Source organism: Pseudomonas sp. GM79 (assembly GCF_000282495.1).
Classification (GTDB): domain Bacteria; phylum Pseudomonadota; class Gammaproteobacteria; order Pseudomonadales; family Pseudomonadaceae; genus Aquipseudomonas.
Window position 1 is genome coordinate 115,344 of sequence record NZ_AKJE01000026.1, and the last position, 51,849, is coordinate 167,192.

General features: G+C 59.0%; 41 protein-coding genes (1 of these 41 cut by a window edge). 21 read left to right on the forward strand and 20 right to left on the reverse strand.

All coding sequences use genetic code 11. The features are described 5' to 3' along the window. Positions 1–1,110 carry the 3' portion of a precorrin-3B C(17)-methyltransferase gene (gene cobJ / locus PMI36_RS22905; protein WP_008069017.1) on the forward strand. The gene continues 594 nt to the left of window position 1, outside the view, so only the last 1,110 of its 1,704 coding nucleotides appear in the window; the start codon falls outside the window, past its left edge; the stop codon is at positions 1,108–1,110. A 609-nt stretch (positions 1,111–1,719) separates the two neighbouring features. After that, positions 1,720–8,811 (forward strand): TcdA/TcdB pore-forming domain-containing protein, encoded by a 7,092-nt coding sequence (locus PMI36_RS22900; RefSeq protein ID WP_008069019.1) that lies wholly within the window; start codon positions 1,720–1,722, stop codon positions 8,809–8,811. 82 nt (positions 8,812–8,893) lie between these two features. On the opposite strand, the gene PMI36_RS22895 is transcribed toward PMI36_RS22900, so the two are convergent. Then, positions 8,894–9,490, reverse strand: coding sequence for a MarC family protein (locus PMI36_RS22895; RefSeq protein ID WP_008069021.1), 597 nt, complete (start codon positions 9,488–9,490; stop codon positions 8,894–8,896). A 235-nt stretch (positions 9,491–9,725) separates the two neighbouring features. On the opposite strand from PMI36_RS22895, the gene PMI36_RS22890 reads away from it, so the two are divergent. Together PMI36_RS22890 and PMI36_RS22885 are read left to right on the forward strand one after the other, a co-directional pair. After that, a complete protein-coding gene (locus PMI36_RS22890) occupies positions 9,726–10,511 on the forward strand; it encodes a hypothetical protein (RefSeq protein WP_008069023.1) in 786 nt (261 codons plus the stop codon). A 59-nt stretch (positions 10,512–10,570) separates the two neighbouring features. Further along, on the forward strand, positions 10,571–11,260 hold the full coding sequence (locus PMI36_RS22885) for a hypothetical protein (RefSeq protein WP_008069025.1): 690 nt from the start codon (positions 10,571–10,573) through the stop codon (positions 11,258–11,260). Positions 11,261–11,309: 49 nt separating this feature from the next. Here the strand turns inward: PMI36_RS22885 and PMI36_RS22880 are convergent, their stop codons facing one another. From PMI36_RS22880 to gcbA, 15 genes are all read right to left on the reverse strand, one after another. Next, positions 11,310–14,084, reverse strand: coding sequence for a hybrid sensor histidine kinase/response regulator (locus PMI36_RS22880; RefSeq protein ID WP_008069027.1), 2,775 nt, complete (start codon positions 14,082–14,084; stop codon positions 11,310–11,312). A 99-nt stretch (positions 14,085–14,183) separates the two neighbouring features. Beyond that, positions 14,184–15,479, reverse strand: coding sequence for a phosphoribosylamine--glycine ligase (gene purD, locus PMI36_RS22875; protein ID WP_008069028.1), 1,296 nt, complete (start codon positions 15,477–15,479; stop codon positions 14,184–14,186). A 152-nt stretch (positions 15,480–15,631) separates the two neighbouring features. Continuing rightward, positions 15,632–17,239 carry a bifunctional phosphoribosylaminoimidazolecarboxamide formyltransferase/IMP cyclohydrolase gene (gene purH / locus PMI36_RS22870; protein WP_008069029.1) on the reverse strand — a complete coding sequence of 536 codons (1,608 nt, stop codon included), beginning with the start codon at positions 17,237–17,239 and terminating at the stop codon, positions 15,632–15,634. Positions 17,240–17,321: 82 nt separating this feature from the next. Beyond that, entirely contained in the window at positions 17,322–17,642 is a 321-nt protein-coding gene (gene fis / locus PMI36_RS22865; protein ID WP_007907419.1) for a DNA-binding transcriptional regulator Fis, read from the reverse strand. After that, positions 17,639–18,649, reverse strand: coding sequence for a tRNA dihydrouridine synthase DusB (gene dusB / locus PMI36_RS22860; RefSeq protein WP_007907421.1), 1,011 nt, complete (start codon positions 18,647–18,649; stop codon positions 17,639–17,641). The genes fis and dusB overlap by 4 nt, the downstream gene beginning before the upstream one ends. A gap of 185 nt (positions 18,650–18,834) precedes the next feature. After that, positions 18,835–20,055 carry a DUF3426 domain-containing protein gene (locus tag PMI36_RS22855; RefSeq protein WP_008069030.1) on the reverse strand — a complete coding sequence of 407 codons (1,221 nt, stop codon included), beginning with the start codon at positions 20,053–20,055 and terminating at the stop codon, positions 18,835–18,837. Between the two features lie 30 nt (positions 20,056–20,085). Next, positions 20,086–20,964, reverse strand: coding sequence for a 50S ribosomal protein L11 methyltransferase (gene prmA, locus PMI36_RS22850; protein WP_008069031.1), 879 nt, complete (start codon positions 20,962–20,964; stop codon positions 20,086–20,088). A gap of 238 nt (positions 20,965–21,202) precedes the next feature. After that, positions 21,203–22,561 (reverse strand): acetyl-CoA carboxylase biotin carboxylase subunit, encoded by a 1,359-nt coding sequence (gene accC, locus PMI36_RS22845; RefSeq protein WP_008069032.1) that lies wholly within the window; start codon positions 22,559–22,561, stop codon positions 21,203–21,205. 17 nt (positions 22,562–22,578) lie between these two features. Then, positions 22,579–23,046, reverse strand: coding sequence for an acetyl-CoA carboxylase biotin carboxyl carrier protein (accB, locus tag PMI36_RS22840; protein WP_008069033.1), 468 nt, complete (start codon positions 23,044–23,046; stop codon positions 22,579–22,581). 49 nt (positions 23,047–23,095) lie between these two features. Then, positions 23,096–23,548: a type II 3-dehydroquinate dehydratase gene (gene aroQ, locus PMI36_RS22835; RefSeq protein WP_007937215.1), complete on the reverse strand. Its 453-nt coding sequence runs from the start codon at positions 23,546–23,548 to the stop codon at positions 23,096–23,098. A 132-nt stretch (positions 23,549–23,680) separates the two neighbouring features. After that, entirely contained in the window at positions 23,681–25,420 is a 1,740-nt protein-coding gene (locus tag PMI36_RS22830; protein WP_032830141.1) for a protein-disulfide reductase DsbD, read from the reverse strand. Between the two features lie 156 nt (positions 25,421–25,576). Next, positions 25,577–26,035: a hypothetical protein gene (locus tag PMI36_RS22825; protein WP_008069036.1), complete on the reverse strand. Its 459-nt coding sequence runs from the start codon at positions 26,033–26,035 to the stop codon at positions 25,577–25,579. Beyond that, a complete protein-coding gene (locus PMI36_RS22820; RefSeq protein ID WP_008069043.1) occupies positions 26,013–26,351 on the reverse strand; it encodes a polymorphic toxin type 44 domain-containing protein in 339 nt (112 codons plus the stop codon). Before PMI36_RS22820 ends, PMI36_RS22825 begins: the two co-directional genes overlap by 23 nt. A gap of 198 nt (positions 26,352–26,549) precedes the next feature. Beyond that, positions 26,550–28,496 (reverse strand): methyl-accepting chemotaxis protein, encoded by a 1,947-nt coding sequence (locus tag PMI36_RS22815; RefSeq protein ID WP_032830143.1) that lies wholly within the window; start codon positions 28,494–28,496, stop codon positions 26,550–26,552. A gap of 51 nt (positions 28,497–28,547) precedes the next feature. Next, positions 28,548–30,218: a diguanylate cyclase GcbA gene (gcbA, locus tag PMI36_RS22810; protein ID WP_008069045.1), complete on the reverse strand. Its 1,671-nt coding sequence runs from the start codon at positions 30,216–30,218 to the stop codon at positions 28,548–28,550. A 326-nt stretch (positions 30,219–30,544) separates the two neighbouring features. Here gcbA and PMI36_RS22805 point away from each other — a divergent pair, with 326 nt between their 5' ends. The 10 genes from PMI36_RS22805 to PMI36_RS22760 all read left to right on the forward strand — a co-directional run bounded on the left by PMI36_RS22805 (position 30,545) and on the right by PMI36_RS22760 (position 40,321). Continuing rightward, positions 30,545–31,696 carry a DUF2515 family protein gene (locus PMI36_RS22805; protein WP_008069046.1) on the forward strand — a complete coding sequence of 384 codons (1,152 nt, stop codon included), beginning with the start codon at positions 30,545–30,547 and terminating at the stop codon, positions 31,694–31,696. Further along, positions 31,693–32,403, forward strand: a complete 711-nt coding sequence (locus PMI36_RS22800) for a hypothetical protein (protein ID WP_008069047.1) — start codon at positions 31,693–31,695, stop codon at positions 32,401–32,403. The genes PMI36_RS22805 and PMI36_RS22800 overlap by 4 nt, the downstream gene beginning before the upstream one ends. Then, entirely contained in the window at positions 32,382–32,882 is a 501-nt protein-coding gene (locus PMI36_RS22795; RefSeq protein ID WP_008069048.1) for an Hcp family type VI secretion system effector, read from the forward strand. Before PMI36_RS22800 ends, PMI36_RS22795 begins: the two co-directional genes overlap by 22 nt. 2 nt (positions 32,883–32,884) lie before the next feature. Continuing rightward, positions 32,885–33,361, forward strand: a complete 477-nt coding sequence (locus tag PMI36_RS22790) for a hypothetical protein (RefSeq protein ID WP_008069050.1) — start codon at positions 32,885–32,887, stop codon at positions 33,359–33,361. Between the two features lie 154 nt (positions 33,362–33,515). Beyond that, positions 33,516–34,583: a DUF2333 family protein gene (locus tag PMI36_RS22785; RefSeq protein WP_008069052.1), complete on the forward strand. Its 1,068-nt coding sequence runs from the start codon at positions 33,516–33,518 to the stop codon at positions 34,581–34,583. A gap of 3 nt (positions 34,584–34,586) precedes the next feature. Further along, positions 34,587–35,156 (forward strand): NUDIX hydrolase, encoded by a 570-nt coding sequence (locus tag PMI36_RS22780; RefSeq protein ID WP_008069055.1) that lies wholly within the window; start codon positions 34,587–34,589, stop codon positions 35,154–35,156. A gap of 302 nt (positions 35,157–35,458) precedes the next feature. Beyond that, positions 35,459–35,830, forward strand: coding sequence for a translation initiation factor Sui1 (locus tag PMI36_RS22775; RefSeq protein WP_008069057.1), 372 nt, complete (start codon positions 35,459–35,461; stop codon positions 35,828–35,830). Positions 35,831–36,053: 223 nt separating this feature from the next. Further along, the gene (gene speA / locus PMI36_RS22770; RefSeq protein ID WP_008069058.1) at positions 36,054–37,967 is read left to right on the forward strand and encodes an arginine decarboxylase; all 1,914 of its coding nucleotides are present in this window, start codon (positions 36,054–36,056) and stop codon (positions 37,965–37,967) included. Positions 37,968–38,201: 234 nt separating this feature from the next. Beyond that, positions 38,202–39,527, forward strand: coding sequence for a type VI secretion system Vgr family protein (locus tag PMI36_RS22765; protein ID WP_008069060.1), 1,326 nt, complete (start codon positions 38,202–38,204; stop codon positions 39,525–39,527). Next, complete coding sequence (locus PMI36_RS22760) at positions 39,524–40,321, forward strand: DUF4123 domain-containing protein (protein ID WP_008069061.1); 798 nt, start codon at positions 39,524–39,526, stop codon at positions 40,319–40,321. The genes PMI36_RS22765 and PMI36_RS22760 overlap by 4 nt, the downstream gene beginning before the upstream one ends. A gap of 19 nt (positions 40,322–40,340) precedes the next feature. Here PMI36_RS22760 and PMI36_RS22755 read toward each other — a convergent pair whose 3' ends face one another. Both PMI36_RS22755 and PMI36_RS22750 read right to left on the reverse strand, forming a co-directional pair. Further along, positions 40,341–41,681, reverse strand: coding sequence for an MATE family efflux transporter (locus PMI36_RS22755; RefSeq protein WP_008069064.1), 1,341 nt, complete (start codon positions 41,679–41,681; stop codon positions 40,341–40,343). 190 nt (positions 41,682–41,871) lie between these two features. Beyond that, on the reverse strand, positions 41,872–42,165 hold the full coding sequence (locus PMI36_RS22750; protein WP_007907451.1) for a hypothetical protein: 294 nt from the start codon (positions 42,163–42,165) through the stop codon (positions 41,872–41,874). Between the two features lie 283 nt (positions 42,166–42,448). Between PMI36_RS22750 and PMI36_RS22745 the strand changes: the two genes are divergently transcribed. The 5 genes from PMI36_RS22745 to PMI36_RS22725 all read left to right on the forward strand — a co-directional run bounded on the left by PMI36_RS22745 (position 42,449) and on the right by PMI36_RS22725 (position 46,975). Next, positions 42,449–42,751, forward strand: coding sequence for a MazG-like family protein (locus tag PMI36_RS22745; protein WP_008069068.1), 303 nt, complete (start codon positions 42,449–42,451; stop codon positions 42,749–42,751). After that, entirely contained in the window at positions 42,751–43,500 is a 750-nt protein-coding gene (locus PMI36_RS22740) for a methyltransferase domain-containing protein (protein WP_008069070.1), read from the forward strand. The genes PMI36_RS22745 and PMI36_RS22740 overlap by 1 nt, the downstream gene beginning before the upstream one ends. Positions 43,501–43,512: 12 nt before the next feature. Further along, the gene (locus PMI36_RS22735; protein WP_008069072.1) at positions 43,513–44,130 is read left to right on the forward strand and encodes a DUF4136 domain-containing protein; all 618 of its coding nucleotides are present in this window, start codon (positions 43,513–43,515) and stop codon (positions 44,128–44,130) included. Positions 44,131–44,183: 53 nt separating this feature from the next. Continuing rightward, on the forward strand, positions 44,184–44,741 hold the full coding sequence (locus PMI36_RS22730) for a DUF4136 domain-containing protein (protein ID WP_008069073.1): 558 nt from the start codon (positions 44,184–44,186) through the stop codon (positions 44,739–44,741). Between the two features lie 251 nt (positions 44,742–44,992). Next, positions 44,993–46,975, forward strand: a complete 1,983-nt coding sequence (locus PMI36_RS22725) for a pilus assembly protein TadG-related protein (protein WP_032830142.1) — start codon at positions 44,993–44,995, stop codon at positions 46,973–46,975. Here PMI36_RS22725 and PMI36_RS22720 read toward each other — a convergent pair. Continuing rightward, positions 46,945–49,722, reverse strand: a complete 2,778-nt coding sequence (locus PMI36_RS22720; RefSeq protein ID WP_008069075.1) for an ATP-binding protein — start codon at positions 49,720–49,722, stop codon at positions 46,945–46,947. The two genes, PMI36_RS22725 and PMI36_RS22720, sit on opposite strands and share 31 nt — an antisense overlap. Then, the gene (locus PMI36_RS22715; protein WP_007907464.1) at positions 49,719–50,159 is read right to left on the reverse strand and encodes a TadE/TadG family type IV pilus assembly protein; all 441 of its coding nucleotides are present in this window, start codon (positions 50,157–50,159) and stop codon (positions 49,719–49,721) included. Before PMI36_RS22715 ends, PMI36_RS22720 begins: the two co-directional genes overlap by 4 nt. Positions 50,160–50,234: 75 nt before the next feature. On the opposite strand from PMI36_RS22715, the gene PMI36_RS22710 reads away from it, so the two are divergent. Continuing rightward, positions 50,235–50,705, forward strand: coding sequence for a prepilin peptidase (locus PMI36_RS22710; protein WP_008069076.1), 471 nt, complete (start codon positions 50,235–50,237; stop codon positions 50,703–50,705). A 113-nt stretch (positions 50,706–50,818) separates the two neighbouring features. Continuing rightward, entirely contained in the window at positions 50,819–51,607 is a 789-nt protein-coding gene (locus PMI36_RS22705) for a response regulator transcription factor (RefSeq protein ID WP_008069078.1), read from the forward strand. The last annotated feature ends 242 nt before the right edge of the window (positions 51,608–51,849 follow it).

Sequence of the window (51,849 nt, forward strand, 5' to 3'; positions counted from 1 at the left end):
GCCGCCAATGAGCTGTTGATCTACCCACGCAGTGTGTTGCTGGCGGTCAGCGCCAGTGTGGCGGATTTGCCCCAGGCGATTCGCGCGGCGCTACGTCAGGCGCGAGTCGCCGTTCAATCGCTGGCGTGCTTGTTGGCGCCGGTCACGGAGATGGCCAACCCGACGTTGCGCGAGGCGGCGCTTGAGTTGGGTGTGCCGCTGCGTTTTGCGTCCGCTGCCAGCGATGCCAGCGAGTTGGCTCGCGAGGCTATTCCCGGCGCGAAGATTATCCCGATCAACGCGAACCTGACGCTGGCCATCGCTGAACAACCGCTGGACATCGCACAGATCGGCCGCCCCCGTGGTCGGCTGGCGGTGATCGGCCTGGGCCCGGGCGCTGCCGAACTGATGGTGCCTGCGGTGAAGGCTGAACTGGCCAGAGCCACTGATGTGCTCGGTTACGAAACTTATGTGCGCATGGCCGGCCCGTTTCGCCCGGATCAAGTGCTGCACTGCACCGACAACCGCGAGGAAATGCAGCGCGCCCGTCACGCCTTCGAACTGGCGGCCCAAGGGCGGTCGGTGATCGTGGTCTCGTCCGGTGATCCCGGCGTGTTTGCCATGGCCGCCGCGGTACTCGAAGCCTTGCACGAGTCGACTGACCCGGCCTGGCACAACGTCGATCTGGAGATCCTGCCGGGGGTTTCCGCTTCACTGGCGACGGCCGCTCAGGCCGGTGCGCCGTTGGGGCATGACTTCTGTGTGATGTCCCTGTCGGACAACCTCAAGCCGTGGTCGATCATCGAAAAGCGCTTGGACCTGGCCGCCGAAGCCGATCTGGCGCTGGCCTTCTACAATCCGATCTCCCGCTCGCGGCCATGGCAGTTGGGCCGTGCGCTGGAGATCGTGGCGCAGCACCGTACCCCGGAAACTCCGGTGGTTCTGGGGCGTGATATCGGTCGGCCCGGCCAGACGCTGCGGGTCACCACCCTCGGGGCGCTCACACCTGAGCAAGTGGACATGCGCACCATGGTGCTGATCGGCTCGTCCACCACTTGCGTGTTCCCCCGCGCCGAAGGCGGTGACTGGGTGTACACGCCGCGCTGGTATGGCAACAAACCCCTCTGCTAAACCCTGGCGGCCCGCCCGGGCCGCCTTCATCACCTCAGTCCGGTTACTTCTCTCGATTGTTTCGGCATTTGTGCGTGTAAGCCTGTTCGGTTGTTTGAGTGGGATTTTGTTACCTGCCACGAAGAATTTTTATTCTGCTTTGTAGGAAGTTCTACTTTGATGCCAGGATTTATAAGGGGGTGACGAATCATTATTTCAGGCGCCTGTTCTGAGGTTCGGCCTGTAAAGGGCTTTCCAGTATTCTGGCTTGTGAGTCATGACTAAACGAATAAAAGTGCATAAGTCTGTAACGTTGGATGTAATGTTTGTTTTGTAATTAATTGAATTCCTTGTTGGTTGAACAGTATTGAGTGTCGGGTTAGTTTTAGCGTGTGCTTTATTGGTGTTAGTCGATTTAAAAGAAGTTATGTGACGCTTCGGCGATATCTGGCGTTTGGCCAGGCAGCTGCGCTTTGTTTGCCAATAAATGTATTGGTGTTCGGAGCAACGGCGCTTTCTTCGCTTTATTTATAACAGGTTAAATGCCCGGGTGCCTGAGTGCTCTTGTGGAATCATCATTGTCTAGAGTCGGTCTCGGCTATTTATATACGATAAATGGAAGTGTTGTTTATGAGTGAGTCTAAGTTCTCGTTGGCGGATGGCTACGTCAATTTTGTGGATTTGTTAAAAGTGGTGGACCTTGAACAGGCGTTAGCATCGCACAAGGGCACCGATCAATATGATGCGGTGTTCCGATATTATTTCGGTTGTATCGGTTTGCTGGATTCTCCACAACTGTTGGAGCCGTTAGGTCTGCTCAAGCAAGCGTTGGGGGCGTTGGAGCACGGTAGCCGGCACCGCCGCGCGGCAGAGTCGGGATCGTCTATGAGTTCTGATGCCGCAGGGGCTGCTGATTTGGCGGATATCTACAACAAAGTAGCGGGGTTTGAAACGCGTCTGCACAACAGCCTTGAGCAACTGAAGACGCCTGCCATCGAGGTGCCGAAAAATCTGCATTTTGTCTGGCTTGGGGGTGGCGTCGGGACGATTCAGCGCGACTACATCAATATTTGGAAGCAGGTGATGGCCGCAGAGAGCTATCACCTCAATCTCTGGTACGACAGCGACGCGCTGCTGGCCTATGAAACCAACCGGATCATTGTCGAAGCCGCCAAGGCCGATGCCATGCTCAATGGCGGGCAAACCAGTGCTGACGCGATTGAACTGGGCGACCGCTATGAAGAACGCGCCATCGTTCTGAAGCAGCAAATGCATGCACACATTACGCAGGCGGTGGAAAACGGTGGCAGCGCCGATGACGCCAGAGTCGATTTACTGGTTCGAGCCTATGGCCAGGATGAGGCGCGCCTGAGCGCCCTTAGGAGCGATAACCAGCTTAGTCTCTCGGCATTGGCCGAGGGTGGTCTGGCGCTGCGCGATCTCGCCATTGATGAGGCGCCGCTGTATCTGCAGGATATCTACGAGCGAGAGATCAGCCTGCGCGGTAATTTTGCGGCAGCCTCTGACGTTGTGCGTGCCGAGGCTTTGTTCGCTGAGGGCGGCAGCTACGCTGATGTCGATAATCTGCCGCCGCTGTTGGAAAAGCTGGGCGAGGTGGATATTCGGGCGTTCAAGACAGACGCGCGCCTGGGCGTGCTGCAGTTGATGCTTGACCGCAATCCCCAATGGATGCCCGGCCGTCAGGCTCTGCGCAGCCGCTACACCAACTACTTCGAGCAGATTCCACTGGAGCATCGCGAGGCGCTCGAGCGTTTCGCCGACAGCCAACCCAGGCTGAGTGATGTTTTTCGTCCCCCGGTGGAGCGTCTGGTTCTATCGGATGGGCTGCGAGCCGTCGCCGAACAAAACACTTTGAGTAACGCTTTCCTGATGGCCCATCCTGGCTCAGCAATGCTCAAGACCGTGCTTGAGCGTTTCAGACTCAATTATGAAATCATCGACGCCACCGCTCGCCTGGCGGATGAGCAAAACATTCCCCTCACCGATGCCGAAGCCATGAGCGGTCTTGCACTCCAGGCGGCGACGCAGGTGTTTGGTGCTTTGCACGAGCTGTCGCCGGAAGAAGAACTGGCAGTGTCTTTTCTGGTTCAGGCTGCCGCCACCTACTATAGCGACGGCATCCGGCCTCAGAGCGAAGTGACGATCTATCTGACCGGACCTGCCGCCCTGCGTGCGGGAATGGCGGATTACGAAAGAACGCATTTTACGCCTCGAACTGCCGAAGAGTGGCGAGTGGAGGTTGCCATTCCGGCCATCGCCACCGTCAACCGGGCTACCGAGGAGGAGCTGGATCACTCCTGGAAAGAGAACGAAAGTGACACCGGGCAATGGTTGATTAACGAGACTAAACGCTGGCAAGAGGGACAGTTCAAAGCCCGTTACGCGGGCGACCTGGCGCAGTTGCTCAAATACCGGACCCTCGACTTCGAGGAAGGCTGGCCAGTGATCGAAGGGCGCCATGTGCTGTCCACCGATCTGTTGCAGCATCTGGCCGATGAACTGGGTGAGCCGTTCATGCAGATGATGAATCGTAGCCATAACGGTACGGTGACCTTCGACAAGGCTGTACCCCTGAGCTTCGATGACCGCCAATCGATCCTCGCTCAAAGCCCCGATGCGCTGCCGCCTGCATCATTGAGCGATCCGCAGACACAACAGTTGCCTATCGATGAACTCTTGAGCCGACTCGCCAAGGGTAGCCTCGAAGTCGCTCAGTTGAGCCCCTTGCAGCGTCTGCTGCTCGGCGCCTTGACCGGTGCGCAGGCATTGGATAATCGCAGCTTCGACACGGTTCGTCCGCAGCTGGATAACCTGGCCAACAGCTTCAGCGAACTAGGCGCGGCGGGCCGCTATGCGACGATCGAACACGCGCTGTATCAACGCCAGGCTCCCGGGTTTCTGGCCGGGCTGGTCAGCCCTCTCGATCATCCGCCAGCGCTTTCCGAAACCGCCCTGGGGCTGAAGAAAAACGCGCTTGAACAACCTTTGACGCTGCGCCAGTGGGGCAAGCAGGTCGCCCGAATCCAGCAGGTGGCGAAACTCGAATACCGTGACCAGATTGTCGAGCGCCTCGGTGTTGTTCTGGACGGTTTTGAAGCGGGCACCGTCAAGCTTGTCCCGCAGGATTTACTGCTTCAGGGCGCCGGTGACAGGGTGGGTGGGCGCTGTTATCCACTGGCCCTGGTGATGGCGGCAGCCTTGTCGGAGGGGAAGGCCGCGGCCAACATTCTGCGCGAGCGATTCTACCTGGGGGTAATCGAGCCGCAAGGGAGTGATTCAGCGATCTTTCTGCACAGCCTGGAGGCGTTGCGGGATGTGCAGATCAGTGAGGTGGGCAGCGTGCTGGGGCGTTCGGATCTGAGTCAGGTTGTGGACATTCTGCAAGCCAGAACAGCCACCAGTACGCTGATGCTCAACTCCGATAATCACGCCATGTTGGTGGCCAAAACCATTGAGGGCGAACGCAGCACTTATCACTTCTACGATCCGAATTTTGGCGTATTCGAGTTCGAACATCCGACGCAGTTCAGACAGGCGCTGGAACAGTTCTTCCTCCGGCAGAAGATGGCCAGGCATTACGCGGCCTATGGCGATGCGGCGCGTCCGACCTTCGATCTGATCGAGCTGGAAGGCTCACGGGTGTCGAGAGTGGCATTGCCTGGCGCAACTCCGGTCTCGCAACTGCTGCAACCCGGCACGTTGGCGGGACAGCCGCAACGTCCTGTCAGGCAGCGTCTGGCCAGTGCCCGCGGACAATCATTGATGAGTAACCCTCGCCTGGGCAGTTGTCTGCTGGCGCTGGACAGTCACGGGTGGGGGCAACAGATTGCGCAAGTGACGACCCGCCTTCAGCAGCAGAATCAGCTGGCACCCCACCTTGTACCGTTGTTCGAAACCCTGGAGATCATGCCTGACGGGATGTACCGGATGAGCTTGGTCGACCCTGCAAACCCTGAGCACGTGGTACGAGTCTTCACTGATGACCCTAGACTCTTGCGCATAAAAAACTACCTCTCGGAACGTTTTGCAGCCTTGGCCAATCAATCATCCGTTCCGGGCGATCCTGTCGATCCCACCGATGTTGGTAGTGTCCATACCCTGAACGCCGGCTTCGCCATACAAGCGCTGATGAATGCGTTGAGGGTGCAGGAAGGACCCGATCGGCCCCTGACCCTGGCTGTCCGGTTGCACGCCTATGTCAATTACGCGCAGTTGGTGCATGGCAATGTGGTCGATGTGGCGGGTCTGGTAGGCCTGGTTCGACAGGCACTGGTGGAAGAGAAACTGATTGCCCGTACTGTCGCTCCGGTGGTCAAAGCCGCTGTGGGGCCGAGTATGGGCGAAGCGAGCGGAGGATTGCTGCAGCTGGCAAATGTCGGGTTCGACATCTACCAATTGACGACCGCGCAAAACGATGTCGAGCAGGCGCAGTTTGGGACGCAACTGGCTTTCGACTCGGCCAGTCTGGTGTTGTCGGTAGGCGCTTATGCCGCCGGCGTCACAACTGCCGGGGCGTTTCTGGGTGGGGCTGCTGTGATGCTGGCCGGGTTGGCAGTGGGGGTAACGGCACTGGCTCAGGGTTTTGCCGCCATCGCCGAAGAAGCCAAACAGGTCGGGTTGTTTTTCGATGAAGTTGAAAAGGCTTATCGCCAAGCCTATCGATTCGACAGCGCTTTGGCCGCGTGGATACCGCGCTCGTCGTTGATTGTTCAGACGCTGGATCTGAACGCCGGCAAATTGCTGCTCGACAGCCCCAGGCTTTACCCGTTACGCGATCATTTCGGGGTGCCGACCTTTGATGGCGATGACGAGCGGGCGATCGATATTCGTCAAGAACTGGGCCTGCCCGGTCGCATAACCTTCACTCCGCCCGCCGGGCAGGCCATCGTGCTGCCTTGCACACCGCAAACCTGTTATGGCTACGAGTACAAGGCACTACCTTTCGCTACGCTGCGCCATGACACCGGGTTCGACACGGCTCGACGTCTGGAGAAAAAGAAAGCGGATGGCGGGCGGCTGTTTCTGTTTTCCTTCTATTCATTTCCCAGTGAATACATCCTTTATCGCCTGTTCCCGGTCTATCGGCCAACAGTGATCAATGTGCTGCTCGATGCCGTCGAGCGCTCGCTGGTAGTGCCTGTTCTTCCCCCGATCTGGCACGGGAAAGTCACTTATCAGATTCAAGGCGCCGGTAAGCACTGTGCATTGGTGCTCAATCCTGGAGTGAATCTGACACTCGAGTCGCCGAGCCTGCAGCTATCGAGTTGGGTGCTGGAGGCCTCTTGGGCCAGTCAGAGCGATATTCGGCTGGAGCGTTTCGGGGCATTGTTTATCGGTGACGTTCAGGTGGAATTCGCAGGAAAAGGTCGTCACGAAATCCTGGTCCGGATCACGGACAACCAAGTGTTCCAGGTTGAACGCGGCAAACAGACCCTCACCCTTGTCGAGCAGGATGTGCCACCAGGCATGGATCGACAGACGCTGCAGGAGCATTTCAAAGTATTGGCTCAAGAGCATCGTCTGGTGATGCCGTATACGCCGGTTCATCACTATCTGATTCCCTTCGAGAAGCCGGATGAACCCCGATATACCACCGCTTGGTATGACGCGAAGCAGGAGCGCTTCCTGTACATCCGTAACGAGGAGGTACTGGCCGCTGATGAAGCACTGCTGGGAGTGGTGGCTGGTGGCTACGCCTATTTCTACGAACCGCAGAATTACGAGATCTGGCAAGTCGAGGCGGTCACCGGGCTGCTCACTCATCGTTATCGGTTGCTGCTTAAAAATACGGAAGCCACCATCAAGCACATCGAGGCAGATGCCCGGGGGGTGATTCACGTCATACAGGAAGTCGCTCACGAGGATCAGGCCAGCGATGTACTGGCCTACATGATCCATGATGGGCAATTGTTGCTGAGCTCGGTCACCCGCGACATGGATCGGACGCTGGAATCGGTCTTCAGTGCCAGCGACACACTGACTGACTGGTCGCAGGTACTGGGCAGCTATTACCCCTTTACGCCTGTCACTGGCGAAAGCACCTTTGTCACCGTCGACTGGCAGCCGGCCCCCTTTGTTTCGGTTTGCTGGAAGTTCGAAGCGAACACACGGGACATGGCCTGGGTTCGTGACAGTGACCACTTGATCATCCGTCCCTCCCCAAGACTTCATCATGGCCGCGGATGGGCCGACTCGATCAGCAACATGACTGATCTGACGCTGCTCACACCGATGGACGAGGGCGATGTATTTGTCATCTACGACAGGCTGGAACAGCTGCTATGCCGCAAGTCGCGCACCGTGGTGGGGGGCAAAGGACAGTGGTCTCATACGTGGGTGCAGCCCGAGAAGCTGGAGAATGTCGTGGCTGTTGAAGGTGGGAACGTGGCGCTGACGTCTGATGGTCTGTTCTTCAACGTGACTGGTCAGGGATACCTTGAGTTGGGAGGCTTGAGTGAACCGTGGCTCAAGGATCGTGTGCATTGGTGGTCCGCATTGGAACCGCTTGCCCGGCAACACGCGGCCGAGCGTTTTGCCCTTGTCGGCTTGACCAACTTCAGTGGCGACGCGAGTTTGTGCGCCTGGTACGTCGGCAATCGGTTGCTGCTGGCTGATCTCGGACATGGAAAGGAGGTGCGTTTACTGAGCGTAACCCCGGATAGCGAGGCGGCCTGGTTGTTCGATGTCTCGAGCGGCGAGGTCTATCGTCAGGCATTTATCGATCCGCAGAAACTGGAGCCTGCATTCGGTCAGGGGGGGCGATTGCTCTTGGCAGACGCGTTACCCGCCGCGCAGCGTGAGTGGGCGCCCTGGCAGTTTGTCGAGCTGACGGTAGAAGTGGCTGGACTGCGTGGCACAACGTTCGACGGCGTGATGGTCGAGCTGCGTGATCAAGAACCGGCATGGATTACCGGTGTCACTCGTGAGTGGGTCATTGCTCAGGATGGCCGAATGCACGAGGGCCTCAAACAACTGATGGACAGCCAGCCTCATACCGCGCTGCTGTCGGTGGAGGAACCCGGTAGCCTGATGTGGTTTGTCACCGGGACCGAGCGTGTGATTCGGGTGGCAAAGGCTGCGATTCCGGACTCCTTTGAGCTGCTGGGAACGCAACAACAAACCAACGTGTTGCTTCATGAAGACAAGGACGGACTACTGCTGACCTACCCGGACATGGGGCATGCAGGGCCCCTCAGTTATGTTCAGCGCGATGCCGAGGTATTGGTCATTGAAGGTCAGATGAAGATCGGCGATGTCCTGCCGCTGATACCGGACGATGTCACGACCCTGATCCTGCGCATGGGGCAGGGAGCGGTGAGTTACCGACTGTCAAAGGCGGCCTGGCTGAGGCTCGAATCGGTCATCCTCGACTGCCGGCATTCGCTGGGCAGCGCGGCGCCGATTCCCGGCAAGTTGATCTGGGAGCTGGATGCCCCTGAAAAGTTGTTGCTGAGCATCGTCCAGGAACACTTGGTGATCATTGATCCGGACAGCGGGCACAATGTGATCTTTCGTGAGGTGTATGCGACGGATGTCAACTTGCGAGGCGAAGTCTTGCTCGGGTTCGAAGGGCATCGACCTTATAGCGTTTCAACATTGGTGCAGAGGTTGGTCGCTCGGCAGAGCACGCATGACAGTGCAACGCTCAAAGAGCTGCTGAGCGTGTCGATTGCTGAGTTGGAAACGAGTCTGGTGGTTTAATCACCGGCAGTTGTCTGCGATTACGTCCTGGTCGAAAAAAGGCAGCAGGTTGATACAACTTGCTGCCTTTTTGCCTGTCGGTTCAGGGAACCAGATAGCCTTTCACCCCGGTAAAAATAATCTGTGCCGCCAGCGCACAAACGAACAACCCCATCAATCGGCTGACAATCTGCAGGCCTTGATCGCCAAGAATCCGTTCTATTCGGCTGGACAGATAAAGCACCACGCCGACGGTGAAACTGGCCAGCGCAATGCTGAGGATGGCCGTCAGCTTGTCATCCCAGTGGGGCTGACTCACGCCCATGACCAGCAGCGCTCCGATGGTACCGGGGCCGACTGTCAGGGGGATGGTCAGCGGGACGATGGTCACGTCCTGTTGCACGTTGTCGGTCTGCACCGCCGACTTGCCTTGAGCCATGCCGAGTGCCGAGATGAACAGCACGCTGCCGGCACCGATACGGAACGCGTCTACGGTAATGCCGAAGACACTGAATATGACTCGCCCGAACAGGTATAGCAAAACGCTGGAAACCAGCGTGGCGACCGCTACTTTCCAGGCCAGGCGTCGCTGCTCCTTGCGCGAATAACCGCGGGTCAGGCTGATGAAGCAGGACAACACGAAGAACGGGCTGTAGAGCACCAGCATCTTCAGGTAAACGCTGAACAACACGTGGAGCATGATTTCGGCTCGTAGCGGCAGATGGGCAGAGCGGAGTCTATCAGTCGGTTTAATGTTTGGGGGAATGGCGTGAGGAAACGGGGGGTAAATGTAAGTTGTTGAGGTTGAAGTTTGTTAGTTGACGAAATGTTGATATCAACAGGTTACATGTTCTTGTTTGGCGTTTCTTCTGTCGTTGGTTATTGTTGTTTGGCGGGTTCAAGAGGAGCCTGTTTTAATTAATAAGGAATTGGTAATGAATGTTCATAGTGTCGAGGATTGCGCTGTAGCCGAATGTATTCATCGTTTGGAAAATTATGAGCTGGACGGCGCTGAAGTTATGCGCCCTCGCAGTTTTTCGGTACCGGTTGTCAATGAGCCCGGCAAAGGTTCCATCGTGGGTGAGGGCATCTTGTCCTTTACCGGCAACCTGAGTGAGCAAAATCGGGAAGATGTTCAACACGCTTTTCTATTCGCAAGTCTGGTCGCAAACAAAAAGTTCCCGTACGAGTATCAGGGCAAGGAATGGTATTACCAGTTCCTGGAAGTCATGACCCATGCAGGCTGGCTGCCGACCAGTAAGTACTACAACGACATGAATATCAGCGGTAACACCGTACGGATGGATCAATTGGTGCTGGAGATCCTCGGCAGTGTGGTTGCCGGGCTTGCCGTGCCTGGCTCGGCCTCCGTCCTGATGCTGAAGGTGGCTGGCGATGCAATCACCGCATTGAAAAAACGTGAAACCGCGTTGACCCTGTATGAGCGCAACATGCTGGAGCACGGTGTGGGTGGCATGGCGGCCGGCACCTGCACCGAAGTCAACGGTGAAGTCACCATGGCATTGGGTACTGTTCGTTTCATCCGCAAGAACACCGCAAAGCAAGTGCTGTTCATGGATTGGGACTCCCGCGAGGTGAAGCTGTATCGCGGTGACTCTGTCTTCAGGAAAGTGCCTTATATCGTCGAGCAAACCCGCGACACGATTCGTGCAAAACTTGGTTTGAATGCGAAAACCAAGATCGAAGATTACGATATCTGATCGAATGTTTTAAAAGGGCGGCCGCTTCTCGGTCGTCCTTTTTTCATTGAGGGTTTGTTATGGTTCAGCTATACAGCTTGTTGAGGGTGGGTAATGCCGTTGTTGCTTTGTCGGATATTGAAAAAATATCGGCTTATGATGATGTCGTACATTCATGTCTGCTGGCGCAATTGGTTGCCAACAAAAAAATCGAAAGCATGAAAGTTGAAAACTGGTATGACGCTTATGTTGCGGTGCTGGATGATTTCTGGATCCGCAACTTTAAGTTTCGCCAGGACTTTTCTCTCAACGGGCTAAACGCCTCTTCAGCGCTTGAATGGGCCTCGGCCGCAATGGCAAATAGCGGTAGCGAAGATCATGCTCTTGGCGGGTTTTTGGCGTATGCGGCGCAATTGCCGTGTTATGTCCCTGGCATCCAGATATGGCCCGAGGAGCGTTGCGAAGAGGAGATGCAAGCACCTTGTTTACCGCTCAAGGTTGTGCGCCTGCTAGCGATTGTGGGGCAAAGCCCGACCTCGATCAGCAGCATTTATCTCGAATTCAAGACCCGGCAGGCGCTGACCCTGAATCCGTGGTCGCAGCGTTTTGAGGTCGATGAAGTAGAAGGTCAGGTGTGCGTGCGATATGCACGGGCGAATCTGTCCGAAACCCTCTACGCGTTATCCCGCGAAGCGATTACCCGCAAGCTCGGGAATCGATTGGCGGACAACGTGGCGCTGCTGGTCGAGAAGGTCGATATGGGGCAGTGATACGTCCTGCCCGATTGTTGAAACCACTTTCGGGCACCGGACTGCATCGTCAGAACGTCGAAGCAGTACGATTCTGCTGATCACGTTGGGCAACCCAATGCTCGATCAGGTCGCGCAGTTGTGACAGCTCGACCGGTTTGGCCATGTGTCCGTCCATGCCCGCCTGGCGCGCGCGCTCTTTGTGCTCGGCGAGGATGTGTGCGGTCAACGCCACCACGGGGGTGCGAATCCGCTGGTTGCCGACTTCCCAGGCACGCAGTTGCTGGGTGGCGGAGAAACCGTCGAGGATCGGCATTTCACAGTCCATCAGCACCAGGTCGTAGCGCTGGGCTTTCATCGCCACCAGGGCTTCTTCGCCATTGCTGGCGGTGTCCGGTTGCAGGTTGAGTTTGCCCAGCATGCCACGTATGACCTTGGTCGAGATGCTGTTGTCTTCGGCCACCAGAATGCGGAAATCGCTGGGCACCTTGACCGGAAGGGTAGGGCCGGTGGGCAGCTGCTGCGAGACGGAGAGGCCTTTATTGCGCTGGTTCAGCTCGTCCGCCAGCGTGGTCTTGAGTGTATAGCCGGCCACCGGTTTGGCGAGAATTCGCTTGATCCCGCAGTTGCGCGCGATGATTTTGCTCGGGGCGTTGCTGATGCCGGTGAGCATGATCAGCAGAATGTCATGGTTCAGGCTCGGGTCTTCCTTGATCTTGGCCGCGAGCTGCATGCCGGTCATGCCGGGCATGTTCTGGTCCAGCAGGACCACGTCGAAGTAATCGCGCAAGTGGGCCTTGGTGCGCAGCAGCGCCAGGGCCTCCTTGCCGGATGGTACGGCACTGACGTTCATACCCCAGGCGCTGCACTGCTGCACCAGCACCTTGCGACAAGTGTCGTTGTCGTCCACGACCAGTACGCGTGCGCCTTGCAGCGGACCGTCCAGGTCCGAGGTCGGATGTTCGAGACGGTCTGGGTCCAGCGGCAGGGTCAGCCACAAAGTGCTGCCCTGGTTGGCGCCGCTCTTGATGCCGAACTCGCCTTGCATCAAACGGATCAGCTGACGGGCGATGACCAGCCCAAGATTGCCCCCCAGGCTGGTGGCCGAGAGGAAGTGTTTGCTGTGCAGTTCGGCATGCATCAACGCGTCGCGTTCTTCCGCCTCCATAGGCTGGCCGCTGTCTTGCACAGCGATGCGCAGCCGCGGTTTGGCGCTGCGTTCATCCAGGGCGACGACGATCAGGATCTCGCCTTCGTCGGTTTTCTTCAGGGCGTTTTCCAGCAGGCTCAGCAGGGTCTGGCGCAGGCGCGTGGGATCTCCGCTGATGACGCGTGGTACCTGCGGCTGGATAAAGCTGATCAGCTCGACGTTCTGCTGTTCAGCCTTGGCGCGGAAGATGCTCAGGCAATCTTCGATCAGGGCATTGAGGTCGAACTGCACGTCGTCCAGTTCGATCTGCCCGGACTCGAGTTTGGAGATGTCGAGAATTTCGTTGATCAGTGTCAGCAGCTCGTTGCCGGCGCTATGGATGGTCTGTACATAGTCGCGTTGCTTGACCGACAGCGGTGTGCCCAGCAGCAATTCGGTCATGCCCAGCACACCATTCATCGGGGTGCGGATTTCGTGGCTGATCTTCGCCAGAAATTCGGCTTTGGCGTTGATTTCGGCGTTGCTGGCGGCCAGGTCGCGACTAACGCTGAAACGGTCTTCGGTGATGCTGCGCTGTCGCTCGCCCAAGGCAATACTCATCAACAGGCCACTGATACAGATAAACACCAGCAGAATAATGATCAGGCTTTGTGGGGCGACCAGGGTCAGCCCCTGCAGTGCCGGCAGAATAATCAATGTGCCGAGGTTGAATACCACCATGGCCGCCACGAACAGACGCGCCGGGCGATAACCTTTTTGCCAGTGATGGGCGCTGACGAACAACATGCTCAGACCGGCCAGAGCAACCAGCCCATAGGTGATCAGGTTCAGCGGCAGTGTGTTGACGAACAGCAACAGCAGGCCGCAGGCCATGATGAACAGAATGTTCCCCAGCAGCAGCTTGTTCAACGGGTGAGGACCGAGCGGGGCGAAGAAACGGTAGGCGAACATCAGGCCGCAAGGCGCGGTCATCAGCAAGGCGAGGTAGGCACCGGGTGTTTGCACGACGGACCAGTTCGGTAACCATGGCCGGGCCAGGTTCAGCAGCAACACCAGGCTGAGCATCAGCAGCCCTTCGCATGCTGCCAGCCAGAGGCTGCTGCGCGAGCGGGTGTAGAGGTAACGGGTCAGGTTGTGCAGGATCAGCATCCCCAGGCAGCCGAAGAGCAAGCCATAGATCAGCGTCTGGTACTGAGTGGCTGCGGTCATGACTGCCGATTGCAGCGTGATGTAAGGCCGGAACTGGTGTTCGGAGACCAGCCGCAGGTAGACATCGAGGGTTTTGTCACTTTGTGGCAGCGGCAACATGAAGTCGCTGCTGGGGAGGGGGGGCTTAGCCTGTAGCTGCGCCGTACCGGTATTCAATTGATCGATCAACTGGTCGCCGTCGAGCACATACAGATTGAGGTGCACCAGGTCCGGTGCGAACACTCGCAGCAACTGTTCATGCTTGCCGGGCGCGAGCTTGAAACGCAGCCATAGCGCGCCATCGGGTGCGGCCGCGGTGAGTTGATCAAGTTCAATGGGGCTGAATTGGTTGGTGTAGCGGCTGGAGCGGATGTCGCTCAGCTGCAGGTCGCCCTGTTCGTCGAGCAATACCGCCCAGCCACTGCCTTGCGCGGCCTGGGCCGGGAGCATGCAGAGCAAGGTCAGCAGAGTGACGGTGAAGCCTATGGCAATCCTGAGCCAGCGCACGGCGAAATCCCTTCGTAGATTAATGCCAAAGTATAACTATGCGCGGCACCGGAATAGTCAGGCAAGGGCCGCAAGCCCTTGCCTGGCCGGATGGATGGCTTATTCCTGATTCTCGCCACGCTCGCGGGCAATGGCGCGGTAGCCAATGTCCTTACGGTAGAAGCAGCCTTCCCAGTCGATTTTAGCCGCCAGTTTGTAAGCCTGCTGCTGGGCTGCATCGACGCTGGTGCCCATGGCGCTTGCGCACAGCACCCGACCACCGGCGGTCACCACTTGACCGTCCTTGAGCGCAGTACCGGCATGGAAGACTTTGCCTTCCAGTGTCGCGGCTGCATCCAGGCCGTTGATGGCAACGCCTTTGGCGTAGTCACCCGGGTAACCGCCAGCGGCCAATACAATACCGACGCTCGGACGTGGATCCCATTGTGCTTCGACCTTGTCCAGCGCTTGCGCCAGGGCTGCTTCGACCAGCAACACCAGGCTAGACTGCAAACGCAGCATCACCGGTTGGGTCTCAGGATCGCCGAAACGGCAGTTGAACTCGATGACTTTTGGGTTACCAGCCTTGTCGATCATCAGGCCGGCATAGAGGAAGCCGGTGTAGACGTTACCTTCCTCGGCCATGCCCCGTACGGTCGGCCAGATCACCAGGTCCATGACCCGCTGATGGACTTCGGCCGTGACGACCGGGGCCGGGGAGTAAGCGCCCATGCCGCCGGTGTTCGGGCCGGTATCGCCGTCGCCGACACGTTTATGGTCCTGGCTGGTGGCCATCGGCAATACGTTCTTGCCGTCGACCATGACGATGAAGCTGGCTTCTTCGCCGTCCAGGAACTCTTCGATCACCACGCGTGAACCGGCGTCGCCAAATGCGTTGCCGGCGAGCATGTCGCGCACCGCGTCTTCGGCTTCGCCCAGGGTCATGGCAACGATCACGCCTTTACCGGCGGCCAGGCCGTCGGCCTTGATCACGATAGGTGCGCCTTTTTCACGCAGATAAGCCAGGGCTGGCTCGATCTCGGTGAAGTTCTGGTAGTCGGCGGTCGGGATCTTGTGGCGCGCCAGGAAGTCTTTGGTAAAGGCTTTCGAGCCTTCCAGCTGAGCAGCGCCCGCGGTCGGGCCGAAGCAATCCAGGCCACGGGAGCGGAACAGATCGACAACACCGGCGACCAGCGGCACTTCCGGGCCGACGATGGTCAGGGAAACATTCTTCTGGGCAAAGTCAGCCAGCTGCTCAAGAGCCAGCACGTCAATGGCGACGTTCTCGCACTTGGCTTCAATGGCGGTGCCGGCGTTGCCCGGGGCAACGAAAACTTTCTGCACGCGCAGATCCTGAGCCACTTTCCAGGCCAGGGCGTGTTCACGGCCACCGCTGCCAATGATCAAAACATTCATTTCAAAAACCTCGGATGACGCTAATTCTGGATAGCACCGCTGGTGCTTTGTGTGGGAGCGGGCTTGCTCGCGAAAGCGGTCTGTCAGTCACATCAATGCTGGATGTGCCGCCGTCTTCGCGAGCAAGCCCGCTCCCACATTCGATCGTCGGATCAGTGACGGAAGTGGCGCATGCCGGTGAACACCATGGCGATACCGGCTTCATCAGCAGCAGCAATCACTTCGTTGTCACGCATCGAGCCACCTGGCTGGATCACCGCAGTGATACCGACCTTGGCCGCGTTGTCGATGCCGTCACGGAACGGGAAGAATGCATCGGATGCCATGACCGCGCCCTGCACTTGCAACCCGGCGTGCTCAGCCTTGATCGCCGCAATACGAGCAGAGTTCACGCGGCTCATCTGGCCGGCGCCGACACCAATGGTCTGACGGTTCTTGGCGTAGACGATGGCGTTGGATTTAACGTATTTGGCGACTTTCCAGGCGAAGATCAGGTCATTGATTTCCTGTTCGGTCGGCGCGCGCTTGGTCACCACTTTCAGGTCTTCGCTGCCAATCATGCCGATATCGCGGCTCTGCACCAGCAAACCACCGTTGACGCGCTTGTAGTCCCAGGCCGGAACGCGATCAGCCGACCATTCGCCGCAGGCCAGCAGGCGCACGTTGGCTTTGGCTGCCACGATAGCGCGAGCTTCTGCGCTGACGGATGGAGCAATGATCACTTCGACGAACTGACGCTCGACGATGGCCTTGGCGGTTTCAGCATCCAGCTCGCGGTTGAAGGCGATGATGCCGCCGAACGCCGATTCGGTGTCGGTGGCGTAGGCCAGTTCGTAGGCCTGACGGATGCCGCCTTCAGCGTCCGGGCTCACGGCCACGCCGCACGGGTTGGCATGCTTGACGATCACGCAGGCCGGTTTGACGAAGCTCTTCACACATTCCAGCGCGGCGTCGGTGTCGGCCACGTTGTTGAACGACAGCTCTTTGCCTTGCAGCTGGGTCGCGGTAGCAATGCCCACTTCGGCTGGCTTGGCTTCAACGTAGAACGCCGCGCTCTGGTGCGGGTTCTCGCCGTAGCGCATTTCCTGGGCCTTGATGAACTGGCTGTTGAAGGTGCGCGGGAATTCGCTGCGACCTTCAGTGGAGAGGGTTTCAGCCGCCTGGTTCACGGTGCCCATGTAGTTGGCGATCATGCCGTCATAGGCGGCGGTGTGTTCGAAGGCCTTGAGCATCAGGTCGAAACGCTGAGCGTAGGTCAGGCCGCCGGCCTTGAGGCTTTCCAGGACGTTGGCGTAATCGCTGGCATTCACCACGATGGCCACGTCTTTGTGGTTCTTGGCTGCCGAACGGACCATGGTCGGGCCGCCGATGTCGATGTTTTCGATGGCGGTCGGCAGGTCGCAGCCTGGCTTGTTGATGGTGGCTTCGAACGGGTACAGGTTGACCGCAACCAGGTCGATCGGCTTGATGCCGTGCTCATTCATGATGGCGTCGTCGATACCGCGACGACCGAGGATCCCGCCGTGGATTTTCGGGTGCAGGGTTTTCACCCGACCGTCCATCATTTCTGCGAAACCGGTGTAGTCCGCGACTTCCACTGCGGCAACGCCGTTGTCGCGCAGCAGCTTGAACGTCCCGCCGGTGGAGAGGATCTCGACGCCCAGGGCTTCGAGCTCCTTGGCGAATTCAAGGATCCCGGTCTTGTCGGAAACGCTGATCAAGGCGCGGCGGATCGGCAGGCGGGTAGTCTGGTCGGTCATTTCAAATTCCATCAAAAGCAAGGGAAGTCAGCAAAAAAGGCGACCGGTTTTACGCGGGCGCCTTTCTGGTTTGATTGAATGCTTACAGCAAATCGTACTGCTTGAGTTTCTTGCGCAGGGTGCCGCGGTTCAGCCCGAGCAGCTCACTGGCCTTGGTCTGGTTGCCCTTGACGTAGTTCATCACGCATTCGAGCAGGGGAGCCTCGACTTCGGAGAGCACCAGGTTGTACACATCCGTGACGGCAGCGCCCTCAAGGTGGGCGAAATAATTGTGCAGCGCCTTCTCGACACTCCCGCGAAGGGTCTGACCTTCTTCGCTCGGCGTATTGAGGTGCTGTTTCAAATTCACGTTGTCGCTCACGGGTGTTGTTCCACTCACTAAAGTCTCGGTCATCATCGTCATGCGGCCACCCCTTCTCCGTCCCCTGTCAGGCTCTTGTAACGTTCGGCGAAGAAGGCCCGAACGTAGGCGCATTGTGCTTCCGTATCTTCCAAACGATTGAAGTGGGCGCGGAACTCCCTGGCGCCCGGCAAGGTTGCGAGATACCAGCCCACATGCTTGCGAGCTATGCGCACGCCCATGACGTCGCCATAGAAGGCATGCAGCGCGGCCAGATGCTCAAGCAGAATACGTTCCACCTCGATCAGTTCCGGTGCCGGGAGTTTTTCGCCGGTACGCAGATAATGGTCGATTTCACGAAAAATCCATGGCTGCCCCTGAGCAGCCCGACCCACCAACAGGCCATCGGCACCGGTCGCGTCGAGCACGTACCGGGCCTTCTCGGGCGAATCGATATCGCCGTTGGCGAAGACCGGAATCGACACCGCCTGCTTGATCGCGGCAATGGTGTCGTACTCGGCTTCCCCGGTATACAGATCGGCACGGGTGCGGCCATGCACCGCCAACGCCGTAATGCCTGCCTGTTCGGCGATCTTCGCCACGGTCAGGCCATTCTTGTTCGCCCGGTCCCAGCCGGTGCGGATCTTCAAGGTAACCGGCACATCGACCGCGGCCACTACGGCCTGCAGGATCTCGGTCACCAATGCTTCATCTTTCAACAGGGCGGAACCGGCGGCCTTGTTGCAGACCTTCTTCGCCGGACAGCCCATGTTGATATCAATAATCTGCGCGCCCAGTTCGACGTTGGCCCGGGCTGCATCCGCCAGCATCTGCGCATCTCCGCCGGCGATCTGTACCGAGCGAGGCTCGGGATCGCCTTCGTGGATCATGCGCATCCGCGATTTGCGGGTGTTCCACAAGCTCATGTCGCTGGTGACCATTTCCGAGACTACAAGGCCCGCGCCCAGTCGCTTGCACAGCTGACGAAAGGGCTGATCGGTGACACCCGCCATGGGGGCGAGAATCAAGCCGTTGTGCAATGTATATGGACCGATGCGTACCGCCGACATAGGACTTCCCTGTTGTGGGGCCGGATCATGAGAGTTCGAAAAAGGGTTGGCATGATACCCGCTCTCGATGACTGGATAAAGGCTGAATTGAACAAAATCTGAACAGTAATTTTGTTATCGCCAGCGGTTTGGTACTAGCAATCAAAGTCAGAAATATGCCGTCAAGCCTGTAACACTTGAGCGTTTCACTCGGGGGAATGGAAGCTCAGGCTGTAGTTCACCGCTTTGGGGCCTGGATCGAGAATGTCCAGCGCGATGTGGATTGGCGTTTGCGGCGGCATTTCCGCCATCCCTTCGAGATCACCGTTGAGGTACTCGCCGGGCTTGAAGCGACGGCTGGCGATCAGGTGGCCGTTGAGGTCAGCAAAACGCAGCTCAAGCAGCGGGAAAGGCTGGGAGAAGGGCGCGCGATTGTAGATGATCGCGTCGACCACCAATGCGCCATTGAAGTCCGGGTGGCTGCGGACCACCAGGTTGCTGCTTTTGACTTTTGCGATGTCGACCTTGGACGGCACGGTGCAGCCGATGTGCGGGCACAGTTGCTGGAACCACGGACGGTACTGGTCCTGGCGTGCCAGTTCGTCAAAGTGATAGGCGACGTATTGACCGGCGAGGCCGGCGGTGCCGAGCAGGATCAGCAGCAGCCAGAAAAAGCGCCGGCCCCAGGGGGAGCGACGTTTTTGCCAGTCCAGTTGCAACGGATCGTCGGTCAGATCCTCCAATACTTCCGCGCGCAGCGCCGGTTCGCTGCGTTCACGTCGCTTGCGCAGGGGTTCGACCGAGGGCAGGTCATCGTCGACTTCATCGGGAGTCGCCGACAGGTTGCCAAAGGGGATCGGGGCGTCAAGCGGGTCGTGCAGGCGCAGCTGTTGGATCTCGGGTTCGTCGTCCAGATCCGCGGGCTCCAGCGACAGCGAAGGCTCGGTGCGCGAATGTTTGTATGGTTCGATCGTGGGTTCTGGCGTGGGCGTGTCGGCGATTTTTGCACGATCGGCGGCCGATTCACTGAAGAGGCTGTCGGACCAGGGCTCCTGGTCGTGCTCGGTGGTATCGCGGCGAGCGCTGAGGCTGTCTTCGCGGGGCCGGGTGAATTCCGTTGTTGGCTGGATTTCCCGCTGTTCGAGCCGGGCGAGCTCTTCGTCCAGATCCAGGCTGTCCAGATCCATTTCTGCAGCCGTCCATTGCTTTTGGCTGATGGCTCGCTGCACGGGCGGTTCGACGGGCGCCGGTGCAACCGGTTTGACCGTTTCCTTGCCGGCCCGCTGCTCGAGTAACTGCTTGGCGGCGTTGAACACCTGCAAACACGAGCCGCAACGAACCACTCCACGGGCCACGCTTAACTGAGTATGGCTGACGCGGAAGCTGGTTTGGCAATGCGGGCACTGGGTGACGAAGCTGTCGGTCATGCGGCAATCCGGTTTATGCAGGCGCTCATTCTAGCGCCGACGGCCAGTAATGCGTACCCAGCCGTCGCGATTGGCAATCGGATCCAGATCGAAGTCCTGAGCGTAGGCGGCGGCGACTTCTTCACCTTGTTCGGCGAGGATGCCCGACAGTGCCAAACGACCGCCCGGCTTGACCAGGCTGGACAGTTGCGGAGCCAGCGAAACCAGCGGGCCGGCAAGAATGTTGGCGACCAGTACGTCGGCCTGAACCTGTGGCAGGTCTTGTGGCAGATACAGCGGAAAGAGTTCGTCAGCAATGTTGTTGCGCCCGGCGTTGTCGCGGGAAGCCTCCAGCGCCTGCACGTCGATGTCGGTGCCGACGGCTTGCTTGGCGCCCAGTAACAGGGCGGCAATCGCCAGAATCCCCGAACCGCAACCGAAGTCGAGCACGTTGCAACCTTTCAGGTCCTGACCGTCGAGCCATTCCAGGCACAGTGCGGTGGTCGGATGAGTGCCGGTGCCGAACGCCAGGCCCGGGTCCAGCAGCAAGTTCACTGCGTCCGGCTCAGGCGCGGCGTGCCAGCTCGGGACGATCCACAGGCGCTGACCGAAGCGCATCGGCTGGAAACCGTCCATCCAGCTGCGTTCCCAATCCTGGTCTTCGATCACTTCGCTGTGATGCTCGGGCAGCGGGCTGCCAGTCAGCAGCTCAAGATGGGCCAGCACAGGACCAGGCTCGGTGCCGCCTTCGAACAAGGCCAACAAGTGAGTGTGCGACCACAGCGGGGTGGTATTGAGTTCCGGCTCGAAAATCGGCTGATCTTCGGCGTCCATGAAAGTCACCGACACGGCGCCCACTTCAAGGAAAGCGTCTTCGTAGGTTTCGGCTTGTTCTGGGCTGATGGCGAGACGGACTTGCAGCCAAGGCATGGCGGGCACCTTTGAAAAATATAGATTGCAGCCTAGCGGGCTGCGAGAAGCGCGCAAGTTTACGCGAGCGTGGCTAAGAAGACGACCATGGTTGAAGATCAAAAGATCGCAGCCTTCGGCAGCTCCTATAGGGGGGACGCATTCCAAATGTAGGAGCTGCCGAAGGCTGCGATCTTTTGACTTTGCTTCAGAAACAACAAAGCCGCTCGAAAGCGGCTTTGTTGGTATGGATCACAGCTTAATGCTTTTCGCCAGCCAGCTTGTGTTCCAGGTAGTGGATGTTGACTCCGCCTTCGCAGAAGCCAGCATCGCGGACCAGGTCGCGGTGCAGCGGGATGTTGGTCTTGATCCCGTCGACAACGATTTCGTCCAGCGCATTGCGCATGCGCGCCATGGCTTCGTCACGGGTGGCGCCGTAGGTGATCAGCTTGCCGATCAACGAATCGTAGTTCGGCGGAACGGCATAGCCACTGTACAGGTGCGAATCGACGCGAACGCCGTTGCCGCCTGGAGCGTGGAAATGCTTGACCGTGCCAGGGCTAGGCATGAAGGTTTTCGGGTCTTCGGCGTTGATCCGGCATTCCAGCGCGTGACCGCGGATAACGACGTCATCCTGGGTGTACGACAGCTTGTTGCCAGCGGCGATGCTGAGCATCTCCTTGACGATGTCGATGCCGGTGACCATTTCCGATACCGGGTGCTCTACCTGGACGCGAGTGTTCATCTCGATGAAGTAGAAGTGGCCGTTCTCGTACAGGAACTCGAACGTGCCGGCGCCACGGTAGCCGATGTCGATGCAAGCCTTGACGCAGCGAGCGAGGACTTCAGCGCGTGCTTTCTCGTCGATGCCCGGTGCCGGCGCTTCTTCGAGAACCTTCTGGTGGCGACGTTGCAGCGAGCAATCGCGGTCACCCAGATGGATAGCGTGGCCCTGGCCGTCGGAAAGTACCTGAACTTCCACGTGACGTGGGTTTGTCAGGAATTTTTCCAGATAGACCATCGGGTTGCCGAATGCTGCGCCCGCTTCGGAGCGGGTCAGTTTCGCCGAGGAGATCAGGTCTTCCTCTTTGTGCACCACGCGCATGCCACGACCACCGCCGCCGCCAGCGGCTTTGATGATCACTGGATAGCCGACTTCGCGGCCGATGCCCAGAGCGGTTTCTTCGTCTTCCGGCAATGGGCCGTCGGAACCCGGAACGGTCGGCACGCCGGCGGCGATCATGGCGTGCTTGGCCGATACCTTGTCGCCCATCAGGCGAATGGTTTCGGCTTTCGGGCCAATGAACGCGAAGCCGGAGTTCTCGACCTGTTCGGCAAAGTCGGCGTTTTCCGCAAGGAAGCCGTAGCCTGGGTGGATGGCGGTAGCGCCAGTCACTTCAGCGGCGGCGATGATGGCCGGAATGTGCAGGTAAGAGTGCGCGGCCGAGGCCGGGCCGATGCAGACGGATTCGTCTGCCAGGCCCAGGTGCATCAGCTCTTTGTCGGCCTTGGAGTAAACGGCGACAGTCTTGATGCCCATCTCTTTGCAGGCACGCAGAATCCGCAGGGCGATCTCACCGCGGTTGGCGATCAGAACTTTTTCCAACTTCGCAGTCATCAAAGTTTCTCCGCGGTTCAAACGATGGTGAACAGCGGTTGGTCGTACTCAACCGGCTGGCCGTCTTCGACGAGGATGGATTCGATCACACCGCTGGCTTCAGCTTCGATGTGGTTCATCATCTTCATGGCTTCGACGATGCACAGGGTGTCGCCTTTCTTCACGGTCTGGCCGACTTCAACGAAGGACGGCGAGGACGGCGAGGATTTGCGATAGAAGGTACCGACCATCGGCGAACGGGCAACGTTGCCGTTCAGCGCAGGTGCGGCCGGGGCTGCAGGCGCAGCGGCGGCAACCGGAGCAGCGGCGACAGGCGCAGGCGCCGGTGCCGGAGCATGCATAGGAGCGGGAGCGTAGTACTGCTGAGCCGGCGTCTTGCTGTGACGGCTGATGCGTACGGACTCTTCGCCTTCCTTGATCTCGAGCTCGTCGATACCGGACTCTTCCAGCAATTCGATCAGTTTCTTAACTTTACGGATATCCATGAATCATCAACTCCCAAGGGTCGGTCAGGGGGCGTTTAACGCTTGTTGTTCAAGCTGTTGCCTGTCTTTCAAGCTGCTCTAGGGCGGCCTCCAGGGCCAGTCGATAACCGCTGGCGCCAAGGCCGCAGATCACTCCCACCGCAACGTCGGAGAAGTAAGAGTGATGGCGGAAAGGTTCGCGTTTGTGCACGTTAGACAAATGCACTTCGATGAATGGGATGCTCACTGCCAGCAGCGCGTCACGTAATGCGACACTTGTATGCGTAAAAGCTGCTGGATTGATCAGAATGAAGTCCACACCTTCGCCGCGAGCAGCGTGGATGCGGTCGATCAATTCGTACTCGGCGTTGCTTTGTAGATAGAGCAAATGGTGGCCGGCATTGCGCGCCCGCTGTTCCAGATCCTGGTTGATTTGCGCCAGGGTGGTGGCACCGTAGACGCCCGGTTCCCGGGTGCCGAGCAGGTTCAGGTTGGGGCCGTGTAAAACCAATAAGGTCGCCATCTGCTGCTCCTTTGTCATCTGTGTGCAATTGTCAGAACCCGGCGACTATGCCGCAAAGCCTTTGTGACTGTCCAGTTCTATGCAATAGCCAGCACGATGGCCGATGTTTACGCGAAATATATGACCGGACAATTAAATCCGGTCATTTGCTTTCGCAACACGTTCGGCGAAGTTTTTCGCGTTGATCTCGCCGATCACCCGCACATCGCCACGTTCGACACCATCTTTGCCAAAAAACATCAGCGCCGGAGGACCGAATAGCTTGTAGCGGTCGAGCAGGGCGCGTTGTTCGGCGTTGCTGGCGGTGATGTCGAAACGGATCAATCGATAGCCTTTGAGGCGTTCGATGACATTGGCATCGGTGAGCACTTCGTGTTCGATGACTTTGCAACTGATGCACCAATCGGCGTACCAATCGAGCAGCAGTGGTGTGCCAGAGGACTTGGCTTCGTCGAGGACGCGGTCCAGTTCGGCTGGTGTGGTAATGGTTTGCCAGTTGCCGGCGATTGGCGGTTGACCGTTGCTGGCGACATTGCGTGGTTGGCCAATGGGGTTCAACGGATCGGTCTGGCCACTGAAGGCGCCGTACCAACAGGTCAGGGCATAAAACAGCAGGAACATCCCGAGCAGTTGCCCCAGGCGTTTTCTTGGCGGTTTATAAACGAATTCCAGTGCGCCCATAAACAATCCGACGCCACCTGCGAGCAAGCCGATCAACAGCAAGGTGATCTGGCCCGGCAATACCCGGCTGAGCAAAGCAATCGCCAGCCCGAGCAGCAGCACCCCAATCGCGTTTTTCACGTAGATCAGCCAAGGTCCGCTTTTCGGCAGCCAGGCTGCGCCGCCGGTTGCCACCAGCAACAGCGGCGCGCCCATGCCCAGACCGAGCATGAACAATTTCAATCCGCCACCCAGAGCATCGCCGCTGGCGCTGATGTACAGCAGCGCGCCGGCCAGTGGTGCCGATACACACGGCGAAACCAGCAGGCTCGACACCACGCCCAGCACGGCCGCGCCCCACAATGAGCCGCCTTCGGTACGCCCGGCGATCCGGTCCAGGCGGCTGCTGATGGCATGGGGGAGTTTCAGTTCGAATACGCCAAACATGGCCAGGGCAAATACCGCGAAAAACATCGCGAACGGCACCAGCACCCAGGCCGACTGCAAGCGCGCCTGAAGATTGAGCTGTGCGCCGAACATTCCCATCAACGCACCGAGCAGGGCGAAACAAGCGGCCATCGGCAGCACGTAAGCCAGCGACAGGTTGAAGCCGCGTAACCCGCCAACCTGTCCACGCAGGACCACGCCGGAGAGGATCGGCAGCATCGGCAGCACGCAGGGGGTGAAGGTCAGGCCAACACCTGCAAGAAAAAACAGCGCCAGTTCGCGCCAGCTCCAGGATGTGGTCGCGCCGCCGCTGCCATCAATATTCAGGCGTTCGGTCTCAGGCGGATAACACAGGCCTTTGTCGGCGCAGCCCTGGTAGGTCACGACCAGCGTAAAGGCGCGTGAGTCGGTGCGTGGCAGTTCTACATCGAGAATGCCGTGGTAAACCTCGACATCGCCGAAGAACTCATCGTGCTTTTGTTCGCCTTTGGGCAGTTGCGCCGCGCCGAGGCCAATGTCGGCCGGGTCGGCGCGAAACTGGAAGCGATGGCGATAGAGGTAGTAACCCTCGGTGGCGACGAAACGCAGCTTGATCGATTGCGGCGTGCTTTCTACCAGGCTCAACTGAAAGGCTTCTCGCACCGGCAGGAAGTCGGCGCTGTTGTTGATCGAACCCAGGGTGGAACTGGGCCGACTGTCCAGCAACCCGGCGGCGGAGGCCGGCAGGGCGAGCACTAAAAACAGCAGGCAAAGCAAACGGCGCATGACAATCTCGCGTATCGGAATTGGGGGCATGATAGCGGACGCAAGCGTGTGTTGCCTCGTAACCCGGATCTGTAGGAGCGAGGCTTGCCCGCGAAGAACGATAATGCGGTTTAACAGGGGGGCCGTGTAATCGTTCTTCGCGGGCAAGCCTCGCTCCTACGGTAATCCGCTGGAGTGGTTGCACAGGTTGATTGTTACAGGCGTGTAGTGGGTGTTGTCGGTATGTCGAAACAGCGTGCTGCTGTGATACTCATAGACTTCCTGGTTGGTCGACACATTGATGACCGAGCCTTGGAGATCGACCTTTATGGCTGGATCTCGGGTGACCAGAAACGGACCGGCAGTCTTGAGTTCAGACGCTATTTGTTCGTCGGATGGCAGCTCGCGATAGACATAGTATCGATAGCTGAACGGCACTGTCGCTCCGCCTCGATCATCCTTGATGCCGTAGATGAAGCCATGTTCGCCAAGGGGCAGTTTGAGTACAACATCGGTCAACACCGGGGCGCTGGAAGACATAAGCCATGTCCCGCCTATGTAGGCCAGGCATGCCGCCAGCAGGCAGGTGGTGACTATTGTGTATGCCGTTTTTTTAGTAGTTCCTGAACCGGGCATACCTGACTCCTTTTTTGATCCATTCCTGATCCGCTGGATCATCGCCAAAAGGAGCCTCGCTCCACCAGCTTCCAAATTCTACTTTTGTCGTTTTTGCCTGCGTCTGGGCAAGACCGGCTGCGCGTAACAGGACATTTTCGGAAAACCCCGCAGCAATCCCGGCCGCGCCATAATTGAAATTACCGAAAGCTTCATAGACCGGGGACAGTTTTTTGTAATCCCAAGGGCCGCGATTTCTGACCTGGGTATAGAACCAGGAGTAAATAAATGCGGATCCCTCTTTCAAAATTTTTTTCTTATGGAAGGCAACTGCCATGTTTTCCTCCACAGATACGTCTGGGGGCGAAGGTGGAACTATCACGGGGCACTCCTGTTGCGCGCACGATAAATTGAAGCGCTAAACCCTAGCATCAAAACGACGACTAAAAACCACCACATGGCTAAATAGGAGTTTTCATACAAGAGCTTAAGCGGCGACAGTCCAGATCGTTAGTTGGGTTCAGGCCCACAGCCTTTAGACGCGAAAGGCTTGAACGGCTGTATGCAACCGCCCGCCCAGCACCAACAAATTCTCCCCTTGCTCACGCCCCTCACCAATCCTCAGCAAGTTATCCCCACCCAATTGATGAATCCGCTCACTGTGATCGCGGATTTCGCTGACAGCGCCGCTCTGCTGGGCGGTGACATCGGCGATGCGCACGGCGGTGTCGGAAATGGTCTGGATCGCCCCGACGATTTTATCCAGCGCGCCATCGGCCGCCTGAGCCTGATTGGCCGTGGCTTCGGCGTGTTCGACCTGGGCGCGCATGCCTTCGACCGATTGCCGCGCGGCGGTTTGCAGGCCGGCGATCAGCGTCTGGATCTCGGCCGTGGCCCCGGCGGTGCGTTGCGCCAATGAGCGAACTTCTTCGGCCACTACCGCAAATCCTCGGCCCATTTCTCCTGCGCGGGCCGCTTCGATGGCGGCGTTCAGGGCCAGCAGGTTGGTCTGGTCGGCAATCGAGCGGATCACCGTCAGCACACCGCCGATGGTCGCCGACTCCTCGGCCAGATGCTCGATCATCTGCGCGTTGCCTTGCACTTCGCCCACCAGCGCATGCAGCCCTGTGAGGCTCAGGCCGATCACTTTCTGACCGTGTTCCACTGCAAGCCCTGCATGACGACTGGCATCGGCAGCCTGGCTGGCGTCACCGGCGACTTGTTGAATCGTCGCCTCGAGCTCTCCGAGAGAATCGCGGATCAGCGCGGTGTCGCCGGCCTGATGCTCGGCGCCACTGTGCAGGTCATTGCTCAATTCGGCCAACGTTCGGCTGCTGCCGGCGACTTGCTCGGCGTTGAGGCGAATGGTGCCGACCAGGTCGACCAGATAGGCGCGCAAGCGATTGAGCGAGGCTTGAATGTCATGCAGTTCGCGGTTGGTCGCGCCCAGTTGAATGTCGCGGCTGAAGTCACCTTCGGCCCAGGTCGACAGCGCCGGGGCGAGGTTGGTCAGGGTTCGGGCCAGGCGTCGCTGCAAGGTATCGATGAGCAATGCGATCAGCAGGATCAGCCCGATCATCACCCCTTGCATCAGCCGTACTTCGCTTTGGATCTGCCCGTGTTGGGCGCGAACCACCGGTTCCAGCCCGGCGATGGACTGTTGCACGGCGGCGATTTTCAAGTGCGTCGCGGTGCTGAGGTCGGCGCGTTTCTGGATCTGTTCGCGAGTGCGCGCCAGTTCCGAAGGGTAGCGGGTGAGCAGGCTGTTGAGTTCGCGTTTGAGGCCGACGCCGGCATCTTCGGCGACGGTTTTCTCGGTGTTATCCAACCCCATCATCGCGGCGAAATCGTCGGTGTTCGATTCGGTGCTGGCGGTCACGCCAAGTAGCGGTAAGGCGTCCAGTTGCTCGGCTTGAGCACGGATGTTGGCGACCTCGCGTTCGACATCGGCGGCCAGTTCGCTACGCCCGCTGCTGACCAGTTTGTCCCGGGCCAGAGACAGTTTGCCCAAATGCTGGGACGCAGTGAGCAAAGGCGTCAGGTACGCCGCATTACCGCTGGCGTATTGGCTGAGTTGATCGAGGCTGGCGCCGAGTTCGCGTTCGGCTTGCAGCAGCAGCGCTTGCGGGTCACCTGCGAGTTTGCCAGCAGCCAGCAGGTCGGTTTTGCTGAATTCAGTCAGGTTCGACAGACTCGGACGCAAGGTATCAGCCAATGCTGGTGGCAACTCACCAAGTTCCTTTTGCAAGGCGTCGATGGCCTGGCTGGCGCTGCTCAGGCGCAGGGCATCGCCGCTGGCCAGGTAATCCTCGACGTTGCGTGCCACTTCATTTTGAAACTGCTGAGACAGTCCCAGATAACGCTCCATCAACAGATAGGGGCGCTCCAGGGCTTTTTGCGACCACCAGAGCGTGGCGCCAAGGGCCACGCACACGGCGACCAGAAGGAGGGTATTGAGATTGGTCAGCAGCTTCAGGCGCATCATGGTCTACCAACGGCAGAATGGTAAGTGCCTGAAGTTATTGCGTTTCTGTTACAGAGTTATGACAGAATGGGTCGATTCCGATGAAAAAGTGGCACTTTGCTTTGATTCTCGCGCGGCTTGTACGCGGTTCCGTCCGGCGTTCTTCGCGCGGTACAGCGCCTCGTCGGCCTGGCTGGCCATCAGCAGGCTGTCAGAGTCTTCGCGCAATTCGACGACGCCGGCGCTGAAGGTGCACCAGAGGTCCTGCGGCTGAGCGGGGTAGTGAATTTCGGCAAAGCGCTGACGGATTTCATCGAGCACCTTGTAGGCCGATTCGATATCAGTGTCTGGCATGACGATGGCGAACTCTTCACCGCCGTAACGGCCGATGAAGTCGGTCTTGCGCAACCGCTGCTTGAGGAACAGCGCCAGGCTCTTGATCACCCGGTCGCCCATGGGATGGCCGTGACTGTCGTTGACCCGTTTGAAGTGGTCAATGTCGAGCATCGCAAAGCTCAGCGGCTTGCTTTCGCGACGGGCGCGGAATGAACAGTCTTCGAGCAATTGCAGAATGTGGGTGTGGTTGTACAAACCGGTCAGGCTGTCACGCACCATCCGCGCTTTCAGATTGCGCGCCCGCGCCGCGCGGTTGCGCACGGTGGTGATCAGGTGTCGTGGCTTGATCGGTTTGGTCAGGAAGTCGTCGCCGCCCTCGCTCATGGCGTCGAGCTGTTTGTCCAGATCGTCTTCGGCTGACAGATAAATGATCGGCACGCTGACATAGCGGTCGTTATGCCGGATCACCTTGGCCAGTTCAGTACCGGTGCAGGCCGGCATGTACATGTCGAGGATGATCAGGTCCGGCTGGAAATCCGCCAGTTCGGCCATGGCCTGGATCGGCTCGATCAGAGTCCGCGTGACGATCCCGGCGCTATTGAGCAGGCGTTCGGTGTGCAAGGCCTGGGCGCGGGAGTCGTCGATGATCAGTACTTTATAAGGTTCGTACTGGGCGACGCAGGTCAGGACTTCGATCTTTTCCAGCAGGCTCGAGGCTTCGAGGGTGCCGGTGAGAAACTCCTGGCCGCCGGCACGCACGGCGGCGAGGCGGGTCGGGGTATCGGTTTCGTGCAGGCTGAAAAACAACAGCGGCAAGGGCTGATCGAGACCTTCCTGGGCTTCGGCCGCCAGTTTCAGGCCGATGCCGGCGCCACTGAAGTCGACGTCCATGACAATCGCCGCCGGCAACCGCTCGACCATCGAGGAGCGGAACGCGGCGACACTGTCGAGGTACTGAGCGCTGAGCCCGAAGAATTCTAGTTGTTTGGCCAGCCGTTCGGCCCGGTCGTGATCTTGCAGCATCACGTAGATCGGCTTGCGCAGCGGCGGCAGAAAGGTTTGTTCGAGCTGATCGCCATGACGCAGGCCGGTGCGGGACAGGCGCTGCATCAGACGATTGAGGTCAGTGATCAGTCCGCTGCTCAGGCGTCCGCGGTTGGCGTCCACCGCTTCCAGCGACTGGCCGATGTGGCGTGCCAGCTGGGTATGTTCCGGTTGTTCGAAACGTTCGGCAAAACGCAGCAGGCGCAGATTGGCTTCGCTCAACTCCGACAAGTCGGTGGTGGACCATTCGTTGCGCTGCAGGCGTTGCCATATCTCAAGAATCTGACGTGCCTGATGAATTACCCGCTGGGCAAAGTGGTGCTTGAGGCGCTCACGGCTGGGGTCTTCTGGCTCGGTCATATCCTGACTACTAGTTAGGGTGCATGCTGAGATCGACTGGTGGCTCTATGCTAGCACCTCTTTTCGATTGCATGAGTGTCGTAGGTCAATAATCTGCAAAGCGACGTTATTCAGTTTCTGACCCGTGAGTCTCGGCCAGGACGTCAATGGCCGATAGAGCCTGATGAATCAGGTGTTTGAGGACATCTCCTGGTCATTTCAAGGCAACTTCCCATGTCTCGGCGAGCCTCGTCTGTCAGGTGTTTCTGATTTTTCGGCCAAACGATCCGGTCGGGAATTGCGGCTGATAGGGTTCAGGGATTCCCTTAGTCGCTCGTCCGCAAACCATGACCCAGTGTTTCAAACAACGCCCCATAGACGATCAGCGCCTGAACCAAAACAGCACGCCCGTTGCTGACTGTGAATGCAAAGAAGTGCGGCTTTATGGCAGCAAGACCCTCGTTACGGACGTGCCGATCCTGACTTGCTCTGGCCTATGGCGCATCTACCAGCGCGAGGCCGAAGACATCATCGCTCCTGATGGCATCTTGATCGTTGACCCAGTGGAGCGGAATCGAGCGATCAATGCTGCGTATGCCCGACTGTGGTTACACGACTCGCGGTTTCAGTGGGCTGGGCTAGCGGCTTTTGCCTCTAAGCAGGTCGGCTGTGGACTTTTGCATGCGGCGCACAGTGTGGCGCGAATCCGTGATGAGCGGGAAACCAGGCAGCGATTACGAGATAGCCGCCGAGAGTTCGGATTGTTGCGGCTTGATCGAATGGCGGAACAGGCAGAAGCCTTGCGTGACTATAAGGAAGCAGACTCGCGCAATCCTGTTCCCTCTGTTGACCTGCATTTAACGGGGGAGGACTTGTCTGTGGTGCAGCAGCAGTTTCGATATGTGCAGGAGATGATGGCATTGGGTAACACCACGCTGTTTCTGGATATTTTTCCTCTACATGTGTTTTACGCGAAGCGAGGCCTCAAGGAATTGAAAACGTGCCTGAAGGCGCGGGTTGGGATTTTTGGCCATCCGGAATTTCCGATGATTTGGCCAGTAGGGCAGGAAAAGCTCCAATTCGGGTTGCAACAAGACGAAATCTTGAAAGCTTTCGACGCGATTGAAGCAGGCGATGTGGCATTGAGCGTGGAGTATCTGGCAGAGCATGAACAACGAAATATTTTGCAGCCAACTATTTATGAGGACTCGCATCTCGCCGCTTTGCTGCAGGGCAATCATGCGTCTTTTGTTACGGGTTTCCCTTCAGGCGTAGCCCAAGCAATCGAGCTGACACTTACCAGTCAATGTCAGCGACTTGATGATGGGCGCACTATTGGTTTTGGCAATAATCCTCTGGCCAACCTCTCCGATGTTGAACAGCGCATGGTATTTGTACTCAGGGCTGCCGAACGTTTTAATGATCTGTTGCGCGACGACAACCGTTCTGCTCTAGAACAGTCGATCCGGGAAATCGCGACTGGTGGTGCACCTCCATGAGTTTCCGACGATGGATCGATGGTTGGCGCTTCATACTGCTGATGGTGCTGGCGGTGACGTTACTGCGCTGGTGGATTGACTCTACGCTGGACGACTTCGAAGTCTCACTGAATATCAATGAGCCTTGGGAGGATATGCTTCAGCGTTCAAACGCTGCCATCGGCCCCATACCATCGGGAAAGGTATGGTCCAACAAATCCAGATCCGGCGTATGCCTGCGTTTCAACGACCCTGATTATGGTTTTGTCACGCCACTGGCCCGCTATTTCACAATCACGTCCAAAAACGGACGGGTTGGAAGAGTGCGTTTATCCCCACAAATCGAGCCACTACCGCTTGATGACGCTCTTAAAGTCGTACTGGGCTTGCATGATCAATGGCGCGAGAAAGGCTGGGTTGCGGCGAAAGTTCTTGATGATCCTGTGATAGCCGATACGCCTGAATGGCGAGCTTGGCTTCGGGATGGCACAGGGTATGCGATGTCTTTCTGGTTGGCTGGTGATAAGTATCAGCTAAAGCTGGACCTTGAACCGTCCAATCGTTCTCGTCATCGAACTGACCAGCGCTATTTGATCTTCGTCACCCTTGCTGAACCCTGGTTACCTTTTGAAAACGCCGAGCATGCACGGATTCAAGACCATCCGATCACTTCCTTATTTCCATCCAAATCTGACGGAGCCCCACCATGCCAACTCCCGCCTTCATGACCCTCCAAGGTGAAAGACAAGGCCTGATCAGCGCAGGCTCCTTCACCGAAGCATCAGTGGGCAACGTCTATCAGTTGGGCCGCGAGGACCAGATCATGATTCAGGCCCTGAGCCACGGCATTTTCGTGCCCAAAGGGGCGGGCGCGGGGCGCCGGATGCACAAACCCTTGGTCATCACCAAGGCAATCGACAAAGCTTCGCCGCTGATTAACATCGCTCTGTGTTCAGGAGAACTGCTCAGCAAGTGCCGTGTCGAGTGGTATCGCACCTCGGCTCACGGAACGCAGGAGCACTTCTACACCATGGAGCTTGAAGATGCGGTGATCATCGGGGCCGAAGTGCTGATGCCGCATTGTCAGGACCCCGGCACCGCTCACCTGACTCAACTGGAAAAGGTCCACTTCAGCTATCGGCGGATCTATTGGCGGCATGAGATCAGCCGGACCATGGGCTCCGATGAATGGTCCGCCGAGGAGTAGATATGAGGCTGGTCAATGAAATTTATCTGTCCACGTGGGAGCGTCAACATGCTTATTCCAGCGAGCAAGCACTGGATCACATGCGCCAGGCGCTGCTCGATCGGCAATCCATCGACGGCCTCGACGAATTGCGTGCGGGCCTGCTGATCAATATCGACAGCGAGGTGCTGGAGCAGGTCGAGCGTGGCGAGTGGTGGTTGATTCGGTCGGAGGCTGACTTTGGCGACTGGGTGATGCCGGCGCGTACACTCGATCAGAGGGTTATCGAGTTGATGAAAAATCCGCCGGTTCAACCCTCGCGATCGCCAAGAATCTTTCGCCTCGTTGACAGTGTAACGGCCGAGCCGCTGGCGCAGTTGTCGTACCTCGCAACGGTGGATGGGCAGTCGGTGCAGCGCCGAACCGATGGCGAGGGTATCGCCCATCTTTTTGCGCCGGCCGGGGTGCAGCAGATCTCAATGAAGGTTATCGGCGTTTAGCGCTGGCATGGATACTTGAGCTTAGTTGGCAACGGCCGTCGCAGGTTCGGGCAATAATTTTCCGGATAGACCTAACGGCAGGTGCCGGTCAAAGGCACGTTGTTGTATGGTTGTGGTCGAACCGATGAACTCAAGTGATTGAAAGGATACCGCCATGCTGGACTGGAAGAACCGCACAGGCAGCGCGCCTGAGCGTGCCGCTGAACCGAAATCGGCCACCCGCAGTTATCTTGGCGGCCTGTTGTTCAGCCGGGCGCTGGCTACACTGATTGTTCTTTACCTGTTGGTGGCGATCGCGCTGGGCTGGTACTGGAGCCAGGAGCCGGCGCTGTTCCCGGTTCAGCAGAATGCCCAAGTGGCGGCCGAGAAAGAAGGCAAACAGATGGTGGTCGGGTACACCACGGTGGAAACCCTCAAGACCGTTGCCGGTACTTTGCTGACCAAACCGGGCGGTTATATTTCCAACGACCGTTTTCCGCCGGGCCTGTGGATGGACAACATGCCGAGTTGGGAATATGGCGTGCTGGTCCAGGTCCGCGACCTGAGTCGTGCGCTGCGTAAAGACTTCGCCCGTTCCCAGTCGCAGTCCGCTGAAGACGCCGACCTGGCCAAGGCCGAGCCGCGTTTCAACTTCGACAACAAGAGCTGGGTGCTGCCCTCCAGTGAATCGGAATACCTGGAAGGCATCAACTCCCTGAGCCGTTATCAGGCACGTCTATCGGGGCCTGACCAGAAAAGTGCGCTGTTCTATGCCCGCGCCGACAACCTGAACAACTGGCTGGGTGATGTGGGAACCCGTCTGGGCTCGCTGTCGCAACGGCTGTCGGCCAGTGTTGGCCGGGTCAAGCTCAACACCGCACTGAAGACTGAAGTCCCGGCGCTCGGTCAGGTGCCGCAGGTTGACGAAGAAGTCGTCGAGACCCCGTGGCTGCAGATCGATAACGTGTTCTACGAAGCCCGCGGTCAGGCCTGGGCGTTGTCCCACCTGCTGCGTGCCATCGAAGTCGATTTCGCCGATGTGCTGGCGAAGAAGAACGCCACGGTCAGCGTGCGCCAGATCATTCGTGAGCTGGAAGCTTCGCAAGAGCCGGTCTGGAGTCCGATGATCCTCAACGGCAGCGGCTTTGGTGTGCTGGCCAACCACTCGCTGGTCATGGCCAATTACATCTCCCGGGCCAACGCCGCGGTGATCGATTTGCGTCAACTGCTCAATCAGGGCTGAGTCATGGTTGATAACTCCTTCGATGGCATGCGGGAGGCCGCTCATCGCGCGGCCTCCGATGCCGAACAGATCGCCTGGGTCGACGAGCAGGACAACCTGCTCGGCGCCCTGGTGCGCTCCGAGTTGCGCGAACGCGAGCTGATCGGGCGTGGCACCTACATCATGCTGTTCAATTCCGCCGGTGAGTTGTGCGTACACCGGCGCACATTGAGCAAAGCGATCTACCCCGGTTACTGGGACGTGGCGGCCGGCGGCATGGTGTTGGCCACCGAGACTTACGCCGAATCGGCGGCCCGTGAGCTGGAAGAGGAATTGGGCGTGAGCGGGGTGGAACTGACCGCCCATGATCACTTTTTCTTTGAGGACACCGGCAACCGACTCTGGTGTTCGGCGTTTTCGGCAGTGTGGGACGGCCCGTTGATCCTGCAGCCGGAAGAGGTGCTGGAAGCGCGCTTCATCCCGATCGATCAGGTCCTGCTGGAAATCACGCAGAAGCCTTATTGCCCGGACTCCCTGGCAGCTTTACAGCGTTATCTGAAAGCCCGACAAATCGACGTCGCAAAGAAGGTATAAATTGGCGCCGATTGGCTCTTAGCAAGTCGGCTTTTTGCCGTTACACTGCGCGACCTTTTCAAGCTGAACCGGTAATGCTTGTTGTAGGAATGTAGGAGCTGTCGAGTGCAACGAGGCTGCGATCTTTTGATCTTGATTCAAAAGAAAAATCAAAAGATCGCAGCCTCGTTGCACAGCTCCTACGCTCATACACCGATGTGTAACGGTCCAGTAGCGCTGCCCCTGCCTGAGTGGGGCTTCGCGGTCGATGGCTCCCTCCCGGGTTGCCGCGACCAGTCTTTGTCCTCCCAAGAGGATTGCCGGTGGCCAAAAAAGCCGCATCCTTCGCCGCCCTTGGTGGCCTGGTATTTTCCACCGACGCAGGTCGTCATTGCCCGGATTGCAGTAAACCGGTGGATGCCTGCATCTGCAAACAGACCGTTATCCCGGCCGGCGACGGCATTGCCCGCGTGCGTCGCGAAAGCAAGGGCCGTGGCGGCAAGACGGTGACCACCATCACCGGTGTGCCGTTGGCCGAAGACGCGCTCAAGGAGCTGGCCACGACGTTGAAAAAACGATGCGGGACCGGTGGGGCGTTGAAAGAAGGAATCATCGAAATCCAGGGCGATCATGTCGAGCTACTCTTGGCCGAGCTGATCAAACACGGTTTCAAAGCGAAGAAGTCCGGCGGCTAGCAGCCTCTGTGAAAACCACCCTCGGCTTGATCCGGCCCCGATTCAATTCTGGTCCGGCGTCGTCTACATGGTTTTCACAGAGCCTGTTCTGACCGGTTTCTAAACTCAGCGCTGAATGCGAGGTCTATGCCCCTTGCATGCAGGCTAATCGTCATTTTCATTCTTTAGACTGCGCCGGCCTGAACCCAGGCGACGCTCTATGACTTCTTTATAGGGGACTTCGATGTCCGTACGACGCACACGCAAAGACGATGGCAGCCAATGGACAGTTGCGGACAGCCGCAGTGTTTACGGGATTCGCCATTGGGGGGCCGGGTATTTCGCGATCAATGACGCCGGTCGCGTCGAAGTTCGTCCGAACGGTCCGACCAGTTCGCCTATCGACCTCTTCGAGCAAGTCGACCAACTGCGCAAAAGTGGTTTGTCCTTGCCGTTGCTGGTGCGTTTCCCTGACATCCTGCAAGACCGCGTGCGTCAGCTGACCGGTGCGTTCGATGCCAACATTGAGCGTCTGGAATACCAGAGCAAGTACACGGCGTTGTACCCGATCAAGGTCAACCAGCAGGAAGCGGTGATCGAAAACATCATCGCCACCCAGAACGTTTCCATCGGTCTGGAGGCCGGCTCCAAGCCTGAGCTGCTGGCGGTACTGGCGCTGGCGCCGAAGGGCGGCACCATCGTCTGCAACGGTTACAAGGACCGCGAGTTCATCCGTCTGGCGCTGATGGGCCAGAAACTCGGTCACAACGTGTTCATCGTGATCGAGAAAGAATCCGAAGTCGGTCTGGTGATCGAAGAAGCCGCGTCGCTCAAGGTCAAGCCGCAGGTCGGCCTGCGCGTGCGTCTGTCGTCCCTGGCATCGAGCAAGTGGGCAGACACCGGTGGCGAAAAATCCAAGTTCGGCCTGTCGGCGGCGCAACTGCTGTCGGTGGTCGAGCGTTTCCGCGCCGCCGGCCTGGATCAGGGCATTCGCCTGCTGCACTTCCACATGGGTTCGCAGATCGCCAACCTGGCGGACTACCAGCACGGCTTCAAGGAAGCGATCCGTTATTACGGCGAGCTGCGCAACCTTGGCCTGCCGGTGGATCACATCGACGTCGGCGGCGGTTTGGGCGTGGACTACGACGGTACGCACTCGCGTAACGCCAGTTCGATCAACTACGACATGGACGATTACGCCGGTGTCGTGGTCGGGATGCTCAAGGAGTTCTGCGATGCGCAGAGCCTGCCGCACCCGAACATCTTTTCTGAAAGCGGCCGTTCCCTGACTGCTCACCACGCCATGCTGGTGGTTCAGGTCACCGACGTCGAGAAACACAACGACGACGTGCCAAAGATCGATAACAAGGAAGAGCTGCCGGAAACCGTGCAGTGGCTGGTTGACCTGCTTGGCCCGACCGACATCGAAATGGTCACCGAGACCTACTGGCGCGCCACGCACTACATGAGCGACGTCGCCACGCAATACGCCGATGGCAAGCTGACCCTGGCGCAAAAAGCCCTGGCCGAGCAATGCTACTTCGCCGTTTGCCGTCGCCTGCACAACTCGTTGAAGGCCCGTCAGCGTTCCCACCGTCAGGTGCTCGACGAACTCAACGACAAGCTGGCTGACAAGTACATCTGCAACTTCTCGGTATTCCAGAGCCTGCCGGACACTTGGGCCATCGGCCAGGTCCTGCCGATTTTGCCATTGCACCGTCTCGACGAAGAGCCGCTGCGCCGTGCGGTGTTGCAAGACCTGACCTGCGACTCCGACGGCAAGATCAAGCAATACGTCGACGAGCAGAGCATCGAGACCAGCCTGCCGGTACACGGTCTGAACGAAGGTGAAGACTATCTGCTGGGGATCTTCCTGGTGGGTGCCTACCAGGAAATTCTCGGCGACATGCATAACCTGTTCGGTGACACCGACTCGGTGAACATCTACCAGAACGCCGATGGCAGCGTGTACCACGCCGGTATCGAAACCCACGACACCATCGAAGACATGCTGCGTTACGTGCACTTGTCGCCGGAAGAGCTGATGACCCACTACCGCGACAAGTGCGCCAGTGCCCGCATCAGCGCCGCCGAGCGCACCCAGTTCCTCGATGCCTTGCGTCTGGGCCTGACCCGCTCGTCTTACCTGTCTTCTTGAGGTAAGGCTCCGTTCTCATCGGGTTGTCTGAAAATTCTCCGTACAGTGCGGAAATTTCAGATGACCTTGGTGCGGGGCTTCTCTTTTTTCAAGTGAAATGAACCACAGACCGGGCTATCCAAGCGATGTGGTCTTCTTTTCACGTAGGTCATTTCCTAAGTTGTATTTCGGCACTCTACTCGGCCATGTCTCTCAGCGAGAATCCCCGGCCGCCCCTCCTGTAGAGAATCGCCGATGTTCGATCCAGTCAACGAGCCGTCATTTCGTCTGGATATAGCGGGTCTTCCCGACCCCTTTGAGGTCTTGGCCTTTACCGGTAGTGAAGCCATCAGCGAGCCCTTTGTGTTCGACGTGGATCTGCTGAACGATGACCCGACGCTGGACCTTGCGAGCCTTTTGTATCGTTCGGCCTTTTTGCACTTCGGGCCCCAGGGGCAGGGTATTCACGGGCAGCTGCTTGGCCTCGTTCAGCTTGGCCATGGCGGTGAGCCCGGGTTATGTCGTGTGCGTCTCGGCCCCAGGCTGGCGTGTCTGGGCCAGCGCTTCAATCAGCGAATCTTCAGCCAGCGCTCGGTGCCGGAGATTCTCGCTCAAGTACTCAAGGAGCATGGCATTGCCGGTAAGGGGCGTCGCTTCGACCTGAGCGGCGATTACCCGCCCCGTGATTTCTGCACGCAGTACCGGGAGTCAGACCTGCAGTTTCTCCAGCGTCTGTGTGCCCAGGAACGCCTTCATTACCATTTCGAACACTGCGCACGCGCAGGACACTGTCTGGTTTTCGGTGATGGCCTGGGGCAGTTCAGTCGTGGCGAAGAGAGCGTCTTTGAGGGTGAGAACGAACGGCCAGGTGTGCATCAGTTCAAGCTTCACGGCTGCGGTCAGATCGCCGAAGGCCAGACGAATCTGGCGACGCTGCGCAGCGGTCAACTGATGCCGCTGTCCGGCCACCCGTGTGTGGACTGGAATCGTCTCTGGCTACTGACCCATGTCGAGCATCAAGGGGGGCAGGAGCCAGGGTTTTCCTATAGCAATCAACTGCGCGCCGTTGTGCAGGAAGTGCCTTTCGTGGCAGATCATTCGGTCATGAAACCCAGGATGCACAGCCTGCAACGAGCGTGGGTAGTCGAGGTCGATGAGTCTCAACCGGATCTGTCCAGACCGGTAGCGGTGCAGTTTGACTGGCTTTATCAGGGGGAAGGCGCAGCGCCCAGCCACTGCTGGTTGCCGTTGGCTCCCGAGTTGGGAGACGCAGGCAGTCTGCCGTTGTGCGAAGGGGCGCAGGTGCTGGTGAGCTTTATCGAAGGCGATCCGGATCAACCCTTGATCAGCGGATTTCTTCCCGGCGCAGCGTCGAGCACAGAGCCAGTCATACCCGACCTGCAACCTTCCTTGGTGACCGATGCGAACCTGGCGCTCGACGGCTTGCTGGGCATGCTGCAATCCAGCGAACCCTTGGTGCTCCTGTGCCTGCTGCCCGGTGGCGGCAGTTTCAGTCATTGCACGCAGTCCTTCTGCACCTGTCGGGCGGCGACGCAGTTTGGCCAGAGCGGTGCGGCATGATCGCCGCTCAGGCGCCCGACTCGACTGCGCAATGGTTGTTGCTCGATGTTCCGGGCGAGCCTCAGGCCGGTGCGAATTTGCGGCAACAGTTTGCTCATGCCCGATGGTTCCGCCTGTTCGAAGGCACTGAGTTTCACCCGTTGCGTGAGTACGGCCCGGTATTGGTCGACCTTCGCGAATGCCCGGCACTGACCGAGCTGTGCCAAAGTGCGCCGCACATCTGGAGCGGATTGCTGCTAGCCAGTGAAGCAACGTCATCGCAGTTGCTGGAGCATTTGCGACGCATGCTCACGGTCACCTTGGGTCTGCATCACCGGGCCTTGTTGAGTTACTACAATCCACACACGGCGAGTTATTTTTTCGATGCCTGCGATGCGCAGGAGTTGAGTCGCTGGCTCGGTCCGATCGATCAGTTGCGCTGGTTCGGTGGCACCTGGGCCGACCGGGCGATAGGCTGTCAGGGCTGGCAGCAGTTGTTCAATCCGCGGCTTGCCGTCCGGCCGCTGGCCATTGAAGAAAACCTCAGCCTGCGTCAGCGAGACACCTTGCAAACCTGCCTGCTGGAACAACACGCCTGGCGCTGGAGCCGATCCACCGACACCGGCTACAACAGCTTGTGGGCTTACTTGCAGGAAGGGCTGGCGCTGGGTTTCAGCGAGCGTGCGGTGCTCGATGACTGGTTATGGCTGCGCTTGCAGCATCCCGACGCAGTGGCCGGGCAGCCATTGTCGGGAGCCAGCCAGCAGGAGCGTCTCGATAGCCTGCGCAACCGGTGGCAAAACGATCAACCCTGAACGTGAAGGCCGGCCCTCGTTATCCTTTGAACCAGCTATCGTGCTTGCGCAAGTACCAGGCGAATGCACCAAGGGTCAGGCTGCGCAGCAACATGAACAACAGGAAGGTTATCCACAGTCCATGGTTGCCCAAGACTTGCAGCGACCAGGCGAAGGGCAGCAGCAGGATCACCGTCAGCAGCATACCGTTGCGCATTTCCCGAGCGCGGGTGGCGCCGATGAACAGACCGTCGAGCAGGTAGCTCCAGACGGCAATCAGCGGCAGCACCGCGAGGTAAGGCAGGTATAGGAATGCGGTATCGCGCACGCTCTGGATGTCCGTCTGCATCTGGATGAACAGGTGCCCGGCGAACAGAAACAGCAAGGCAAACCCCACACTCGCCAGCAACGACCAACCGCACGCCACCACCAATGACCGACGCAGGGCTTCTCGGTCGCGAGCACCGATGGCGTGTCCACACAGGGCTTCTACGGCATGAGCCAGACCGTCCAGCGCATGGGCGGTCAGCAGCAGACCGTTGAGCAGCAACGCGTTGGCGGCAACCGTGGCATCGCCCAGCCGCGCGCCTTGCACGGTGATCAGGAAAAACACTGACTGCAATGCCAGGCTGCGAATGAAGATGTCGCGATTGACCGCCAGCAATGGGCGCCAGCTCTGCCACAACGCCAGCGCTGCCCAGGCGATATGGCCGGGATAGGCGCGCAGAGCCTTGCGGGTCATGAACAGGCCGATCAGCGCGCCGGTCCACTCGGCGATCACTGAGGCCCGGGCCGCGCCGACCACGCCCCACTCCAGACCGAGTACGAACCACAGGTTCAACGCGATGTTGACCAGATTGGTGCTCAGCAGAATCGCCAACGGAGCCCGAGCGTTCTGGGTGCCGAGGAACCAGCCCACCAGCGCGTAGCTTGCCAGCGCCGCCGGCAAGCCAAACAGCCGCGTGTGGAAGAACTCGCGGGTGAGATGATCCAGCTCGGCCGACGGTTGCATGAAGTGCAACGCGACCCCGCTCAACGGCACGCCCACTGCGCCCAACACGATGGCCAGGCCCATGGCCAACAACAGACCCTGGAGCAAAATCTGCCGCAACGCTGCGCCATCCCCGCGCCCGGCAGCCTGGGCGGCGAACCCGGTGGAGCCCATGCGCAGAAAGCCCATGGCCCAGGCAAGAAAGGTATACAGGCTGGCGCCCACCGCGACAGCGCCGAGTTGATGAGCATGGGGCAGGTGGCCGATGACGGTACTGTCGACCAGCGCTACCAGCGGTACGGAAATGTTCGAGAGAATCATCGGGGCGGCGAGCGCCCAGACTCGACGATGGGTCGGACGGTCGCGCCAGTCGGCAATCAGGTTGGGCATGCAGGCTCCTTGGGGGCGCCTGCATTGTAGCGGCAGATTGTGTTCAGCCAAGTGAACGCAATCTACAAAACATCACAGATCCAATGTGGGAGCGGGCTTGCTCGCGAAGGCTTTCTTACATTCAACATATCAGTCGCCTGACCCACCGCTTTCGCGAGCAAGCCCGCTCCCACATTGATGGTGGGTTGCCTTAATGAACGATCCAGCTCAGCAACCACAACCCCAGCAACAACCAGATAATCCCCATGATGATCGACGCGTTCATGAAGGCGCGGATCGCCGCCCATAACAGCATCAGCCCGATGATCAGCGTGATGATGCTGACGATCGAAGTCTCCATGCCCAGCGCCTGGGCCAACCCTTCGACAAAATTGCTGCCGGCGTTGCTCAACAGGTTGAACAGACCACTGAGGGCGTCGATGATGAACCGGATGGCCGAACCGATTATCTGGCCGAGCCATTCGAAAAAGCTTTCTACCTGCATGTGTACGTCCTGATGGAGTGGTGGCGTGGTTGCCGGATCCGACCGTTGGGCTATTGATCGTGCTGTCGAGTTCCCGACCGTCCAAGTATGGCGCAAACATCTCTGCCGAAGGCTGCGTTCGGCTGCGCAGCAGTCGTCAAACCGGAAATTGCGGTACGTCAGGCAGAGCGCGTCAGCCATATTCACGACTGCTGCGCAGCCGAACGCAGCCTTCGGCAGCTGCTACATAGATCTTGCCTTCACCCGCCATCCCCCTGAAGCTATACGCCTTCAGGAGAGCCCGATGAACCTTGTTGAACTGACCGAACGCCTGCACGCCATTCGCGACCGCAATGACTGGCGGCAATTTCACAGCCCGAAAAACCTGGCCATGGCCGCGAGCGTGGAAATGTCCGAGCTGGTGGAGATTTTCCAGTGGCTGACCGAAGACCAGTCACGCCAGTTGCCGACGGACAAGCTCGCCCATGTCGGGCAGGAAGTCGGTGACATCGTGTTGTATCTACTGCTGCTGTGCAGCGAGTTGGGGTTGGACATGAATGAAGTGGTGCGCAGCAAGCTTGCGGACAGCGAACGGCGGTTCAGCTGATGAGCGACCGTCATTTCGATCAGTTGGCGACCCGTTTCGCTGAAAAAATCTACGGTGGCGCCAAAGGTGCGATCCGGCTCGCGGTGCTGCAAACCGACCTGGCCGAAACCCTGCCGGACCGCCCGCTGCGCGTACTGGACATCGGCGCCGGCCTGGGCCACATGTCGTTGTGGCTGGCCGAGCGCGGTCATCAGGTGACCCTCGCCGAACCCGCCGAGCCGATGCTTGAAGGTGCCCGCCAGCGCTTCGCCGAAGCGGGGCAGACGGCGACGTTCATCCAGGCGCCGTGGCAGGATCTGCTCGGTCAGCTCACCGAACCCTACGACCTGGTGCTATGCCACGCCGTGCTGGAATGGCTGGCCGAACCCCATGCGATTTTACCGGTGCTGCATCAATTGACGAAGCCGGACGGCTGGTTGTCCCTGGCGTTCTACAACCGCGATGCGTTGATCTACCGCAACTTGCTAAAGGGTCATTTCCGCAAGATGCGCAAGAACGACATGGCCGGCGAAAAGCAGAGCCTGACGCCGCAGCAGCCACTGGATCCACGGGAACTGGCGGCGCAACTGGAGAGCATGTGGCAGGTCGAAACCCAGAGTGGGGTGCGGGTTTTTTATGACTACATGCCAGTGGAATTCCAGGCCCGCGTCGAACTGCCGGACTTGCTGGAAATGGAACTGGCCCACCGCCGTCACCCAAGCTTCGCCGGGCTTGGGCGCTACCTGCACTGGATCTGTCGGCCGATCTGAGCGGAGCGCGAAATGAAAAGTCGTTCAGGGTTACTGGTGATCTGTCTCGGGTTGGCGGCTTGTCAGGGCAGCAACCCTTATGTCGCGACCTCCAATCCCCTGCCACCGGCACCGCCTCAGGCCGCCACCACCTTCGACCACAGCGCCTACCCGGCGCCGCCACGCGATTACGGTCGCTATCGCAGCTGGGCCTGGCTCAACGGACGCCTGCCACCGGGCACGGCCTGGGCCGACTCGGCGCAGATGGCCGAAGCGGTCAGTAATGCCCTGGATCAACGCGGCTTGCGCCCACTGCACGACAACCGCCCGGCGGACCTGTTGGTCAGCGCCGATTTGCATCTGGAAACCCGCTTGCGTCAGGTGCAGGACGACTATGGTTACGGCGGGGGTTATTACGGCGGCGGTTATAACCGCTACGGCAGCGGTTACGGCATGTACAACACGGTGCCGGTCATCCGCACTTATCAGGTACAAGTCGTGGTGGTGCGTATCGAGCTGTTCGACGCGAGCACCGGCCAGCCGGTATGGAGTGCCAGTGCCGAAACCAGCAGCCAGGGCAGCCAGAGCGAGCGTGCCGATGCCATACGCGAAGCTGTCGAAAAGGCTATGTCGGCGTATCCTCCTAGTTAGCTTCCCGTACAGGAAGCCTCCCGCAGGTGCATGTCTTCTATCGGAGAAAAATCATGTTCCGCCGTCTCGCTTTACTGGCCATGGCCGCGCTGCTCACTGCCTGCGCTGCCAACCAGGTCAATCATGACTTCGATGCCAGCCGCGACTTTGCCGCCTATCGTAGCTGGAGCTGGAAAGAGCCCGCCGTGCAATACCGCCCCGATGATCCACGGATCATGAGTGACCTGACCGAACAACGCATCCGCCAGTCCGTTGCCGATCAGCTGGATCAGCGCGGCTTGCGTCCGGCCGCCGCCGGCGCCAGTCCGGATCTGAGGGTGCAGGCCTACCTGATCGTCGAAGATCGTCAGCAGCAGGTGACCACTCACTATGGCGGTGGTTATGGTGGCCCATGGTACGGCTACTGGGGTGGGCCGATGTACAACGAAACGCGCAACATCAGCTACAAGGTGGCGACCATTCAGATCGACCTGCTCGATGGCAAGGACGGCAAACTGGTGTGGCGCGGCAGCGACGAGCAGACGCTTAGTCGCACACCGAACCCGCAGGATCGTAGCAATAAAATCCACGAGACGGTCGGGCGGATATTGGCGAACTATCCACCGCGTTAAACCTTGAACTAACCAACACCACGGATCCATTGTGGGAGCGGGCTTGCTCGCGAAAGCGGAGTGTCAGACGACATCAATGCCGACTGAAAGACCGCCTTCGCGAGCAAGCCCGCTCCCACATAAACCCATTCCGACATTGAGTTTTTGTTGTCTTGGATGGCGAGTTGCCAGCAATCTGGCCAACCCTTGTCTACACTGCTTCTCACCAATGGAGGTAACCCTCGGCGGTGTGCCGGCAAAGGAGTGCGCCCTTGTCTCCCTGCTTGCAGTTTCGTAGCCCGGCCCGGCAACGGGGAGCGATCGGTTTGATGGCAGTGCTGACCCTGGGCATGGCCTTGGTGTTCTTGCTGGTCGTGGTCGATAGCGGCCGCCTGTACCTGGAAAAACGCAGCTTGCAACGGGTGGCGGATATGGCCGCGCTGGAGGCTGCCACGCGTAACGGTGATTGCGCCGTGGGTGCCACCGCTACCGCCTATGCCACCGCCAGTGCAAACCGCAACGACTTCTCCCTTCCTGACTCCACCCACAGCTTGGCGGTAGCCTGTGGCACCTTGAGTCTGGACGCCAATAATCTTCGGGTTTTTACGGCTGATCCGAGCAGCAGCGAAGCCATTCGGGTGAGCGTCAGCCGTTCGATCCAGCAAAGTGTCGCCGGCGGCATCGGCGCCCTGTTCGGCGGTCCTCCAGCCGGTGCGACCCTCAACCTGACCGCGACCGCCGTCGCAGCGTTGCCACCTCCGCTGGCATCGCTGACCATTCGCAGTACGGTGCTGAGTATCGATGCCAGCAAGTCGGCCACGCTCAATGGACTTTTCGCTGGTTTGTTGGGCGGCAATCTGAACCTCTCCGTGGCGGGTTGGGAGGGGTTGCTGAACACCAACATCAGCCTGCTCGGTTACCTCGATCGATTAAAGGTCGACCTGGGCCTCAACGCCGCCGGGTATAGCCAGGTGTTGGGCACTTCGGTGGCCGTCAGCCAGCTGATCCAGACGGCCGTCAATGTGCTGGACCCCGGCGGCACGCTCGGCGCGACGGCGACCATCGTCGGTCTGCAAGCACTCAAGGTTGCCGCAGGCTCCACGACCGTGGTGCTGGGCAATTTGTTGCACGTCGAGAATGGCATCAACATGTCGGCGTTCGCGACTAACGTGAGCGTGTTCAACCTGATCGAAGGCATCGTGCAACTGGCCAACAAGAAAAACGGTCTGGTGGCGACGCTGCCGATCAATCTGGCGGGGCTGGCGCAAATCACGGCTCGAGTGCAGGTCCTGGAGCCGCCGCAACTCTCGGCAATCGGCAATCCGAAAAACGCGGCGCTGGATCCACTGGGACCCAATCGGATCTACGTGAGAACCGCGCAGGTTCGCACATTGCTGTCGATCGACTTGCCGGCACTCGACGCCATCGTGGCGCTGGTCAATGCGGTAACCGATCTGGCAGGACCGCTGACCAACACCCTCAACGCCTTGCTCAATCTCAACCTGGTGGCGGTGCTCAATTCACTGACGTGTGCCTTGGGCGTGCCCTGCCAGACACCCGACATCAAGTTGTTGCCGGGGCCAATACGGCTCGACGTGGCGCTGGAGGTCGCCAGCGCCAGCAGTTACGTCACGGCCTACAGCTGCGTCAGTAACACCAACAAAACCCTGACCACCAACACCAGTACATCGCTGGTGAACCTGAAAATCGGCCGGATCGATGCGGCCAGTATGTTCGGCAGCAACACCACGCCGCCAGCGGTCACGGTGCAGCCGTTGAAGGTGATCGATATCGGGATCAAAACCTGTCGCAGGCTGCTGTTCTTGCCCATCACCTGCGATCCGCGTGTGCCCGGCGTCGGTGGCGGCATCGATATCGTGGCCGACACCAGCGTGGCGGCGAACGCCAACATTTCCCACGTCTACTCTGCACCACCCGCCAGCAGCCTGCCGGAAATCAATCAGCCACCGTTCTACTACTCGTTCACCACCGGCAGCATCGTCAGCAGTCTGCTCAATACCCCGCTTAATATTCACGTGGACATGTATGGCCCGTCGGGCAGTCTCGTCAGCGGTCTGGGGACGATCCTGAGCAGCGTCACTACCTTGCTGGTCAGCGCGATCAACAGCGTGCTTAGCCCGTTGCTCGACAGCTTGATCAACACCTTGCTGTTAAGCCTGGGGATCGACTTGAACAAGGTCGACGTCGGCGCCAATCTCAGTTGTCATTCGGGGCGTGCGACGCTGGTGATCTGATCGTCTGTGGCAATCGGCAACTCGATACAAAACCGCGCGCCCTCGGTCGAGTTTCTTACAGTCAAATGACCGCCCATGTTTGCGACGATGCCGTAACTCACCGACAACCCGAGCCCGGTGCCAATGCCCACCGGTTTGGTGGTGAAGAACGGTTCGAAAATCCGCTCCAGCAGTCGTGGATCGATGCCGCCGCCGTTGTCCTCGACCCACAGTCGCACCGAGTATTCATCGCGTTCGGCATACACCGAAATCCACGGTTTGAACTCCCGGTCGGCCTCGCGCTTGCCCAATAATGCATCCCGCGCATTGACCATCAGATTGATCAGCACCTGTTCCAGCTGATCGACGTAACCGCGCACCTGCACCTCGAACCCGGTCTCGCTGACCCGCAGTTCGACGCCTTTGCCACGCATGCCTTCAGACAGCAGAGACAGCGTGCCCTCGATGGCTTGAGCCGGATTGAACGGGTGTTGCTCGATCTCCGAACGCCGACCGAATACCCGCATGTGATCCACCACCCGCGCGGCACGCTGGACTTGTGCGTCGATGCGGTTGAGCTTGTCGGTCAGGTAGTCGATTTGCGCATCACCATTGCTCAGACGCTTGAGCAGATTGACGATGGCCATGCGCATCACGTTCAGTGGCTGGTTGATTTCATGGGCCAGCCCGGTGGCCATTTCTCCGAGGGTGGCCATTTTCGCGCTCTGGGTGAGCTGTTGCTGGGCACGCCGGACTTCGGTGTTGTCGCGGCCCACGGCTTGTATCTCAAGCAAGCGACCCTGCTCGTCGAACACACCGCGATCCGACCAGACCCACCAGGCGTGTTCCCGTCCCGGCAGTTGCAGGTTGATTTCCGCGGTACTGACCGGGAACTCCGGGCTCAGGTGACTGAGCCGCTGGAGGAATGCTTCGCGCTGTTCCGGCGACATCCAGCTGCCCAGGTTCACCCCCGGCAGCTTCTCGGGCTGGCATTCCAGGTAGGTCGCCAGCGGGCGGTTGCCAAAGGTCAACGTCAGGTCTGGAAGATAGCGACAAATCATCGCCGGGGAATCTTCCACCAGGATCCGATAGCGCTCTTCACTCTGTTTTACTTGCTCGGCGGCCAGGGTCGCCTCGGTGACATCCAGCCACAGCCCCACGGCTTCCACTGGCAGCCCGAGGTCGTCGCGCAGCAGTTTGGCTTCGTCGAGCAGCCAGTGGTAATCGCCGCGACTGTCGCGTAGCCGATAACGGGCACGCACCGAACCTTCGCGCAACAGTTGCCGGGTGCGCTCGAAATAACCGTCACGGTCCTCGGGGTGGACCCGTTCCACCAGCGCGCCGGCGGCACAATCGGCGAGCGACCAACCGAGTAGCGGCAACAGGCTGTCGCTGAAAAATGTCGGTTGCAGCGCACCTTCGACATAGCGCTGCACGTAGATCACCGCCGGTGAACTGGCAATCAGATTGTTCAGCCGGGCATGGGCGGCAGCGGCGTTCTGCTCCTGATTTTTGATGTCGCTGATGTCGAGCATGAAACCCACCAGCCGCCGGTTTCTGCCTATGCCCAGGGCCTGACCTTGCAGTCGATACCAGATCGGCGTTTGTGCCGCGTCGGGGCGATGCAGGCGTACGCACAGCAGCAACGGCGCGCCTTCATCCTGCAAGGTTTGCAGGCGAATCGTCAGCTCTTCACGGTCGGCGGGGTGGATCTGTTCGAGCCAGTCGTGCAGCGGCAAACGCGTGCTCGCAAGGTTAAGCATGCTTGCCAGCGACGGCGCCAATTGCACCTCGGCGGTGTCGCTGAAGACCTCCCACCAGCCGGTGCCGAGCAAGGCTTGCAGAGACTCCAGCCGCTCCAGTTGCAGATGGTGCTGATGCTCGCGCAAGCGCTCAAGCAGCGGGCCGGCCAGGGCGGCGGTGAGTTGCAACCAGTCGCGTTCGCTCAGGTCCGGGGCACGCTGTTGCACCGGGTAGAAACCACAGAGCAGCCAGGCCACCACGCCCTGGGCATTGTGGTAAGGCACCGCGAACCCTTCGGCATTGCCGAAGATGCCTTGCAGGCGCGGGTGTTCGCTGGGAATCAGCGGCTGAGGGACGGAGCCATTCAAACTGTCGAGACCGGTACCCAGGCGTTGGTCGATGTCCCACAACAGTGGCGCATCGAAGGCCGCGTAATGCTGGTGAATCAGCCAACCCTCGGCCTGTTCATCGAGCAAGGCCATGGCGATGCACGGGATCTGAAAACGCTGGGCCAGACCTTGCAGTTGCTCCGCCAGCACCTCGGGCAAGCGCGTCAGGCTGCACAGGCGCAACTGTTCGCTGACCTGCGCCGCGAGCAACTGGCATTGTTCACGGCTGCGCGCTTGTCGGCGTTCGAGCAGCAGGTCGCCAATGTCGATCAACTGCAACAGCCAGTTTTCGCCCAACGGCTGCACCCAGCCACGCAGATGCAGCGGTTGTTCGCCGAGGCTGAAGAAATCCAGGTCCAGGCTTTGTCCCTGCCACTCGGCGGGCGCGCCTTCGACCGACAGGCCGCTATGGGGCATGAGGTAATCGAGCAGATGCGGTGCCTGCGCGCCGGGCATTTGTTGCGCCAGCAGATGCCGCAGCGGGCCGGTCAGCTGAGTCACTCGGCCTTCGTCATCCAGATGCAGCTGCAAACCGACACGTTGCACGCTCGGAGGGCTCGCAGGGTCAGCACTGATCGAGGGCTGCTGCGGTTGGCGATTGAGCAGGCGCCCGAAGAGCTTGTCCCCGGAACTCAAAATTGCAGGCTCGAGCGGGCGGTAAGGGTCGCCGGCAGATTGGGCACCGAGCCGATCCCCGGCAGCACCAGGAACGGCAGCACCTGATTCAGTTTACTAGTGGGGTAATTGATGGTGACCGTCAGCACGCCACCGATATAGGTGGCACTGGCGTCGGTGGCCACATTGAAGTTCAGCGCGGCAGGAATCCAGGCCAGCTGCCGGGTCAGTTCAGTGGTCGCTATGTTTCTGACGGCAGTGTCGTAATTGGCGGTGCTCGGGTCCAGCGCCACACTGCGGCGCACCGCTTCGGCCGTCGATTGATTGAACGATTGCATCAGCAACAGCGGCAGGCTGTAACTGACCAGACCATAAAACACGGCGAAAAAGATGATGAACACCAAGGCGAATTCAATCGCCACGGCACCTTTTTGTTTGCGGGGGAGGCCTGTTTTCATGAGTGCGTCTACCCTGACCATCACGACGTAGTATCAGCATAGAATCATTCAGCCAAAACGGACGTTTATTACCGGATGCAGAACTTTGTCCTACTTATCTGGCTGACGCTCTGCGCAGCACAGGATGTCCGAGAGCGGCACATCGCCAATGGCCTGACCCTTGGCGTGGGTGTATTGGCGCTGACGTATCTGTTGTGGACGGGTACCACATGGTTGGGGGCCGAGGCGGTGCAGGGTGGCTGGGCTTTGTTGTTGGCACTGGCCTTCACCTTGCCCGGTTATGCATTGAAACGTCTTGGGGCGGGCGACGTGAAACTGATGGCGACGCTAGGGCTTGCGACGGACGGTATGCACCTGCTCGGCGGCTTCATCGGCGCCGGATTGGCCAGTGCATTCTGGCTGCTGTTGGCGCCAAGACTCTGGCTGTATATGGGGCAGGGGCTTAGGGATCGACTTCGTTACCTGGGACCAGGAACTTCAAAAAAACAGCCCTTTGCGCCGTTCGTATTGGTGGGCATGTTGCTTACTCTGGTCTGGCTGCATTAGTCGCCGGGCAATACTCGTTCTATGTACATAGTTGGAAAGTGCGTCTACTTTCAAAACAGTTGTTGTACAGCCTTCGGAAGTGGGTACAGGAACGATCAAGCCTGGAGTGACACGTGAACAAGCGTATCTCGGCAATAAAAGTCCTTGTGGTCGATGACGAACCATTGGTTGTCGAAGAACTGTGCGAGTTCATCGAGCGCAATGGTTATCGCTGTGTTCCTTGTCAGTCCGGCAAGCAGGCGATCGAGCGTTTCACTGAATACGAGGATATCGGCCTGGTGCTCTGTGATTTGCAGATGCCTGACATGGATGGCATTCAACTCGTCCAGGCACTGCAACAGTTGTCCGGCAAACACCGGGCATTCGAGGCGATCATGCTCACCGGTCGCGCCGACAAGCAGGACGTGATCAAGGCCTTGCGCGCCGGGTTCGCTGACTACTATCAGAAACCGATTGATCTGGATGAGTTGCTCGAAGGTTTGCAGCGCCAGGAAGTGGTCTTGCAAGAGCGGCAGAAAAACCTGCAGTTGGGGCATTTGAGTCAAAAGCTGCAGTACCTTTGTGAGTCGATCGACGAGTTGTATCAGGATCTGGACAAGGTTCGTCGGGGGCCGTCCTCTGTGCCTTTGTCGGATTCGGCTGGCGGTGCATTCAGTGAGGCGGAGCGGGTGGAGATGCCGGCGGTTTTCAATCAGCTGTCGCCGCGGCAGCTGGAGGTGGCGCGGTTGGTGGGCAAGGGGCAGACCAATTATCAGATTGCCTGTGAGTTGGGGATTACCGAGAACACGGTGAAGCTTTATGTGTCGCAGGTGTTGCGGTTGACGCATATGCATAATCGCACGCAAGTGGCGTTGGCGTTGTCGCCTGGTAATGCTGGTGTGCGGCGGCTTACTGCGCACTGAGTTTTTTTGGAGGCTGCAATCTTTTGATCTTGGCGGCCTTATAGCCGACCAATCTTTCTCTGATATACACCGTTCAACTGTGGGAGCGGGCTTGCTCGCGAAGGCGGCCTGACAGCCGACCTGTATTTTGTTGACTGAGTACATATCCGTTGCTGCGGTAACGGCGGCTTATGGTTTCGCCCTTACGGCGAGTCCCTTTTGGCAAACGCCCCAAAAGGAACCAAAAGGTCTCGCCCCAAGCG

Excerpts from the sequence above, each read along its gene's own strand:
- PMI36_RS22805 (WP_008069046.1), top strand. The coding sequence starts at position 30,545 with ATGACCCAGTGTTTCAAACAACGCCCCATAGACGATCAGCGCCTGAAC.
- dusB (WP_007907421.1), bottom strand. The coding sequence starts at position 18,649 with ATGTCGGCGGTACGCATCGGTCCATATACATTGCACAACGGCTTGATT.
- PMI36_RS22890 (WP_008069023.1), top strand. The coding sequence starts at position 9,726 with ATGAATGTTCATAGTGTCGAGGATTGCGCTGTAGCCGAATGTATTCAT.
- PMI36_RS22820 (WP_008069043.1), bottom strand. The coding sequence starts at position 26,351 with ATGGCAGTTGCCTTCCATAAGAAAAAAATTTTGAAAGAGGGATCCGCA.
- PMI36_RS22895 (WP_008069021.1), bottom strand. The coding sequence starts at position 9,490 with ATGCTCCACGTGTTGTTCAGCGTTTACCTGAAGATGCTGGTGCTCTAC.
- aroQ (WP_007937215.1), bottom strand. The coding sequence starts at position 23,548 with ATGGCGACCTTATTGGTTTTACACGGCCCCAACCTGAACCTGCTCGGC.
- gcbA (WP_008069045.1), bottom strand. The coding sequence starts at position 30,218 with ATGACCGAGCCAGAAGACCCCAGCCGTGAGCGCCTCAAGCACCACTTT.
- PMI36_RS22825 (WP_008069036.1), bottom strand. The coding sequence starts at position 26,035 with ATGCCCGGTTCAGGAACTACTAAAAAAACGGCATACACAATAGTCACC.
- PMI36_RS22735 (WP_008069072.1), top strand. The coding sequence starts at position 43,513 with ATGAAAAGTCGTTCAGGGTTACTGGTGATCTGTCTCGGGTTGGCGGCT.
- PMI36_RS22795 (WP_008069048.1), top strand. The coding sequence starts at position 32,382 with ATGCCAACTCCCGCCTTCATGACCCTCCAAGGTGAAAGACAAGGCCTG.
- PMI36_RS22755 (WP_008069064.1), bottom strand. The coding sequence starts at position 41,681 with ATGCCCAACCTGATTGCCGACTGGCGCGACCGTCCGACCCATCGTCGA.
- PMI36_RS22765 (WP_008069060.1), top strand. The coding sequence starts at position 38,202 with ATGTTCGATCCAGTCAACGAGCCGTCATTTCGTCTGGATATAGCGGGT.
- PMI36_RS22715 (WP_007907464.1), bottom strand. The coding sequence starts at position 50,159 with ATGAAAACAGGCCTCCCCCGCAAACAAAAAGGTGCCGTGGCGATTGAA.
- PMI36_RS22800 (WP_008069047.1), top strand. The coding sequence starts at position 31,693 with ATGAGTTTCCGACGATGGATCGATGGTTGGCGCTTCATACTGCTGATG.
- purH (WP_008069029.1), bottom strand. The coding sequence starts at position 17,239 with ATGACCGACCAGACTACCCGCCTGCCGATCCGCCGCGCCTTGATCAGC.
- PMI36_RS22710 (WP_008069076.1), top strand. The coding sequence starts at position 50,235 with ATGCAGAACTTTGTCCTACTTATCTGGCTGACGCTCTGCGCAGCACAG.
- PMI36_RS22900 (WP_008069019.1), top strand. The coding sequence starts at position 1,720 with ATGAGTGAGTCTAAGTTCTCGTTGGCGGATGGCTACGTCAATTTTGTG.
- accC (WP_008069032.1), bottom strand. The coding sequence starts at position 22,561 with ATGACTGCGAAGTTGGAAAAAGTTCTGATCGCCAACCGCGGTGAGATC.
- prmA (WP_008069031.1), bottom strand. The coding sequence starts at position 20,964 with ATGCCTTGGCTGCAAGTCCGTCTCGCCATCAGCCCAGAACAAGCCGAA.
- PMI36_RS22855 (WP_008069030.1), bottom strand. The coding sequence starts at position 20,055 with ATGACCGACAGCTTCGTCACCCAGTGCCCGCATTGCCAAACCAGCTTC.
- PMI36_RS22830 (WP_032830141.1), bottom strand. The coding sequence starts at position 25,420 with ATGCGCCGTTTGCTTTGCCTGCTGTTTTTAGTGCTCGCCCTGCCGGCC.
- PMI36_RS22815 (WP_032830143.1), bottom strand. The coding sequence starts at position 28,496 with ATGCGCCTGAAGCTGCTGACCAATCTCAATACCCTCCTTCTGGTCGCC.
- fis (WP_007907419.1), bottom strand. The coding sequence starts at position 17,642 with ATGACGATGATGACCGAGACTTTAGTGAGTGGAACAACACCCGTGAGC.
- purD (WP_008069028.1), bottom strand. The coding sequence starts at position 15,479 with ATGAATGTTTTGATCATTGGCAGCGGTGGCCGTGAACACGCCCTGGCC.
- PMI36_RS22760 (WP_008069061.1), top strand. The coding sequence starts at position 39,524 with ATGATCGCCGCTCAGGCGCCCGACTCGACTGCGCAATGGTTGTTGCTC.
- speA (WP_008069058.1), top strand. The coding sequence starts at position 36,054 with ATGTCCGTACGACGCACACGCAAAGACGATGGCAGCCAATGGACAGTT.
- accB (WP_008069033.1), bottom strand. The coding sequence starts at position 23,046 with ATGGATATCCGTAAAGTTAAGAAACTGATCGAATTGCTGGAAGAGTCC.
- PMI36_RS22790 (WP_008069050.1), top strand. The coding sequence starts at position 32,885 with ATGAGGCTGGTCAATGAAATTTATCTGTCCACGTGGGAGCGTCAACAT.
- PMI36_RS22745 (WP_008069068.1), top strand. The coding sequence starts at position 42,449 with ATGAACCTTGTTGAACTGACCGAACGCCTGCACGCCATTCGCGACCGC.
- PMI36_RS22750 (WP_007907451.1), bottom strand. The coding sequence starts at position 42,165 with ATGCAGGTAGAAAGCTTTTTCGAATGGCTCGGCCAGATAATCGGTTCG.
- PMI36_RS22730 (WP_008069073.1), top strand. The coding sequence starts at position 44,184 with ATGTTCCGCCGTCTCGCTTTACTGGCCATGGCCGCGCTGCTCACTGCC.
- PMI36_RS22785 (WP_008069052.1), top strand. The coding sequence starts at position 33,516 with ATGCTGGACTGGAAGAACCGCACAGGCAGCGCGCCTGAGCGTGCCGCT.
- PMI36_RS22740 (WP_008069070.1), top strand. The coding sequence starts at position 42,751 with ATGAGCGACCGTCATTTCGATCAGTTGGCGACCCGTTTCGCTGAAAAA.
- PMI36_RS22885 (WP_008069025.1), top strand. The coding sequence starts at position 10,571 with ATGGTTCAGCTATACAGCTTGTTGAGGGTGGGTAATGCCGTTGTTGCT.
- PMI36_RS22780 (WP_008069055.1), top strand. The coding sequence starts at position 34,587 with ATGGTTGATAACTCCTTCGATGGCATGCGGGAGGCCGCTCATCGCGCG.